We start from the raw sequence: 51,574 nt of genomic DNA on the forward strand, positions 1-51,574 counted from the left end.
AAAAAATTCGAACGAGACGGCAGCATCGCCGGCGAGATCGGCAAAGAGCGGCGCATCGATAGCGCGGCGGGCCTCTTCCATCTGATTCAGCGACAGGGTCATGCGGCTTCTACCTCTCGATCGATCGCGGCGGGCTTGCGGCCAAGCCACAGCTTCACCGTCAATTCGCCGCCTTCCAAAGTTTCCTCGGCCGCGTCCTCGAGCCCGGCCGCGGTGAGCCAGGTCCGAATCTGCTCGTCTGCAAAGCCGAGACGGGCGTGCGCATCCTGATCGCGCAATTCCTCGCGGTCGTGCGGCGCGAAATCGACGATCAACAGCCGCCCGTCGGGCGCGAGCAGCCGCGCCGCCTCGGCCACTGCCGCCGCGGGTTGCTGCGCGTAATGCAGCACCTGGTGGATGATCACCGTATCGGCCGATCCGGAAGCGAGCGGCAGCGCATACATATCGCCCTGGCGCAGCTCGAACCGGGCGATGCCGGCCTCCGTCAGATTAGCCCGCGCCATGCGAAGCATTTCGGGGCTGCGATCGATGCCGGTCGCGCAATCCGCCTCGCGCCCGAACAGAGCGAGCATGCGGCCGGTGCCGGTGCCGATATCGACCAGATTGCCGATCGGCCGATCCGCCAGCGCCCGGAGCATCGCCGCCTCGACTTCGCTCTCCGCGACGTGCAGCGACCGGATCGCGTCCCATTCGGCGGCATGACTCTCGAAATAACGCTCCGCCGCCGCTGCGCGATCGGCGCGGACGGCAGCCAGCCGCGCGGCATCTGCCACGGCCCAATGATCGCCCGGCTCCAGCGGCCGCCAGGCGTCGATCGCCGCGAGCAGCGGCGCGACGCGCGCAGCCTCGCCGAGCCCCAGAAACACCCAGCTTCCTTCCTTGCGCCGTTCCGCAAGGCCGGCATCGGCGAGAATCTTCACATGGCGCGAGACGCGGGGCTGGCTTTGGCCTAGCACCTGGGCCAATTCACCAACCGACAGCTCCATTGCGCGCAACAGTGCGAGGATCCGCAAACGCGTCGGATCCGCAAGCGCGCGGAAGATGTCGAGGAGCATGCGCATATCACATAACGATATAAAGATATCCTTATATCCGGTCAACCCGCTTGTACGCCCCCTGTCGGCTATGGCAGGCCAAGTCCTTCATCCATCAGATGTTAGCAGGTGTGATTCTCATGCGCGTACCCGCGTCCTTCCTGACCCTCGCCCTGCTCGCCGGATGCGCCACGACGCCCGGCACCGATCGTCTGGCGGAGAAGGATCCGCTTCAGGGTTTCAACCGTGCGATCTGGGATATCAACCAGGCATTCGACACGGTGCTCATCAAACCGGTGACTGTCGCCTATCGCGCCGTCGTGCCCAGACCGGCCCGTAGCGGCGTCAGCAACGCCTTGAACAATCTTCACGAACCCTTTTACTTCGTGAACAATCTTTTGCAGGGCAAACCTCATCGCGCGGTGCGCTCGCTCGGCCGGTTCGTGGTGAACTCGACGGTGGGCGTGGCCGGCCTCGGCGACCCGGCAAGCAAGATGGGTATGAAACCGGCACCGGAGGATTTCGGACAGACGCTTGCGGTGTGGGGCGTCAATGGCGGCCCCTATCTGGTGCTGCCGCTGCTCGGGCCGTCCACCCTGCGCGACGGCGTCGGCATGGCCGCTTCGCAGTTTATCGACCCCTATCGGCTCTGCCTCAACGAATGCGGCTTCTCGTCCTCGGCTCTCCGCTACGGCATGATGGCCGGCGAAGTGGTCGATACGCGGTCGCAACTCATCGACAGCGGCGCCGACGCCTTCCTGAAATCAAGCGCCGATCCCTATACTACCGCGCGGTCCGCCTATCTGCAGCGCCGCCGCGCGGCCATTCTCGATCAGGACGATCAGGCAGCGGCCGGCCCCGGCAAGGGCAGCGACGACGCGGCGATGGATGCCGCGCTCAAGGACATGAACGGCGACTCCGGCACTGCGCCTCCACCGGCGGCCGATCAGGCCGCACCGCCGGCGAATGCAGCGCCCGCACCGGCATCACCCGAATCGCCCCCGCCCCCTGCTGGCGAACAGCCCGGCCAGACGCCGCCTGCACAGACACCCCCGGCCCAGTGAAATCCCAGTGAGATCCGCAATGAAGACGCTGCTTCCCCTCTCCGCCGCGCTTGCAGCCGCATTCGCACTCGCCGCCTGCCACAAGGGCGGCGACATTGCAGGCAATGTCGCCGACGTAGCAGCCGACGCCAACGCCACCGCGGCCGAAGCGATCAGTGATACCAATGCCGCCGAGAGCGACGATGCCGCGACATTGGGCAATGGCGGCGACGCCGGGGCGGGACCATCCGGCAACGACACAGCCGCCGACAACGGCAACTGATCGGGCTTATCTCCGGCGTCCTCTTTTCGTTTACGAATATGCGGTTAAAGTGTCACCGCTCTGCAGTATCGGAAGGCGGCGGCATGGACCGGAGATCGATCGCGGCTTTGGTAACTTTGGGCGCCCTCCTGGTGCTAGGCGCGTGCAACCGGCATAACGAGCAGTCGGTCGGCGGCGTGACCGCAGACGAGGCCGCACAGCTCAACAACGCCGCCGAGATGCTGGACACCTCTCCCGACAGCCTGTCGGCCCCGGAGGATGCACCGCTCGGCAATGCCGATGCCGACGGCTCCGGCTCACATGGGGGACCGGCCGCCAAGCCGACCTCCTGATCTCGCTCGCCCGCGGGCGCGCGCTTCCCATCAACTCCCCACGACACGAGAGACGCGGGGCCGACCGCCCGGCAGGGCCGTTCGCTCGCCGCACATTTTCCCTCCATCCCAGATGGCTCGAGACATAAGAAAGGGGCCGGAGATCGCTCCCCGGCCCCTTCCTTGTTCGACGAAAACGGTAGGACTTAGAAGTCCATGCCGCCCATGCCGCCCATGCCGCCCGGCATCGCCGGGGCGGGCTTGTCGTCGGGCAGCTCGGCGACGGTGGCTTCCGTCGTGATGAGCAGGCCGGCAACCGAAGCGGCATCCTGAAGCGCGGTGCGGACGACCTTGGTCGGGTCGATCACGCCGGCGGCAACCAGATTCTCATAGACGTCGGTGGCGGCGTTGAAGCCGAGCGACGGATCATTGCCGTCGATCAGCTTGCCCGCGACGACCGCGCCGTCATGGCCGGCATTCTGGGCGATCTGACGGACCGGAGCCTGCAGCGCCTTGCGGACGATGTCCACGCCGCGGGTCTGATCGTCGTTCACGCCCTTCAGGCCCTCGAGCGCCTTGGTGGCATAGAGCAGAGCCGTGCCGCCGCCGGGGACGATGCCCTCTTCGACGGCCGCGCGCGTCGCATGCAGCGCGTCGTCGACGCGATCCTTGCGCTCCTTCACCTCGACCTCGGTGGCGCCGCCGACCTTGATCACCGCAACGCCGCCGGCGAGCTTGGCCAGACGCTCCTGGAGCTTCTCGCGGTCATAGTCGCTAGTGGTGTTCTCGATCTGGCGACGGATCGCCTCGACGCGACCCTTGATCGCCTCGGCATCACCGGCGCCATCGACGATGGTGGTGTTGTCCTTGTCGATCGTGACGCGCTTGGCCGTGCCGAGCATGCCGATGGTGACGCTCTCGAGCTTGATGCCGAGGTCCTCGGAGATCATCTCGCCCTTGGTCAGGATCGCGATGTCCTCGAGCATCGCCTTGCGGCGATCGCCGAAGCCCGGAGCCTTGACGGCCGCGACCTTCAGGCCGCCGCGCAGCTTGTTGACGACGAGCGTGGCAAGCGCCTCGCCCTCGATGTCCTCGGCGATGATGAGGAGCGGACGGCCGCTCTGCACCACGGCCTCGAGGATCGGCAGCATCGACTGCAGGTTCGAGAGCTTCTTCTCGTGGATCAGGATGAACGGATCCTGGAGCTCGACCGTCATCTTTTCCGGGTTGGTGATGAAGTAGGGGCTCAGATAGCCACGGTCGAACTGCATGCCTTCGACGACGTCGAGCTCGAACTCGAGGCCCTTGGCTTCCTCGACGGTGATCACGCCTTCCTTGCCGACCTTCTCCATCGCCTCGGCGATCTTCTCGCCGACGACGGTGTCGCCGTTCGCGGAGATGATGCCGACCTGGGCGACTTCGTTGGAGCCGGCGACCGGCTTGGAGCGGCCCTTGAGGTCCTCGACGACCTTGCCGACGGCGAGATCGATGCCGCGCTTCAGGTCCATCGGGTTCATGCCGGCCGCGACCGACTTCATGCCCTCGCGGACGATCGCCTGGGCGAGCACGGTGGCGGTGGTGGTGCCGTCACCCGCGATATCGTTGGTCTTCGAGGCGACCTCGCGGACCATCTGCGCGCCCATATTCTCGAACTTGTCCTTAAGCTCGATTTCCTTGGCGACGGTGACGCCGTCCTTGGTGATGCGGGGAGCGCCGAAGCTTTTGTCGATGACGACGTTGCGGCCCTTCGGGCCCAGCGTGACCTTCACCGCGTCGGCGAGGATGTCGACGCCGCGCAGGATGCGCTCACGGGCGTCGCGCGAAAATTTGACGTCCTTAGCTGCCATGTCTTCTATTCCTTCCTATTTCGAGCGAGCGCGGCTCAGCCGACGATGCCCAGGATGTCCGATTCCTTCATGATCAGCAGGTCTTCGCCGTTGATCTTGACCTCGGTGCCCGACCATTTGCCGAACAGGATGCGGTCGCCGGCCTTGACGTCCAGCGGCGTCACCTTGCCATCCTCGGACTTCAGGCCCGAGCCGGCGGCGACGACTTCGCCTTCCTGCGGCTTTTCCTTGGCCGTGTCGGGGATGATGATGCCGCCGGCCGTCTTCTCCTCGGCCTCAACACGGCGGACGAGCACACGATCGTGCAGTGGGCGGAAACTCATGCGCGTCACCTTTCCTTCTTAACCGCAGCGATCGCGTCCTCCCCCGTAGGTGCGGTCCCCGAATCGCAAGCGTGGTGGTTGCGGAAATTTCATTAGCACTCACCTGAGACGAGTGCCAACAGCGGCCATATGGGGCATGCGGATTGCCCGTCAAGCAGCCGCCGGAAAAAATCCTCGGCCGATTTACAGCGCCGCTGCGAAGCGATAGCCCGGCGGCACGAGCGGAAAAGGACGGACGATGCGGATCCTGCGCGGTTTCTGGAAGTTGCTGGTCGGCATCAAGGACGCCCTCGTCCTCCTTATGATGCTGCTCTTCTTCGGGCTGATCTACGCCGCTCTTTCCGCCAAGCCCAATCCGGCGGTGACGACGACGGGCGCCTTGCTGGTGGATCTCAACGGCGCCATCGTCGAGCAGCCGAGCAGCATCGATCCGGTCGCCTCGCTCACCGGCTCCTCGTCCGGTACGCGCGAATTCCGGCTGCGCGACGTCGTCCGTGCGCTGGATGCCGCGGCGAGCGACGACAAGGCGAAGGCGGTCGTGCTCGATCTCGACCGATTCTCGGGCGGCGGGCAGAGTGCGATCACCACGGTCGGCGAAGCGATCGACAAGGTCCGCAGGGCCGGCAAGCCGGTGCTCGCCTATGCCACCGGTTATAGCGACGACAGCTACCAGCTCGCCGCGCACGCCTCCGAAGTCTGGCTGGATCCGATGGGCGCGGTGCTGATCGCCGGCCCGGGCGGAACGCAACTCTATTATAAGGGCCTGCTCGACAAGCTGGGCGTCAACGCGCGCGTCTATCGCGTCGGCCAGTTCAAATCGGCGGTCGAGCCCTTCACCCGCACCGATCAGTCGCCCGAGGCGCGCGCCGCGAACCAGGCTCTGGTCGACGCGCTCTGGCAGAACTGGCAGGGCGACATCGCCAAGGCGCGCCCCAAGGCCAAGGTGGCGGACTATGTTGGCAATGCCGACAAGATGGCCGAGGCGACCGGCGGCGACATGGCGCAGATCGCACTGCAGGCGGGCCTGGTCGACAAGCTGGGCGACCGCCTCGCCTTCGGCCGCCGCGTCGCCGAGATCGCCGGTGCCGCATCGGACGGCCAGCCCGGCGGTTACCAGTCCATCTCGCTCGACAATTGGACCGCCGCCCATCCCGAAGCCACGTCCGGCGATGCGATCGGCGTGCTGACCATCGCCGGCGAGATCGTCGACGGCAAGGCGCCGGCCGGCACCGCAGGCGGCGATACGGTGAGCAAGCTGCTGCTCGACGAACTGGCCCGCAACCGCATCAAGGCGCTCGTGGTCCGCGTCGACTCGCCCGGCGGTTCTGTCTCCGCATCCGAAAGGATCCGGGGCGCTATCCTCGAAGCCAAGCGGATGAAGCTGCCGATCGTCGTGTCGATGGGCTCGGTCGCCGCTTCGGGCGGCTATTGGGTGTCGACACCGGCCGACCGCATCTTCGCGGAACCCTCGACCATCACCGGATCGATCGGCGTCTTCGGCATCATCCCGACCTTCGAGAAGTCGCTCGGCAAGATCGGCCTGTCCGCCGACGGCGTGAAGACGACACCGCTGACCGGCGAGCCCGACGTGCTGCGCGGCACCTCGGCCGAGTTCGACCGGCTGGTCCAGCTCGGCGTCGAGAACACCTATCGCCGCTTCACCGGCCTCGTCGCCCAATCGCGCCACCTGACGCCGGCGCGGGTAGACGAGATCGGCCAGGGCCGCGTCTGGGCCGGCGGCATCGCGCACCAGATCGGCCTCGTCGACCAGTTCGGCGGCCTCGACGAGGCGGTTGCCGCGGCCGCCAAGCTCGCCAAGCTGGATCCCGCCAAAGTGCACCCGCTGTTCATCGAGAAGCAGCCCGGCTGGCTATCCCAACTCCTCGCCGAATATACGCGCAAGGATGACAGCAGCGGCGACAGCGACGCCCAGGCGCGCGACCCTTATCTGCGGATCGGTACGCGGCCGGACTGGATCCTGGCCGGCGCGATCGCCGACGCGCAGCGCATCACCACCGGCGCTACCATCCAGGCGCGTTGCCTCTCCTGCCCAGGCGCCCGCCCGCCGCAGCCGGCCAAGCAGGCCGCGCGCGCCCTATTGGGCATGGTCGGGCTGCAATAGGCCGGTCAGCGGTTGCGATAGGACGGCAGCGACAGGCCGGTGGCGATCGCGACCGCGCGCAACGCGAATCCGGCGATGCCGCCGATCGCCGCTGCGATCATGGTGGGAAAGCCGAGCAAGACGAGGCCCACGAACAGGCCGGAGGCAAGCGCGGCTGCCGTTACATAGAGTTCGGGGCGCATCAGGATCGACGGCTCCTGCGCCAGCACGTCGCGGATGATGCCGCCCATGCAGGCGGTGACGATGCCCATCACCGCGGCCGGCAGAGGCGGAATGCCGAGGTGGAGCGCCTTGCTCGCGCCGAACACTGCATAGGCGGCAAGCCCAACCGCATCGAACCAGTCGAGCGAACGGGCATGCCACCAGGCGCGCGGCGTGATCCATACCAGCGCCGACACGACGAGGCAGGTGGCGAGCACCCGCCAGTCATGCATCCAGACGACGGGCACGCCGATCAGCAGATCGCGCACGGTGCCACCACCCGTGCCGGTGACGGCCGCAAAGAAGGCGAAGGTAACCGGCGTCTGCTCGCGCCGCGCCGCCGCCAGCGCGCCCGACGCGGCGAACACCGCGATACCGGCCAGATCGAGCAACGGCATTACCGTCGCTCCCCATTCCGCGAAGCCTACAGCGCTCATCCGGGCGGCATAATGCTATTACGAAGTCGAAGGAAAGTCTCCTGCGGGCATCCGTACGCGTACCATCGCGCGATCAGCCGTAATTGGCGGCGCAGGCCTTGAGTACCGGTACAGGGGGTCCAAGCTTCACCACCTCGCTCAACGCCTTGCGCTGCTCGCTCTGCTTCGCTTCCGGCGAATGGATGCCGCGCTTGGCCATGAGGGACGCGATCTTGGGATCGAGCTTGCCCTTTAGCTGGAAATAGGTGGAAAGCTCCTCGCTATAAGCCGGTTGCCGCGCCATCGCACCGTTGAGGAAATCGGCGAGCATGAAGCAGCCGAGTTCCGCCTGCAGCGCATCGGTCGGCAGCTTGGGATCCTGGATCCGCGTGGCGGGATAGGCCTCTGCACAGGGTTGGACGAGGCCCTGCCATTTGCCCGCCGTAACCGAATCCGCCACCTCGCCCATACGCTTAACCACAGCCGCAGCCTTGTCCTGCGCGAATTCCGGGGTCTCGGCACCGGCCAGCATCGCATAATGCAGCGCATTGCCCTGCTGCTCCAGGGTCAGCGGCGCGGAGACATTGGTGGTCCCGGCCCGCGCCGCCGTGGCGTTGACCGCCGCACAGGTCGCCGCACGATCGACGCTGTCATCCGGCAGGCTGAGCTTGGCCTTGCCGCAGGCGGCGACCATCGCCAGCGCGGGCAGGGCAAGCAGGATGAGGGCACGCATATGATATGCTCACGTAATGATCGATGGAGCATATACCGGCGAGCCGGGTTCGGAGTTCCACTGCCCCCTCGCCGTCCCTAAAAATGCAGCATGCAACCGGCGTTATTGCGGCCGAACTGTGGGCTCAGATGAAAGCCAGAAGACCAATCGGTGCGAATGCCTAGGACAGACAAAAGGCAGAACATCGCCCGCGCTGGCCGTCAATCTTCACCCCCCCCCTTAACACCCTCACCATACGCGATAACCCACCGCCGCTAGGCGAGCGAAATGCCGGATGGTCTCAGATTAGACCCAAATATCATATCTTGCTAATAGGTAATTACCACACCCGGGCCCAATATCCTACAAAACTGCTCCGGAGAGTTCCTATATTTTTCGAGATCGATCTGTCTCTTTTCCTGATACCCTCTAAGATCGGAAATAACGATCGGATCATGAACAGATCCGTCCGGATATTTATATTTATCATTTATAGCCTGATGTCCTCCGACAAAGGTATGAAAATAGCTATATTCCTTAAATTCCGTCTCAAACGAATCCCCAAAAAAGACACTAAACCCATTGCAATTGTAAACATCCTCGCTTGACCCGTCGCATCCCATTAACATTAAGCTCATGAAAAAAACGGTTGAACGAGCGTAATATGATAAAACTTCGCGCGCGATTATCATAGTCATTTTCTCCACATGAGATCATATGTGTAAGGAATTCCTCCTCTTGCCTCAAGATCCGCCGCTTAATCAAAGGGATTTGCTGCACTCTGCAAACCGCAACTCATGTAAATAGGAATAAACGCAATCCCCAAGTCCTGATATTGATAGGTATGCTGTTTTTCATGATCCTCGGTGGGAACGGGGGTTAGATTACCCGGATAACCTAGTCTGGTTTGCTCGGAGTTACGTCTCCGCCGTAAATTTGGACATTCCCGAGAGTGAACGCATCACCTCTGGGGCCGCTGTGGAATGTGCCGCCCTGTTTGGCTTGCGCTAAACCTCCTCCGACGAATTGGATCGAATTGCTACCAAACTTGATGCGAGCATTGGGATTGCCCTCAAGCCATCCAAGCGCAGTATTTCCCCCTCCGATGATAGTGCCAATCAAAGTATAGGGCATGGCGTTAATTTTCCCCAGGATATCTTCGAAATTTCCAAAATTCGGGTGTAATCCAGCCAATTTCTTCTCTCCGCGGGAAGAGAGGAGATAGGACCGCTGCTGACCTTGCGGCGGATCGGCATGTGCTGATCGGTCTGCTTTAACGACGATATCTGGCTGTATGGATGCTTCCAGGTCATCGGCCAACTCCGAGGAACCGTTGTTCCTTGCGATCTGGGCCAATTGCCGGATCGATTCAGGATCGCCGCTCACCTCATCATTCATTTGGTTCGCGATTTTCGCTGCCCCATAGGCATTGACCCATTGGGCCATGTCATGGGCGAGATTTGGATTTCCAGCATAGTGGAGCAGGTTACCCACAAAGCTCCCAGAGCCATCGTCAACAGGCTGCACGCCGCTGAGAAGATAGCCGCTGTCCTGCGGAGTACGGACAGGCGCACCGGTAAGCTGCTGCCGTTGAAGGGTTGCGGCATTATTCCGAATACCATCCCGCTCGCCGAGACTGACGCCAGGTGTGTCGACCAACGACACACCATCCACCCCCTGGGAGTTCGGCGTGACCACGATATTGCCGGGACTTGGCTGCCCGATGCCGGTAATCCCCTGCCCCGCGTGATTACCGATGCTTTGCCCGGTAGCTGGCAATGGCCGATAGCCCGATCGGATCCTATCGTATCTGGCGTGAACGGCATCGCGGTGACGGGAGACATCGCCCAGTCATTCTTCACGGCGATTCGCTGAGAAGCCGTCAAACATCCTACGTTGCGCGCCATTGCCCAGCGCCGCCCTTTGCCGCGCGATCTCAGCATCCAACACAGAGAGCATCTCGAGACTGGCAGCGTCAGCGGCTTCGTCCGGCCCGTCGAAGAAGGGACGCGATGCGTTCTGCCAGCCCTGAACAAGCTCATTATCGGCCTTGCGGCCATAAGCCTCGTCGAGCTGCCTCTGTGTATTGGCGAGCTGCCGCGCCAGCGTCCCCATTGGAGTAACGGGGTGGCTCGTCAGTCAGCGCGGGGTTGAGATCCGGGGTGGTGCGAAAGGGTATGCTTCCCAGTAACTGGCATCGCATCGCACCGGGGATTGCCGCCAGCGGCGGACTAGTTCCGAGCCGCGGCATGGGCCGCGGCTCCGGAAACTCAGATGTGGATCGGCTTGCCGAGGACGGCCATCGCCGCTTCCTTCACCGCTTCCGAATGGGTCGGATGCGCATGGCAGGTATAGGCGATGTCCTCGCTGGTCGCGCCAAACTCCATCGCCTGCGCGGCCTGGGCGATCATCGTGCCGGCCACCGAGGCGATGATGTGGACGCCGAGCACGCGGTCGGTCTTGGCGTCGGCGATCACCTTCACGAAGCCGTCCGTCTCCTTGTTGGTCTTGGCACGGCTGTTGGCGAGCATCGGGAATTTGCCGACCTTGATCTCGCCCTTCTCCTTCGCCTGCTCCTCGGTGAGGCCGACGGCGGCGATCTCGGGCATGGTGTAGACCACCGACGGGATCACATCGTGGTTCACGATGCCGGTGAGGCCGGCGATATTCTCCGCCACCGCAATGCCCTCGTCCTCAGCCTTGTGCGCGAGCATCGGACCGGGGACGACATCGCCGATCGCCCAAATGCCGGGCACCGACGTCGCGAAATCATGGTCGATCTCGATCTGGCCGCGCTTGTTGGTCGCAAGGCCAGCCTTGTCGAGCGCCAGCCCCTCGGTGTTCGGCCGCCGGCCGATGGCGACGAGCACCACATCCGCATCGATCGTCTCGGCAGCGCCGCCAGCCGCGGGCTCCACGGTCAGGGTCACGCCCGTGCCGGTCGCCTTGGCCGAGGTGACCTTGGTCGACAGGCGGAATTCGAGGCCCTGCTTCTTGAGGATCTTGTTCGCTTCCTTGCGGACCTCGCCATCCATGCCCGGCAGTATCTGGTCGAGATACTCGACCACGGTCACCTTGGCGCCGAGCCGCTTCCAGACCGAGCCAAGCTCCAGCCCGATCACGCCGCCACCGATGACGACGAGGTGGCCCGGCACCTTGGCGAGCTCCAGCGCGCCGGTGGAATCGAGGATCGCCTTGTTGTCGATCTCGACGCCGGGCAGCGGCGTGACCGACGAGCCAGTCGCGATCACTATATTCTTCGCGCGATAGCTCTTGCCGGCAACCTCGACGGTGTCGGCCGCCGTGAAGCTGGCGCGGCCCTTGAGCCAGTCGACCTTGTTCTTCTTGAACAGGAATTCGATGCCGCCGGTCAGGCCCTTCACCGCATCCTTGCGCTGCCCCTGCATCGCATCGAGATCGAGGCTCAGCCCCTCCACCTTCACGCCCCATTTGGCGAGAGTGCCGCCATGCGCCTCCTCGAACAGCTCCGAAGCATGGAGCAGCGCCTTGGAAGGAATGCAGCCGACATTGAGACAGGTGCCGCCGAGCGTCTCCCGGCTTTCGGCGCACGCGGTCTTGAGCCCGAGCTGCGCCGCGCGGATCGCCGCGACATAGCCGCCAGGGCCGGAACCGATCACCAGCACGTCATAATCAAAGTCAGCCATCTTACTTCCTTCTCGTCCTCCCGGCCCATGGGTCGGAATTTCCGGCGCCTGTACGACGCCGGCTACGGGAGACGTCGCCCGATCAGAGATCGATCAGCAGCCGCGTCGGGTCCTCGATCGCTTCCTTGATCCGCACGAGGAAGGTCACCGCCTCGCGGCCGTCGACCAGGCGATGATCGTAGCTGAGCGCCAGATACATCATCGGCCGCGCCACGATCTGACCGTTGCGCACCACCGGCCGCTCCTCGATACGATGCAGGCCGAGCACCGCCGATTGGCCGAGATTGATGATCGGGCTTGAAAGCAGGGAACCGAACACGCCGCCATTGGAGATGGTGAAAGTACCGCCACGCATCTCATCGACCTTCAGCGTGCCGTCCTTGGCGCGCTTGCCGAAATCGGCGATGGTCTTCTCGATGCCGGCGAAGCTCAGCTTGTCCGCATCGCGCACGACCGGCACGACCAGGCCCTGCGGCGCAGAGACTGCGACCGAGATGTCGGCATAGTCGCGATAGACGATCTCTTCGCCCTCGATCACCGCATTGACCGACGGCACGTCCTTGAGCGCGAGTACCGATGCCTTGGCGAAGAAGCTCATGAAGCCGAGACGGATGCCGTGCTTCTTCTCGAAGAGGTCCTTGTAGCGGTTGCGCGCGTCCATCACCGCCGTCATGTCGACGTCGTTATACGTCGTCAGCATCGCCGCGGTGTTCTGCGATTCCTTGAGGCGCGAGGCGATCGTCTGGCGCAGACGATTCATCCGCACGCGTTCTTCCTTACGGCCCGGCGCCGCGGCGGACGCAACGACGGCCGGAGCGGCAGGCGCCGGAGCGGGAGCGGGTGCGATGCGCGCCGCATTGCCCGTCTTAACGGCCGCCAGCACGTCATCCTTGGTCAGGCGGCCATCCTTGCCATGCCCGACGATCTTCGAGGGATCGAGGCCATGCTCCAGCACCAGACGGCGCACCGCAGGCGAAAGGGTGAGCGGCTGTCCGTCGTCCTCCTCGGCATCGGCGAGAGCAGGCTGCTCGGCAACCTTCTCCGGCGCCATGGGTGTCGGAGCCGGCAGCGGCTCTGCCTCGAGCTTGGCGCTCTCTGTGGCCGGCGCCGTGGCGGTACCGCCTTCGCTCACCGTCGCAATGACGGCACCGACATTGACGGTGTCGCCTTCCTTGACGAGCTGCTCGCCCATCACGCCGGCGACCGGCGACGGCACATCGACCGCCACCTTGTCGGTTTCCAGGCTGGCGATCGGCTCGTCCGCCGCCACGGATTCACCCGGCTTCTTGAGCCACTGGCCCAGCGTCGCCTCGGTGATCGATTCGCCCAGCGTCGGGACCTTGACCTCGGTCGTCATCAGCTTCCTTTCAGCTCGCCTTGCGGCGCAATTCTTCCCGCACGCCGTGGCCCAACGCCTCGGCGATCAGCGCCGCCTGCTCAAGCTGGTGACGCTTGGCGAGACCCGTTGCCGTCGCGGCGCTGGCCGCACGGCCCGCATAGCGCGCCCGCGCCGGGCCGGTCTTGGCCGCGGCAAGGCATTCTTCGAGATAGGGCTCGACGAAGAACCAGCTTCCGTTGTTCTTCGGTTCTTCCTGCGCCCAGACCACGTCTTCCAGGTTGGTCATCCTCTTGAGCCGTTCGATGAGCGGCTCCGACGGGAACGGATAGAGCTGCTCCACACGGACGATCGCCGTGTCCGTGTGCCTTGCCGCATCGCGCGCTTCGATCAGATCATAGGCGACCTTGCCCGAGCAGAGCACGAGCCTGCGGACATCCTTGTCCGCGGGCGCACTGGGATCGGACAGCAGGCGCGAGAAGTGGCTCTCGCCGGTGAAGTCCGCCAGGCTCGATACCGCCATCTTGTGGCGCAGCAGCGACTTGGGCGTCATGATCACCAGCGGCTTGCGGAACGGCCGCTTCATCTGCCGGCGGAGCAAGTGGAAATAATTGGCCGGCGTCGTGCAGTTGGCGACCTGGATATTGTCCTGAGCGCACAGCTGCAGATAGCGTTCGAGACGGGCCGAACTGTGCTCCGGCCCCTGCCCCTCATAGCCATGGGGCAGCAGCAGCACGAGGCCGTTGGCGCGCAGCCACTTCGCCTCGCCCGACGCGATGAACTGATCGATCATCACCTGGGCGCCGTTGGCGAAATCGCCGAACTGGCCTTCCCACAGAACCAGCGTCTTGGGATCCGCGAGGGCATAGCCATATTCGAAGCCCATCACGCCGAATTCGCTGAGCGGGCTGTCCAGGATCTCGATCGGGCCGCCGGCAATCTGCTTGAGCGGAGTGTAACGCTCCTCAGTCTGCTGATCGATCCAGCGGGCATGGCGCTGACTGAAGGTGCCACGGCCGGAATCCTGGCCGGACAGGCGGACGCCATAGCCTTCCTGCATCAGCGTGGCGAACGCCATCGCCTCGCCTGTCGCCCAGTCGAATCCCTCGCCGCTGGCGAACATCTCGCGCTTGGCATCGATCACGCGGGCGAGCGTCTTGTGGATATTGAAGCCCTTGGGAACGGTGGTGAGCTTCTTGCCGATCTGCTTCAGCAGGTCCGGCTTCACCGCCGTCTCGACGTTGCGGCGCGCGGTGACCGGATCGACCGGCTTGCCGAGACCCGCCCAGCGGCCTTCGAACCAGTCCGCCTTGTTCGGCAGATAGGATTTCCCGGCCTCGAACTCCTCGTCCATATGGCTCACGGCTTCGTTCACCGCATCGTCGATCCAATTCTGGTCGACGACATTCTCGGCGATCAGCCGGTTGCCATAGATGGTGGAGACCGGCGGATGCTTGCGGATTGCCGCATACATCAGCGGCTGGGTGAAGCTCGGTTCGTCGCCCTCATTGTGACCGAAGCGGCGATAGCACCACATGTCGATCACGATGTCGCGCTTGAAGGTGTGGCGATAATCGATCGCCAGCTTGCACGCGAAGGTCACCGCCTCGGGATCGTCGCCGTTGACGTGCAGCACCGGTGCCTGGATGCCCTTCGCCACATCCGAAGGATAGGGCGAGGAGCGCGCAAATTGCGGGCTGGTGGTGAAACCGACCTGATTGTTCACGATGAAGTGGAGGCAACCGCCGGTATTATAGCCCGGCACACCGGAGAAACCGAGGCATTCCCAGACGATGCCCTGACCGGCGAAGGCCGCGTCGCCGTGCATCAGCACCGGCAGCACCTGCTCGCGCGTCGCATCGGCGAAGATCGACTGGGTCGCGCGCACCTTGCCGAGCACGACCGGATCCACCGCCTCGAGATGGCTGGGGTTCGGCGCGAGGCTGAGATGCACCTTCACACCGTCGAACTCGCGATCCGTGGAAGTGCCGAGGTGATATTTGACGTCGCCCGATCCGCCGACATCCTCCGGATTGGCCGAGCCACCGGAAAATTCATGGAAAATGACGCGCATCGGCTTGCCCATCACGTTGGCAAGCACGTTGAGACGGCCACGATGCGGCATGCCGAGCACGATCTCCCGCACACCGAACTGGCCGCCATATTTGATCACCGCTTCCAGCGCGGGGATCATCGATTCGCCGCCGTCGAGGCCGAAGCGCTTGGTGCCGACATATTTGCGGCCCAGGAACTTCTCCCACTGCTCGGCGACGATCACCTTCGAGAGGATCGCCTTCTTGCCTTCAGGCGTGAACTGGATTTCCTTGTCCTTGCCTTCCATCCGCTCCTGGAGGAAGCGACGCTCCTCCACGTCGCCGATGTGCATATATTCGAGGCCAACCGGGCCGCAGTAGTTACGCCGCAGAATCCGGACGATTTCCTTGACGCTCGCCTGCTGCAAGCCGAGCGCCCCACCGAGATAGACGGGGCGATCGAGATCGGCTTCGGTGAAGCCGTGATATTCGGGGGTCAGATCGGCCGGAAGCTCGCGCTTGTAGAGGCCCAGCGGATCGAGATCGGCCGCCAGATGGCCACGCACCCGATAGGTGCGGATCAGCATCATGGCACGATTCGATTCGTCGATCGCCTTGATCACGTCTTCGCGGCGGATCAGCGGAACCTGGGGGGCGGCGGAAGCGGCCGCCGGCGCTGCCGGGGACGATTTGGGCGTCTTGGGGGGGAGCGCCATCTGGGTGGGGTCGAGACCCGCAGTCAGAGTGTCGGTATCGGTCGGCGGCCAGTTCGGCCGGCTCCAGCTCGGGCCCGCCACCGTCTCTTCCAGCCCTTCGAACCAGTGCCGCCAGCTCGGCTCGACCGCGTCGGGATCAGCCTCATATTGTCGGTACAGGGTCTCGACGAACGAAGGGCTGACCCCTTCGAGCTCACCGAAGTCGACCGCTTCGCTCTTCATCATGCCATCCTTAGGAGTACGGATGCCCTATATAGCGCCGGGAGGTGCTCAGTTTCACCCCCGGCGCCAGGTTTTCCGTCACAAGCTCTTAAGAAGCTCCGAAAGCGTCGTACCGAGCTCGGAGGGGCTGGGCGAAACCTTGATGCCCGCGCTCTCCATCGCCTCGATCTTGTCCTCGGCGCCGCCCTGGCCGCCGGAGACGATCGCACCGGCATGGCCCATGCGACGGCCCGGAGGCGCCGTGCGGCCGGCGATGAAGCCGACCATCGGCTTCTTGCGGCCTTTCTTGGCCTCGTCCTTGAGGAACTGCGCGGCCTCTTCCTCGGCGGAGCCGCCGATCTCGCCGATCATGATGATCGACTTGGTCGCTTCGTCGGCCAGGAACAGCTCGAGCACGTCGATGAAGTTGGTGCCGTTCACCGGATCGCCGCCGATGCCGACCGCGGTGGTCTGGCCGAGGCCGGCATTGGTGGTCTGGAACACCGCCTCATAGGTCAGCGTGCCGGAGCGCGAGACGACGCCGACCGAGCCCTTGGAGAAGATCGAGCCGGGCATGATGCCGATCTTGCACTCGTTCGGTGTCAGCACGCCCGGGCAGTTCGGGCCGATCAGGCGCGACTTGGAACCGGTGAGCGCGCGCTTCACGCGGATCATGTCCTGCACCGGAATGCCCTCGGTGATGGTCACGATCAGCGGCACTTCCGCGTCGATCGCCTCCAGGATCGAATCGGCCGCGAAGGGCGGCGGCACATAGATCACGCTGGCAGTGGCACCGGTGGCGGCGACGGCCTCGTGCACCGTGTCGTAGTTGGGCAGGCCGAGATGGGTCGTGCCGCCCTTGCCCGGCGTGACGCCCGCGACCATCTGGGTCCCGTAGGCCAGCGCCTGTTCGGTGTGGAAGCTGCCGGTATTGCCGGTCATCCCCTGGGTGATGACCTTGGTGTTCTTGTCAACGAGGATCGACATGGGTTCTTCGCCCTTTCCTGGGGAGGTGCGTGAAGCGTTGAAGTGTCAGGCGAGGGTGCCGTCGATGCCCTTGCAGGCGACCAGCAGCTCTTTCACCGCGTCGACCGAAACCTGGAGATTGGCCTTAGCCTCGTCACCCAGCTTGATCTCGACGATCTTCTCGACGCCGCCCGCACCGATCACCACCGGCACGCCGACGTAGAGGCCGTCGACGCCATATTGGCCGTCGACATAAGCCGCGCAGGGCAGGACGCGCTTCTTGTCCTTGAGATAGGCCTCGGCCATCTCGATGCCGCTGGTGGCCGGCGCATAATAGGCCGAGCCGGTCTTGAGCAGCGCGACGATCTCGCCGCCGCCGCCGCGGGTGCGCTTCACGATCTCGTCGATGCGCTCCTTGGTGGACCAGCCCATCTCGATGAGGTCGGGGATCGGGATGCCCGCGACGGTCGAATATTCGACGACCGGGACCATCGTGTCGCCGTGGCCGCCGAGCACGAAGGCGGTGACGTCCTGCACCGAAACCTTGAATTCCTCGGCGAGGAAGGTCCGGAAGCGGGCGGAGTCGAGCACGCCCGCCATGCCGACCACCATGTTGTGCGGCAGGCCGGAGAATTCGCGCAGCGCCCAGACCATCGCGTCGAGCGGGTTGGTGATGCAGATGACGAATGCGTTCGGGGCGTTCGCCTTGATGCCCTCGCCGACCGCCTTCATCACCTTGAGGTTGATGCCGAGCAGATCGTCGCGGCTCATGCCCGGCTTGCGGGCGACGCCGGCGGTGACGATGATGACGTCTGCGCCCGCGATGTCGGCATAATCGTTCGTGCCCTTCAACGCGACGTCGAAGCCCTCCACCGGCCCGCACTGCGCGAGATCCAGCGCCTTGCCCTGTGGCACGCCTTCGACCACGTCGAACAGAACGATGTCACCCAGTTCCTTGGACGCGGCGAGATGAGCCAAAGTGCCGCCGATGTTGCCGGCACCAATCAGAGCAATTTTCTTGCGGGCCATGATACTTCCCCAACAGAGATGTGGCAGAACCTGCGCCGCGAATGCGGCATCTGCGAAAGCGCGGCCCGCTTAGGACGATTCGCGCACGTCGGCAACCTTGGAATCCGGCCTTTGTGCATCAGTTGCACCGCCGCACCGAAGCCTATGCCAGGGTTAAGTTTCCCCATGTCCCTGGGCCAGATATTCCGCCGACTGCATCTCCATCAGGCGACTTACCGTGCGCTCGAACTCGAATGCGCCGTCGCCGTCGGGATAGAGCGCCATCGGCTCCGCATCGGCTGCGGCGAGGAGCTTGACCTTATGCTCGTACAGTTCGTCGATCAGCGTCTTGAAACGCGCGGCCTCGTTGCGCTTGTCCGGCCCCATGATCGGGATGCCGACGATGATGACGGTGTGATAATATCGCGCGATCGCCAGATAGTCGGGCGCGCCGCGCGCCTCCGCACAAAGCCGCTTGAAGGAGAAGACGGCAACGCCCTTCAGGCTCTTGGGCACGTGCAGTGTGCGTCCACCCGGTACCGCGATATCCGCGGAGGGCACGTTCGCCCGATCCTCGACCGGAAAATCGGTGAGACGGAAGAAGGCGCGGCTCAACGCGTCGGTCGAGGCCTGGCCGTTCGGCACATACCAGGTCGGGAAGCCGCCCAACCGCTCCAGCCGATAGTCGGTGGGGCCGTTCAGCGTGATCACGTCCAGCTTCTGCTCGATCAGCGCGATGAACGGCAGGAAATGCTCGCGGTTGAGCCCGTCCTTGTAGAGATCCCTGGGCGGCCGGTTGGATGTGGTCACCACCGTTACGCCGAGAGTCAGCAGCGCGGTGAAGAGGCGCGACAGGATCATCGCATCGGCGGTGTTGTTGACCACCATCTCGTCGAACGCCAGCAGCCGGGCTTCCTCGGCCAGCGCCGCAGCGACGGGAGCGATCGGATCGCCATGCTCGCGCGAGCGCTCGACACGGAGGCGATCATGCACCTCGAGCATGAATTCGTGAAAATGCACGCGGCGCTTGGACGGCAGATCGACGCAGTCGAAGAACAGGTCCATCAGCATCGATTTTCCGCGGCCGACCCCGCCCCACATGTAGATGCCGCGCGGCGGCTCGGCCTTCTTGCGCAGCACGCGCGACAACAGGCCGCCACGGGCAGGCGCCGCCTCCAGCGCGCCGGCGAGGGTGTCGAGCCGGCCGGCGGCGGCCTGCTGCTCGGGATCGGGCCGGAGCTCACCCGCGGCCACCTGCGCGTGATAGCGGTCGATCACCTTGCCCATGCTTTCAGTCCCGCGCCTTGCGGACGGTTCCGGAGAAAGCGACGACGGCCTCGCCATCCTGCTCCACTGCGCCGCGCACGAAGGCCATGCGGCCGGTTTCGCGCAGCAGCTCGACCACCACGTCCAGTGTTTTTTCGAAGAGCGCCGGACGCAGGAACTGGCAGGAACAGTCGATGGTGAGGCCGCCCCGCATGCCGGGCACCTCCAGCATCGCCGGCCCGATGAACAGCGCCTGATCGATCAGCGCCATCATGAACCCGCCATGGACGGTGCCGACGATGTTGCGATGACGCTCCAGCGGCTGCACACGCAGCCGCGAGACGGTCGGGCTTTCCACGCAGGCGCGGATGCGCCCGATGACGTCCATGAAACGGCCGGAGTCGGGCTCCGGCCCGACCATCCAGCCGGGGTTTTCCGGATCGTCGATGAAACGGTAGCGTGGATCCATGCGGCCTGCCGCGTCAGACGACGCGCTCGGCCTCCATCTTCTTGATCTCGGCAATGGCGCGCGCCGGGCTCAGCCCCTTGGGGCAGACATTGGCGCAGTTCATGATGGTGTGGCAGCGATAGAGGCGGAACGGATCCTCCAGCTCGTCGAGCCGCTCGCCGGTCATCTCGTCGCGGCTGTCGGCCAGCCAGCGATAGGCCTGGAGAAGGATTGCCGGTCCGAGGAACTTGTCGCTGTTCCACCAGTAGCTCGGGCACGAGGTGGAGCAGCAGGCGCACAGAATGCACTCGTAGAGACCGTCCAGCTTGGCCCGGTCTTCCGGGCTCTGCAGCCGCTCCTTGCCCGAGGGCGGGGGCGTGACGGTCTTCAGCCAGGGTTGGATCGAGGCGTATTGCGCGTAGAAATGGGTGAAGTCCGGAACCAGATCCTTGATCACGTCCATGTGCGGCAGCGGCGTGATGCGGATGTCGCCCTTATGGTCCTCGATCGCGGTGGTGCAGGCGAGGCCGTTCTTGCCGTCGATGTTCATCGAGCAGGAACCGCAGATGCCCTCGCGACAGGAGCGGCGGAAGGTGAGGCTCGAATCCTGCTCGCTCTTCATCTTGATGAGCGCGTCGAGCACCATCGGACCGCAGTCGTCGAGATCGATCTCGAACGTGTCGTAGCGGGGGTTCTCGCCGCTGTCCGGATCATAGCGGTAGACCTTGAACGTCTTGACGTTCTTCGCGTCGGCAGGCGCCTTGTGCGTATCGCCGCGCTTGATCTTGCTGTTCTTCGGAAGGGCGAACTCGGCCATCGACTAATCCCTCTGTCTTCAAACTGCCGATAGCCACAACTGCCGTGCCGCTCAACCTCTTGGCGCAGTTTTTGTGCAGCGCATCAGCCTCGACGCGCAATCGCTCCGCCCATCCCCCTCGCGCGGCGCCGGAAGCGCCGCTATAGCGGCCCCGATCTCCCCCCAGGACCCCGAGCGCTTGACCGCATCGCCCTCCCCCGCGCCTATCACCAGCCGCCATGTCGCGCGGGGCGTCGGCACGACTTTGCTCTCGCGCAGCGGCAGCGTGATCGAGGTGGTTTCGCAGCCGCTCTACGTCGCGATGTTCGGCCTGGCGAGCTTCGGCCTCTATTCGGTGCTGTGGGCGGCGATCAACCTCGCCGAGAATATCTTCGACCTCGGCATGACCTCCTCGATGCAGCGCACCGTGCCGCAGGCGAAGGACGATGCCGCCGCAGCCGCATCACTGCGTCAGGCACTGATCCTCGGCGTCACGCCCAACCTGCTGATCGCGATGCTCGCCTCGCTGTTCGCGCCGCAGATCGCACCCTGGCTCAATGTCGCACAGCATGACATTCCGCACGTCGTGCCGGCGATCCGGCTCTTTGCCTGGGCATTGCCGCTCTGGGCCTTTGTCGAGATCGCGACCTCGGCATTGCGCGCTCGGCACCTGTTCGGCGCGGAAATTCGGTTGCGACTGGCCTATGAGCAGCTCATGCGGCTGATCCTCGCCGCGATCCTCTATTGTGCCGGGCTGGGGCTCACCGGCCTGTTCATCGCGCACCTGGTCTCGCTGAGCGCCACCGTGCTGCTCAGCATCCGGCTGCTCGCGCGCCATTATCGGCTCGATCTCTTCTTGGCCCCTGCGCCGGAGCCGCTGCTGACCGGCAATACGATGAAGGCCGGCATTTCGGTGCTGCCAGCCAACATGGTCGCCCGCTTCTTCGGCGATCTGCCACCGATTCTGCTCAACATGCTCCTACCCGGCAGCAGCGGGGCATCGGCGGCGGCACTCTATACGATCGCGCGCAAACTCTCGAGCCTGGTCCAGGTGGTCCGCACCGCCTTCTCCTATGTGCTGGCGCCGCTCGCCTCCAGCGCCCTGCGCCGGGATTTCGGTGACGTGCGCGCGCTCTACAGCTACTCGACCCGGCTGATCACGGTGATCGTGCTGCCGCTGGTCGCCGCGCTCAGCGCCGGCATCAAACCGATCCTTCAGTTTTTCGGCCATGACGCCGGCATTGCCTATGGCGCCTGCCTGATCTTGATCCTGGCGCGCGGACTCGAAGCGATATTGGGTTCCGCCTCGCCCGTGTTCCAGGTCGTCTCGGCCTATCGGCGGCAGCTTCTGCCCAGCATCGTCGGCGTCACGGTCGCGCTGCTGATCGGGCTCCTGCTGGTGCCATTGTCGCCGCTCAGCGGCATGGCGGCCGCGGTCGCCTGTGGCCTGCTTCTCGCCTCCGCGACCCCGATGGCGCTGCTCCACCGCTACCAGCACATTCATCCGTTCCATGAGGGGTTCCAGCGCACCGCGGCTATCGCCTCCGCCATTGCGGCCAGCGCGGCCGTGCTGGCCTGGACCGCTACGCTGCTGCCGAGGGGCGCCGCGCTCTTCGCGATCCTGATCGTGGCGCTGGGCGCGATCTGGTCCGCCTGCCGGTTCGCGCTGGCGGAAGCGGATCGCCTCACCCTCGGCAAGACCGGACGTGCCTTGCGCCTCATCGCCTGACCCGACGGGCTCACATCGGCGTGCCTGCGGACCATATGAGCGCTGGAAGAAAGCGCGACCTTGCTGCGGTTCGGGGCGCCGCCTAGGCTGGCCGGCAAAAGCAGAACAGCAGGGACAGATGACAGAGACACCCATCCGGGTCGCCGTCGTCGGACACAATCCGACGACGATCTGGGGCATGAGCGCCTCGGAACGTACGCGTCGGATCGCCGGCGCCGCCAACATCGGCTTTTCCGACGCGGAAGCGCCGGCCCCAATCCTCTTGGTGAATAGTGGCTTTGCCTTCGATCCGCCGCTGCTCGCATTCCTCGCGCGACAACCAGGCACGGCACTGATCCGCGACGGCCGCGTCGTGATCGCCCACGCGGCTACCGAGGCGCAGGCTGCCGCGATCCGCGCCGCGATTCTGAACGATGCGTCGCTCTCCGCGGAAACCGGGCTGACGTCGATCGTGCATGACGACGGCTTTAGCCTGTACAATGAAACGCTGCGAAAGCGCGAACATCCCTTCGCCATGAGGCTGGCGCCGGATACCGTCGCCGCGATCGAGCGGGCCAGCTACTACAACGCCTATAAGGGCGTCACCGACATATTGACCAAATATCTCTGGCCAGAATGGGCGCTGTGGCTGACCCGCCTCGCCGCGCGGGCCGGCATCACGCCGAACATGGTCACCGCCGTCGGTGCGATCTGCTGCATTCTTGCGACCCTGCTGTTCTGGGAGGGGCGCTATTGGGAAGGCATGGCCCTAGGCCTCGTTTTCATGGTGTTCGACACGGTCGACGGCAAGCTCGCACGCTGCACCATCACCTCCTCGGCCTGGGGCAATGTATTCGACCATGGCATCGACCTGATCCACCCCCCTTTCTGGTGGTTCGCCTGGGGCGTCGGCCTGCGGGCCTGGGGGCTCGCTCTATCGCCCTCCGCATTCACACTGGTGATGGCGGCGATCCTGATCGGCTATGGCGTGCAGCGGCTGATCGAGGGCGCGTTCATCAAGCGCTTCGGCATGCATATTCACGTCTGGCGCAAGTTCGATTCAGATTTCCGGCTGATCACTGCGCGGCGCAATCCGAACATGATCATCCTCTTTGCCTCGATGCTCTTCGCGCGGCCCGACATCGGCCTGATCGCTGTGGCCTGCTGGACGGTGCTGAGTTGCCTGATCCATGCCGTGCGGCTTGCCCAGGCTGAGTGGGACCGTCGCCGCGGCGCGCCGATCACATCCTGGCTGATGGGGTAAATGATGAACCAAACGATCGCGAAATTCGGCCATCCGGCGACGCTGATAAGGGATTATGCGCATTGGGTGGTGCTGCTGCGTCCCGCCCAACCGACGCTCGGATCGCTGATCCTTGCCGCAAAGTCGGACGCGACGGCCTTTCCAGAACTGCCGGCAGAGGCATTCGCAGAGCTTGCTGCCATCACCCGCGATATCGAGACCGTGCTGGCAGGCGCGGTCCGTCATGCCAGAATGAATTATCTGATGTTGATGATGGTGGATCCCCACGTCCACTTTCACGTCATCCCCCGCTATGAAGGCGTGCGGGCCCGCAATGGCATCGAGATCGCAGACTCCGGCTGGCCCAAGCCCCCGGGGCTGGCCGAGGCACGCGCGCTGGAGCCGGACGAGATCGACGAACTACGGGACTGGCTGAAGACGCTGTGGCCGTCAGGCTGACCGTCGCAGAGGCTCTGCGGCTGCCCAGCGCCCGGCAAGAGCGCTCGCGATCGCCACGTCCTGCGGAAAATCCACCTCCGCCCAATCCAGCCCCTCGATCGACACGGTGCCGACGATCCCCGTGGGCGCCAGCGCATCGATCGCCTTGAGATACCAGTTATGCGTGCCCTCAGGCGTGCGCATCATCGTCTCGACTTGGTTGCGGAACAGGCTGGGGCCGAGCCCCCTGAAGGCGAGTATACCGATCGATTCCGCATTGCTCGCCTCCGGAGCCAGACGCTTGCCGATCGCCAGCAAGCGGCTGCCCTCGCGCTGCACCTTCATATCATCGGCGTCGTACGCAGGCTTCACATCAACGGTGACGCTGATCGGCGTGCTCGCACCGCCCAGCAAGGTCGCCACGATCTGCGGGGAGACCAGCGTATCGCCGTTGAGAATCAGGAAATCCCCCTCCATCGCGTCGCGCGCGATCCAGCAGGAGCCGAGATTGTCGGCAACCTTGTAGAAAGGGTTGAACAGCGTTCGGATCACAACGTTGGGAAGGCCGATGTCAGCCAGCGCGGCTTCTACCATCTCGCTTTGAAAGCCGGTCACAACTGTAACCCGGTCGATACCGTTGGCTGCGAGCGCGCGAATTTGCCATTCGATGAGCGATCGTCCGGAAAAATCGATCAGGCATTTCGGCTTGTCCTGCGTGAGCGGGAGCAGCCGGGATCCCTGGCCAGCACTGAGAATGATCGCATGCCTCAACATCATGACAGGATTGTCATGCGCAATTTAGGCAGAGTTTAGGCGGATTGTTTCTGCTTTGCTCGCCCCGACGCCATCATCTCTCGGTCCGGCGCAAAAGAAAGGGCCCCGGCCGCAGCCGGAGCCCGCTTTCGCGCTTCAGTATCCGGGGGATGCCCCGAAACGGTCAGTACACGCGCGCCTTCGGCTTGATATACTCAGCCTCGTCGGTGAGCGTGTAATCGTGCACCGGGCGGTAATCGAGTGTCACCTGGCCCTTGTTGAACCAGGAGATGGTGTGCTTCATCCAGTTGGCGTCGTCGCGCTCCGGATAATCCTCATGCATATGCGCACCGCGGCTTTCCTTGCGGTTGGCGGCCGAATGCATCGTCACCACCGCCTGCGGCAGCATGTTGTCGAGTTCCAGCGTCTCGATGAGATCGGTGTTCCAGATCATCGAGCGATCCTTGATGCCGATGTCCTGAATGCTGGAATAGACATTGTCGATCAGCTCGAGGCCCTCGCGCAGCAGCGCCGTATCGCGGAACACGGCGCAGTGCTTCTGCATCGTATGCTGCATGTCGAGGCGGATCTTCGCCGTCGGCGTGCCGCCGCTGGCGTTGCGATAATGGTCGAGGCGGGTTAGCGCCTTGTCGTCCGCATCCTTGTTGATGTTGCCCGACTTGCTGTTCGGCTTGACCAGCTCCGCGATGCGGAAGCCGGTGGCGCGACCGAACACGACGAGATCGATGAGCGAGTTGGAGCCGAGGCGGTTGGCGCCGTGCACCGACACGCAGGCCGCCTCGCCCACCGCGAACAGGCCGGGGACGACCGAGTCCGGGTTGCCGTCCTTCAGGGTGACGACCTCGCCATGATAGTTACAGGGAATGCCGCCCATATTGTAGTGGACGGTCGGCGTCACCGGCAGCGGCTGGCGCGTCAGATCGACGCCCGCGAAGATCTTGCCGGTCTCGGTGATGCCCGGCAGACGCTCCGCCAGCACCTTCGGATCGATATGATCGAGGTGCAGGTAGATATAGTCCTTGTTCCTGCCGACGCCGCGCCCCTCGCGCATCTCCATCGCCATCGAGCGCGAGACGACGTCGCGCGAGGCGAGGTCCTTCGCCGACGGGGCATAGCGCTCCATGAAGCGCTCGCCCTCGGAGTTGGTGAGATAGCCGCCCTCGCCGCGCGCGCCCTCGGTGATGAGCACGCCCGCGCCATAGATGCCGGTCGGGTGGAACTGGACGAACTCCATGTCCTGCAGCGGAAGACCGGCGCGCAGCACCATGCCGCCGCCATCACCCGTGCAGGTGTGCGCCGAGGTCGCCGAGAAATAGGTACGGCCCGAACCGCCCGTGGCCAGCACGACGGCATGGCTGCGGAAGCGGTGGATGCTGCCATCCTCCATGCAGAGCGCGATCACGCCCTTGCACACGCCGTCTTCCATGATGAGGTCGAGCGCGAAATATTCGACGAAGAAGTCCGCATCATACTTCAGGCTCTGCTGATAGAGCGCATGGAGCATGGCGTGCCCGGTGCGGTCGGCCGCTGCGCAGGTGCGCTGCACCGGCGGGCCGGCGCCCATATTCTGCATGTGGCCGCCGAACGGGCGCTGATAGATAGTGCCGTTGTCGTTGCGGCTGAACGGCACGCCGGCATGCTCCAGCTCGTAAACCGCGGCCGGCGCCTCGCGCACCATATATTCGATCGCGTCCTGATCGCCCAGCCAGTCCGACCCCTTGACGGTGTCGTACATATGCCAGGTCCAGTGATCGGGCGTGTTGTTGCCGAGGCTCGCCGCAATGCCGCCCTGCGCCGCCACGGTGTGCGAGCGGGTCGGGAACACCTTGGTGATGCAGGCCGTCTTCAGGCCCTTTTCCGCGCAACCCATGGTAGCGCGCAGGCCGGAACCGCCAGCGCCGACGACCACGGCATCGTAAACATGGTCGATGATCTTGTAAGCCTCGGCCATCAGGCGGGCACTCCCCCGAATGCGATCTTGAGGATGGAGAAGATGGCGAGCGCAGCTGCCGCCACGGCGTAGAAGTTCAGCAGCAGCAGCGCCGCGACCTTGGAGCCTTCCTCATGGACATAATCTTCGATGAAAACCTGCATGCCGAGCCGCAGGTGCCAGAAGACGTTGATGGTGAGCAGCACCATCGGCACCGCGACGAAGGGCGAGGACAGCCACAGCACGACTGCCTTGTGATCGAGCGACGGCAGGCGCAGCAGCGACACCACGAACCATGTCACGAGGACGACGTTGGCGGCGGCCGTCAGCCGCTGGTGCCACCAGTGGACCGCGCCGTGCTTGGCCGATCCGAGACCGCGGACGCGGCCGATTCCCGTTCCCGTACCCATCAGTGCCTCACGAAAAGGATGCAGGCCCACACGATGATGGTGAGCGTGATCGAAATGGCCATCGTTGCCAGAGCCCCGGCGCGGTTGACCTTCAGCTCATAGCCAGCTCCGGTATCCAGCACGAAGTGGCGGAGGCCGGAGCAGAGATGCTGGAAGAAGCTCCAAGTCAGGCCGATACCGACCAGCTTGGCCAGCACGTTGATCAGGAAACCGAGACCGTCGCCGGGATCGGCCTGCACCGCATAATAATAGAATTTGGCATAGGCAGCGGGGCCGGCGGCGGCAGCGGCGAGCCACCAGGTGAACAGGATGCCGGCTCCGATCGCGAGCGCCGTCCCCGTCGCGCGATGCAGGATCGAGACCAGCATATGTGGCCCCCATTTCCAGATCGTCAGATGTGGCGACAAAGGGCGCGAGGCGTTGCGCATACCGTCTTCCCATTATGGTTCCCCGGCGCGCCTTTTAGGCAAAGTGCAGCATGTTGCAACCTTCGGATTCCGCATCGGCGAAATAGATGAGCCGCGAAGCACCCCAGGGATAACGCCCCTTTAACTAACCTGCCGATAGGAAAGGGGCAGCCCGGCCTAGAGGACGCACCATGGCATTTGAGACCGCCCTTTCCCCGATCGTCACCATCACGCCCGAGCCCGCCATCGAGAGCCTGCTGTCCGAAGAGGACGTCGCCCAGCGGGTCGAGACCTACAATCGGGACGAGGCGCTGGTGCGGGACCGGTGCGAACTATGGCGCCGTGCGGGACCGGACATCCAGCGCATTGCGCGTGACTATTGGCTGGAAAGTGCGCGGGCGCGCCTGTCGGGCGCCCGATATGAGCAGATCCGGCTTATGGTGGAAGAGGGCGTCGCCGCCCTGGAAGACAAATATTGCGCGCCGATCGATCGCACATGGGTGCTCTCGCGCGCCGCCAGGAGCAGATCGATCGGCGCCCTGGGCAATGCGCCCGTACAGGTAGCAGACGGGCTTTCCGGCCTGCTGACGCTCCTGACCGCCCATGTTCGCGCCAGCTTCGCGAACGAGCCGGACTTCGTCGCACGCGCCATCGCCGCGCTGCACCGGCTGACGCTGTTCGAACTGGAATTGTCGGTCTACCAGATGGGCAAGCTCGATCGCGATGCCGACGCCCATGCGCGCAACGCCCATAGCGAGCGCTTCCGGGACGAGGTGGTGCACGCGCTGCAGGGCGCTCTCGGCGACTCGACGCAGGTGCGCGGCAAGGCCACCGAAGCCTCCGCCTTCGCCCGTGGCATGCTGGGCAAGGCCTCCGAGGTCGCGGCCGCGGCCGAGCAATCCGCGATCGCGATGCGCGAGGCCGCGCAGACGGCCGCCGGCCTCATCCGCGCGATCGAGCTGGCGCGCGGCGAGGTAGAAGTCGCGGCCGGAGTCGCCACCCGCGCGGCGGACCAATCCACTCAGGCCGTGGCCCTTTCGGGTGCCCTGTCCGACCATGCCAAGGCGATCGAGTCGATCCTCGGCCTGATTCGCGACATAGCCGGGCAGACCAATCTGCTGGCGCTGAACGCCACGATCGAAGCAGCGCGCGCCGGCGATGCCGGGCGCGGCTTCGCGGTCGTCGCGCAGGAAGTGAAGAGCCTCGCCAGCCAGACCGCCCGCGCCACAGACGATATCGCCGCCAAAATTTCCGCCATCCAGTCCGCCACCCGCCAGACGGTGGAGGCCAATGGCTCGATCCAGACGATCGTCGGCGAAGTGCAGCTGTCCGCGCAGCGCATTCGCGAGGCGATGGAGACCCAGGCGCAGACGGTCACGATGATCACCGCGGCGGTGGACGAGACCGCGCTGGCGGCCGATTCGATGTCGACCACCATCGCCGCCATCCGTGCCGATACCGAGAATGTCGCCGCCGGCATCGATCAGCTCGAAATCGGCTTCAAGGCGGTCGACTCGCAGCTCGCCCGGCTGGAGACGACCACCGGGGAATTTGTCGACCGGATCGCACGCTGAGAATCCGCCTCGATCACCACCGCCCCCGGCACCGAAGAAACCGCAACTGAACGCTCGGCTGCCGGATCCCCCTTCCCCTCGCGCGCTGCGCCGCCTAATCGCGCGGCTTGCGGAAGGGAGCGAGTCATGGCGAAGGAACCAACCGGCGAGATACTGTCCGGCTTCCCGATCAACAGCCCGCGCGACGGAAGCTGGAAACTCACCCTGCCCTGCACCAAGGCCGAGGCCGAGGCCATCGCAGAGGAGATCGAGCCGCTCGCCATGCTGGACCCTACGCCGGTGCTGATGACCAGCGAACCCGATCCGGCGGCACCCGACGCCTGGCGTCTCGACGCCTATTTCGAAGAACGGCCGGATGACGCGACGATTGCCGAGGTCCGGGCCCTCGTGCCGAGCGCCGCCGGGATCGAGCCGGTGCTGGAACATATTCCCGAGGAAGATTGGGTCACCCTGTCCCAAGTCGGCCTCGAACCGATCCACGCCGGACGCTTCTACGTACATATTCCTTCGCGCGCCGGGGAGATTCCCGATGGCGCGATCGCCTTCTCGATCGATGCGGGCCGCGCTTTTGGCACCGGCCATCATGAAACCACCACCGGCTGCCTGCTGATGATCGACCAGCTCAAGCGCCAGGGTCACCGCTTCGCCGACATCGCCGACGTAGGCACCGGCACTGGGCTGCTCGCCTTCGCTGCGCGCGCGCTCTGGCCGACGGCGCGGGTTATCGCATCGGACATCGATCCGGTGGCGATCGCGGTCACGACGGAGAATGCCGCGCTCAACGGCGTGCCGACCGGCCGGGCGCCCGGCCGGATCGAGCTGGTCACTGCGCCCGGCCTGTCCCATGGCCGGCTGCGCGCTCGCGCGCCCTATGACCTGATCATCGCCAATATCCTGGCCGGGCCGCTGATCGAGCTCGCCCCCGTCTTTTCCGCGGCGCTACTGCCTGGCGGATCGCTGATCCTCGCCGGCCTGCTGGATCACCAGGCCGAGCGCGTCGCCCAGGCCTATCGCCGCCACCATATGCGCCTCGCCGGCCGCATCCAGCGCGGCGACTGGCCGACGCTCCGGCTCGTCAAGCGGAACGTCTAGAGCATCGTGCGGAAAAGTGGGGACCGGTTTTCCACCGAAACGATGCGACGGCAAAGGCTTAGAGCAAGCTTGGCGATTCACATATCGCCCAGCTTGCTCCAACCGGCATTGTCCCGCGCCGATCAGGCGCGGCTCAGCGCATGCGCCTGGGTGCCGCGGCTGAGCACGCGGTCGCCTGCGACGATCTCGTCCGGCCGGATGTCGGGCAGATGCGCCATCTCGGCATAGAGCGGCGCGAAATCGGTCTCCTCCGTCGCGCGCAGCAGCGTCGCGAAGTCTGGAATCACGAAATAGCTCTGTTGATAATCGTCGATCCGGTAGCGCGTACGCATTACTCGCATCAGATCGAAGCCGATGCGGTTCGGGCTCGGATCGTCGAGCGCGAAACGGGTCTCGCCATGGCTGGAGACGATGCCCGAGCCGTAGATGCGCAGAGCCCCCTCCTCCTGCACCAGCCCGAACTCCACCGTGTACCAGTAGAGCCGCGCCAGCCGGCCGAGCGCGCCATATTCCAGCGAGCGCAGCCCGCCCTTGCCATAGGCCTGGAGATAGTCGGCGAACACCGGATCGGCGAGCATCGGGACATGACCGAATATGTCGTGGAACACGTCCGGTTCCTGCAGATAATCGAGCTGGGCGCGCGTGCGGATGAAATTGCCGGCGACGAAGCGGCGATGGGCGAGATGATCGAAGAAGACGGCATCCGGCACGAGGCCCGGCACGGCGACCACCTGCCAGCCGGTCGTCGCCATCAACCGGTCCGACAGCTCGGTGAAATCGGGAATGCCCGGCTTCGAAAGACGCAGCAGGTCGAGACCGCGCAAATAGCTTTGAGACGCACGCCCCGGCAGCAGCGCGAGCTGGCGGGCGAACAGCATATCCCAGATGGCATGATCGTCCGCCGTGTAGCGCGACCAATGCTGCGGCACGGTCCAATCCTCGGCCGCACCTTGGGGCGGCTTGTCGAGAATATGCGATGTCATGTCCGCCCTATAGCATCGCCGGCGCGATTTGGGCAGGTCAGGCCGGGCGGTTCGCTCCGCCGCCGTCGAGCACGTCACGGACCTTGTGCGCGAGCTGGGTGACGGTGAACGGCTTGGGCAGGAAGGCGACGCCGGCATCGAGCATGCCGTTATGGACCACGGCGTTGCGCGTATAGCCGGTGGTGTAGAGCACCTTCAGGTTCGGCCGCATCTCGCGCGCCCGATCGGCGAGCCGCCGCCCGTCCATCTCCGGCATCACGATATCGGTGAAGAGCAGCGCGATGCTGGGCTGCGTATCCAGCATGCGCAGCGCTTCGATCGGCGAAGGCGCGGAGATCGCCGTGTAGCCGAGTTCGCGCAGCGCATCGACGGAGAAATGCCGCACCCGCTGCTCGTCCTCGACGACCAGAATGATCTCGTCCGGCGATCCCATCGGCAGCTCGGCGCCCAGCGGCGGCTGCATGTCCTGCAGCGCCGGGCCCGTATAGCGCGGCATGTAGATCTTCACGGTCGTGCCGTGGCCGAGCTCCGAATAGATGGCCACATGACCACCCGACTGCTTGACGAAGCCGAAGATCTGGCTGAGCCCGAGGCCCGTGCCCTTGCCCACGCTCTTGGTGGTAAAGAACGGATCGAAGGCGCGCTCGATCACTTCGGCCGACATGCCGGTGCCGGTGTCTGTCACGGAGATCAGCACATATTGGCCGGGCTTCACCTCGGCACGCGAGCGCGCATATTCGTCGTCGAGATAGGCGTTCTGCGTCTCGATGGTCAGCCTGCCGCCCTCCGGCATTGCATCGCGCGCATTGACCGCAAGATTGACGATGGCGCTTTCGAGCTGGCTGCTGTCCGCATAGCTCTGCCACAAGCCACCCGCGAGCACCGTCTCGATCACGATCTGTTCGCCCAGCGTCCGCTGCAAAAGCTCGGACATGCTGGCAACGAGGCGATTGGCATCGATCGGCACCGGCGCCAGCGGCTGCTGGCGGGAAAAGGCGAGCAGCCGCGCGGTCAGCGCCGCGGCGCGCTCGGCACCTTCATGGGCATTGTCGAGCAGGCGACCGACTCGCTCCGGCCCTTCCGCAAGCCGCCGCCGGGCGAGATCCAGGCTGCCGATGACGATCGCCAGCATATTGTTGAAATCGTGCGCGATGCCGCCGGTCAGCTGCCCAACCGACTCCATCTTCTGAAGCTGACGGACCCGGCTTTCGGCCTCTTCGCGCGCGCTCATCTCGGAACGCAGCGCCTCCGCGGTGGCATCCGCAAGTGCTCGCGCCTCCTCCGCCGCATCGAAACGGCGCCGTGCATCGCCGATCGTGTACCAGGCGACCGTAGCGACCAGCAGAATCGCCGCGACGAAACCATAGGCGAGCAGCCGGGTGATCCTCTGCTGCACGGCTGAGCGATCTTCGAACAACCGCTCCTCCTCGGTCAGCATCCTTCCCATTTCAGCTTGCACGGCGCTCATGATCGAGCGCCCCTCGCCGCTTGCGATCATTGCCAGCGCGCCGGCTTTGTCGCCTTTCTGATAGAGCTGGGTCGAATTGCGGGCGAAGGCGATCTTGCGCGCGATGATCGGCGCCAGCCGTTCCACGTTCGTCCGCTGCAGCGGATTATCGACGGTGCTGCGGCGCAGATCGGCGACCTTGGCGTCCAGCGCGTCGATCGCCCGTTCCATCTCAACCAGATAGCGCGTGTCGCCTTCCAGCAGGAAACCGCGGTGCGCCGACTCGATCGTGCGTACGTCGAGTTCGACCTGGGTGATCTCGACTTCCACCTTGATTGAATGAACCGCCCACTGGTTGGTGCGCGTCTGGGTGAAGACCAGGTAGAAGGCCCCGATGACGGCGAGCACGATGAGGCTCAGCCCGGCAAGCGGGAAGAGCGGCAGCGTCTGAGGCGTGCGGATCGTCGCCATCGCGGCGACCTCTCGCCGGATTGATGATGCGACGCAAGAGAAATGGTTGCGTGCGCGTCAATTTATCCTGCCCGCAAAGATACTTCCTAACTATCCTGCAATGCAACGAACACGAGGCCCGCAGCGGGTGCCGACCGCTATCCTGCCGCCTTTACGATGTCCGCCCAGCCGGCTTCGTCGACCACACGGATGCCGAGGTCGCTCGCCTTCTTGAGCTTCGAGCCCGCGCCCGGCCCAGCCACGACAAGATCGGTCTTGGCGGAAACGGATCCCGCGACCTTCGCGCCGAGCGCTTCGGCCTGAGCCTTCGCCTCATCACGCGACAGCGTCTCCAGGCTGCCGGTGAAAACCACCGTCTTGCCCGATACCTCCGATGCGCGGGTTTCGTGCACCACGTCCGCCGGCGAGACCTGATCGAGCAGCGCCGCCACCGCTTCGGCATTGTGCGGCTCGGCGAAGAAATCGATCAGCGCGAGTGCCACTTCCGGCCCCACGCCCGGCGTCTCGGCGATGGCCGCGAGCTCCTTGGCCTGGCGCGCGAGAAACTTCTCGTCCGTCTCGCCGACTGCCTGGACGAGTGCGTCGCGCGCCGCGATGGCGCGGTCCACCATCGCGCGAAGCTCCGCCCAGCTCCGGTAGCGCCGGGCGAGATCGCGTGCGGTGACCTCGCCGACATGGCGGATGCCGAGCGCGAACAGGAAACGGTCGAGCGGCGGATTGCGCTTGGCGTCGATCGCCGCGATCAGATTCGCCGCAGAAACCTCCGCCCAGCGCTCGCGCGTGAGCAGCGTCTCCTTGGTCAGGCGGTAGATGTCGGCAGGCGCCTGGATCAGGCCGTCCTTGAAGAAGCTCTCGATATGAACGATCCCCAGCCCCTCGATATCGAGGGCGTGACGCGAGGCGAAATGGCGCAGCCGCTCGACGCGCTGGGCCGGACAGATCAGCCCGCCGGTGCAGCGATAATCGACTTCGCCGGGCTCGCGCTCGGCGGCCGAGCCGCATTCCGGGCAGACCTCCGGGAAGGGCCAGGTCCCCCGCGTCTCATCGCGCGACAGATTCTCGACGATCTGCGGGATCACATCGCCAGCGCGCTGCACGACGACGCGGTCGCCCGGCCACACGTTCAGACGTCCGATCTCGTCGGCATTGTGCAGCGTCGCATTGGTGACGACGACGCCGCCCACCGTCACCGGCTCGAGCCGCGCGACGGGGGTGAGCTTACCGGTGCGGCCGACCTGGATGTCTATCGCGTGCAGCGTGGTCTGCGCCTTCTCCGCCGGGAATTTATGCGCCATCGCCCAGCGCGGCGCGCGCGCGACGAAACCCAGCCGCTGCTGCCAGTCCAGCCGGTCGACCTTGTAGACGACGCCGTCGATGTCGAACGGCAGGCCGGAGCGCTTGGCCTCGATGCGGCGATAATGGGCCAGCATGGCTTCGATACCGTCGCAGCGGACGAAATCGTCCGAGACCGGCAGCCCCCAGGCGGCGATCGCACGCATCACGTCATATTGCGTCTCGCCGGGTACCGCCGACGCCTCTCCCCAGCCGTGGGCGAGGAACCGCAACGGCCGCGACGCAGTGACCGACGCATCCTTCTGGCGCAGCGATCCGGCCGCGGCATTGCGCGGATTGGCGAACTGCCGCGCCCTGCTTTCGTCGCCGGCAGCGCGCGCTTCCTCGAGCAGCCGCATGTTGAGCGCGGCGAAATCGGCCTTGGCCATATAGACCTCGCCGCGAACCTCGAACACATCGGGCGCCTCGCCAGGCAGCTGGTGCGGAATATCGCCGATGGTGCGGACATTGGGTGTCACGTCCTCACCGGTCGTACCGTCGCCGCGCGTCGCCGCGAGCACGAGCCGTCCCTTCTCGTAACGCAGCGAGCATGACAGGCCGTCGATCTTGGGTTCGGCGGTCATCACCACCGGCTCCTCATCGCCCAATCGCAGGAAACGCCGAACGCGATCGACGAAATCGGCGACGTCCTCGTCCGAAAAGGCATTGTCGAGACTGAGCATCGCACGCGCATGAGCAACTTTGGCGAGCGGCGACGTGCTGGTCGCGCCGACCGTCCGGCTCGGCGAATCCGGCCGCACCAGATCGGGATGTGCCGCCTCGAGCTCGGAATTGCGCCGCATGAGCGCATCATAGTCAGCGTCGGAAATCTCCGGCGCATCCTGGTCATGATAGAGGCGGTTGTGCCGGGCGATCTCGGCGGCGAGCCATTCCAGCTCTTCTGCGGGGCTTGCGAACGTGGCCATGGCGCATCGCTACGGGATCGATCGGGATGCGACAAGCCGTGCGCACTGCATTCCCCTGAGCGTCGGCATTGGAGAAAGGATTGCCGGTTCGAACCCATTCATTCCCCTTGAGGGAGGGATATGGAAGGCGCGTTGACGCGCCGCAGCATGATGCATATGCATCATATATGATCCCTTTTCCCACAGCCTCCTGTGTTTGCACCGCGTTGAAGAAGGCGTCACGCGCGGTCTCCCGCTGCTATGACGAGGCGCTGGCCGGCACTCAGCTCACCACCGCGCAATTCGCCCTGATCCGCAACCTCGCCCGCAACGGCGAGATGCCACTGAGTCGACTCGCCGAAGCGATGGTGATGGACCGCACCTCGCTCTATCGCGCGCTCGAGCCGCTGACCCGCGAGGGCTGGATCGCGATCGCGCCGCAGGCCGGGCGGGCCAAATCGGCGGCGGTCACGCCGGAGGGCATGGCGGTGATGGAGAACGCTACGAAGGCTTGGGAAAGCGTGCAGCAAATGGTGATCGAGCGGCTCGGCATGTCCCGCTGGGAGGCGCTGCAGGCGCTGCTGACGGAGGTTACCGATGCAGCCCGCTGAGCCGAGCGCCAAACGCCGCGCGCGGGTGATCCCGCTGCCTGCGCACGCCTATGCCTGGGCGGTCGTCGCGGTCACCTTCATGGCATTGCTCGTTTCCGCCGGACTGCGCTCGACAACGGGCGTGATCATGGTGCCGCTGGAGCTGCATTTCGGCTGGGACCGCGCGACCATCTCCTTCACCGCAGCGCTCGGCATCTTCCTCTACGGGCTTGTCGGCCCGTTCGCGGCGGCGCTGATGCAGTCGATCGGCATCCGCCGCACCATGCTCGCCGGTCTCGGGCTGATGGCTGCCTCCACCTTCGCCAGCCTGTGGATGACGCAGCCCTGGCACTATCTGCTGAGCTGGGGCGTGCTCTCCGGCATCGGCTCGGGTGCGGTGGCCTCCGTGCTCGGCGCCGCGGTGGTCAATCGCTGGTTCGCAACCCGGCAAGGCCTGGTGATGGGCATGCTGAGCGCAAGCACGGCGACCGGCGCGCTCATCTTCCTGCCATTCCTCGCCTGGCTGTCGCAGGGCGGCGCATGGAAGCCGGTGGTGCTGACCGTCAGCCTCGCCTGCCTGGCGCTCATCCCCTTCGTCGCCTTCTGCGTGCCCGAACATCCGGGCGATGTCGGCACCAGCCGGCACGGCGAGATCGGCGGCAATGCCCCGGGCTCGCCGATGAAGCAGGCGGCGACCGCCTCGCTGGCCATCGCCGCGCTGGTCCGAGCCGCGCGCAAGCCGATGTTCTGGCTGCTGTTCGGTACCTTCTTCGTCTGCGGCCTCACCACCAACGGCCTCGTCGGCACGCACCTCATCGCCTTTTGCGGCGATCACGGCATCGCGCCGGTGAAGGCGGCGGGGCTGCTCTCACTGATGGGACTCTTCGATCTGGTCGGCACCACCGCGTCCGGCTGGCTGACCGACCGCTACGATCCGCGGCGCTTGCTGTTCGTCTATTACGGTCTCCGCGGCCTCTCGCTGATCGCCCTGCCCTTCCTGGATTTCGGCACCGCCAGCCTTACCGTCTTCGCCATTTTCTACGGGCTCGACTGGATCGCCACGGTTCCGCCGACCGTGAAGCTCGCCAATCTCCATTTCGGCGAGCGCGATGCCCCGATCGTTTTCGGCTGGATCGCGGTAGGGCACCAGCTCGGTGCCGCTGCAGCGGCCTTTGGTGCCGGCCTGATCCGCGAAGCGACCGGCAGCTACCTGCCTGCGTTCGTGATCGCGGGGGGGTTCGGGGTGCTGGCGGCGCTCTTCATCCTGGCAATGCAGAGTCGGCAAGCTGGGCCGGCGATCGCACATCCTTGAGGCAAGCCAGGTGATATGTGAATCGCCCGGCTTGCTCTAAGCCTTTGCCGTTGCATCGTTTCTGCGGAAAACCGCTTCCCGCTTTCCGCACGATGATCTAGACGGCGAACCTGTCCTTCGGAACATGGGTGATCCGGCAGGCGAGGTCAGCCTCGCCCGAGGCCACCACATAATGATCGCCACCATCCGCAATGCCGGTGGTGAACACCACGTCGCGTATGTAGAGTTGATGCTCTATCGGCCGCGTCAGCTCCGGATTCGCTTCCAGCAGCGGCTGATGGCGGCTGTGCAGGACACAGCTGGGATCGTCCCGATCAAGGATCGACCAGTAGGTGCGATAGACGCCGACGATCTCCTTGGGTTCCACCCCGTGCCACAGGCTGAGCCAGCCGCGCTCGGTCAGGATCGGCGGCGCTCCGCCACCCATGCGTGCGGTGGCCAGCGTGTTAGCATGGGGCCGGATACCTGGCTTCGCATACGGCCTCCAGTGCAGTGCATCGGGTGAGGTCGCAAGATTGATCGACGGCCCGGCCCGCCATTCGCTGCCGGGCGGATACGCGAAATAGAGATCGCCGAGCGGCCGGGTCTGGGCCCAATATTGGCCGTCGATCAACCCTTCGAAGATCAGCATATCCTTATTCTGGTGATCCAGCACGATCGCCTCGAACCGCCAATCGAGCCCGTCCGTTGAGCTGTAGAGCGTGGTCGAATGCCGTTCCGGGCTCACCGAGCAGGTCGTCATCCAATAACGCTCGCCGACCCTGCTGATCCGCGCATCCTCGACGCCATAGCATTGGAAACCGTAGCGCGGAGCGATCGCGCGATCATAGTGCATCGTCACCACCGCAAGCCCGTCGGGCGAGAGCTCGACCGGCAGCAGCCAGGAGAGCGACGTCAGCGCCATGACCTTCCAGCCACCGCCGCGAAGCATGAACTTGCGCGGATCGGCGGTGTCCACTTGCTCCAGCGGCCAGGCGTCAAGCACATAGCGGCCGGCGCTCTCGTCCGCCGCATCGTCATCCGTCCAGCGGATGGAATGAACGTGGCCGCCCCGGATCGGTTCGCGCAGCGCCTCGGCAACGCGCACCATGATCAGCAGATTGCCATTGGCAAGCCGTGTCAGACCGGGGTTGAACGCGCCCAGGACGTAGGTTTCGGCATCGAGATGGCCGGCCAGCGGCGATCGCCTAAGATCGATGTCGTCGGGAACCAGCACGAGCCGATCGGTCGCGTAGCGCACCGCTGCGCCGCCCTGTGGATGAGGAAGATCGGCCATGCGAAGGCGTCCTGTGCTGTCGTTTCGGCAAGGACGCGAGGCCGGGCCGGATGTTCCGCGGGCGATCGCACGCGCGACAGGATAACCGCTCCGGCCGGCAGCATGGCCTGATATGCGGTCCACTCAGTTCGTGATGCATCGGGGCCGATTCGCTCGAGCGTCGAACGGGCTGACACCGGGTTCGACGGGGATCGACTCATCGAACCCTGGCAAGAGGGTTTGCCATGCCGCTACGCCTGATCCTGCCCCTCGCCCATCGTGCCGCCCGCCTCTGGTGGTTCTTGCGGCGGCCGCGAACTTTCGGCGTGCGCGCGATCGCGCTGACGCCTGCTGGAGAGATCGTGCTCGTCCGCCACAGCTATCTGCCCGGCTGGTATTGTCCCGGCGGCGGCCGCAGGCGATCCGAAGATGCGCAAGCCGCGGCGCTGCGGGAGTTACGCGAGGAAATAGGCATGATCGCGCATGGCGAGGTCCGTTTCCTGCAGGACTATTTCGTGCTGCAGCACCACAAGCGCGACACCGTCTCCTGGTTCATCGTACGCGACGTACGATTCGCACCACGCCGCTCTTTGGAAATTGCCGAGGTCCGCAGCTACGCTTTGGACGCGCTCCCCGCAGGAATGCCAACCATTGTGCGCGAACGCGTGCTTGCCGCCTTGAAACTTGTTCCATGATTCAGATCGATTCAACTTATCCACAGGCCGGCTGACCGCAAAATGAGCATAAGATGCGCTCGATCGCTGGGGAGGTTAATGCCGATTGCGCGGAATTCAGCCTATATGGATCCAATCACAGCATATTCCATGCCATAGGAAACGGGTTCGCATTGATCACGACACGTCGCTCCTTCCTGCGCTCCGCGGCTGTTGCAGGTGCCGCGGTGGCCTTCGCTCCATCAGCCTTCGCCGAAGGTCTCGGCAGCACCGAATTGTTCAGCAGCGCCGCGCTGTTCCGGCGGGCCGCAATGGAACTGAGCCGGGTCGGCGCCTCCATTCCACAGCGCGACATAGTGGGGATCGCTGACTTTTCGCGCACTTCGGATCAGCCGCGCTTCCATCTGCTCGACATGGAAGGCGGCACGGTCAGCAGCTTCCTCGTCGCGCACGGCCGCGGTTCGGATCCGGAGCATAGCGGCTGGGTGCATAATTTCTCGAACGGCATCGGATCGCTGGCGAGCTGTCAGGGCGCCTTCCGCACGTCGGGCTATTATGTCGGCGCCCATGGCCGCTCGATGCGGCTGATCGGGATGGATCCCAGCAACAACAATGCCGAGGCGCGGGCGATCGTCGTCCACGGCGCCTGGTATGTCAGCCGCGACATGGCACGGGATCGCGGCAAGATCGGCCGCAGCGAAGGCTGCTTCGCGGTTTCGGAAGCCGATCTGGTGCAGGTGCTGCAGCGGCTCGGCCCGAACCGCCTGCTGATCTCGGCCAAGCTCTGAGCTTTGGGGCGGCCGGGAGCGCCATGCTCCCGGAGACCTGCTTCGCAGGGCCGCCACCCTATCTGGCAGGCTTGTTGATCGCGTAGATCATCGTCACCGTGCGCCTGCGCGGCACCTGGCCGACGAGATGATAGTTCCGCGCCAGATAGCCGCGCATCAGCGCATTGGCGACGGGGTTCTCATATTTTTCCTTCTCGGACCGGGTGTCGACAACGACGGACGGCCGTCCCCGCATGATGCGTCGGATCTCCGCCAGAGGATCGACGCCGATCGCGCCCGCTTCCCGCGTCAGGTTGAGATGCGGCGCGAAGGCATAGCGGCTCGGATAGCAGGACGGGACGACATAATAGAGGATCGTTTCGCCGTCATACACATAGAGGCAGTTGGTCAGATGCGGCCGGATCGCGGCCACCATCGCATCCAGCGACGCCTGGGTTCCGCGCCTTTTCTTCACCGCCTGCGCGAAGCCGAAATAGGCGATTGCGCCCGCCAGCAGCAGGACTGTCGCCGCGATACGGCCGATATACCCTCGCCGGACGAAGAAGAGCGGCCCGCAGGCTGCCGCGATCGGCGCCATCAGTGGCAGCGCATAGTGATCGAAGAAGGTGCCGAAAGCGAAATAGCCGAAGAAGGCGGCGCCCAGCCACATCATGACGAAGCAGAAGGCACGCACGCCTTGAGGAAAACTCCGCCAAGATTCGAGCACGACCGAAAGCAGCACCCCTACGAGCGGCAGAGCGAGCACGGCAAAAGTGTCGCCGAGCCGGCTTCCGAGATCCTTCCAGCTCGTCCCGCCGCGCGCGCTGATCGAGAAGAAATTGGCGTAGAGGAAGGCATCGGCCTGCCCGCGCAACGCGTAATAGCCGAACGCCAGTGCCGTCGGCAGCAGCGCCATCGCAATCCACAGCGCCCCATCCACCAGCAGTGCCGCGATGCCGATGCGCGCGCGCCACGCCATGACAAGATAGAGGATGCCGAAAAAGACGCCTTCGAAGACCGCAGAATATTTGATCTGCATCGCCAGGCCGACGAGCACCATGGTGATCAGCCCGTCGCGGCGGATGCGCGCGCGGCTCGGCGCTTCGGTCAAGAAGGTGCCGAGCGCGACGAGGGCGGCCGCGGCGACCAGGGGATTGTAGAAGACCGGCGCCTGGCCTCCCATGCCGCCGGCGAGGCCAATCAGCAGAAGATAGAGAATGCCGGTGACGACCGCCGCGGGCAGCGTCGTCATATGGGCCGCGATCCGCGCAATGATGATAGCCGTCGCCGCGGCGAAGAGCGTCGCGACGACCTGATACTGGACGAAGCCGGCACCGCCGAGTTCACGAATGGCGGCGTAGATCAGGAACAGCCCGATCGGCTTGCGGTCCCAGATGTCGACATAAGGCAATGCCCCGTGGAGCATGCGATCGCCGACGAGCAGATAGAAATCCTCATCCACGTGCAGCAGCGGATTGCCGAACTGCCACATGCGGATGAGAAAGGCCGCGGCAACGAGAATGGCCGCTGCGATCCACCATTCGCGCCGTCCGGCCGCAATGCCGGCACGATTGCCATAGACTGTTCCGCGGGCCTCGCCGGGCCCGCCAAACCCCGTTTGCGTAATCGTCATCTTATGGGTGTCAGCTCACTGCCGAAGCCAGCGGCCGGCGCCAGGTGAAGATCGAGGAAACGAGGAAATTCCATCCCGTCCCGACCAGCGCCCCGGCCGCACCGGCCAGCCACCAGCGATGATCCGACCAGAAGACCACCGAACCGACGCCGACATTGGCGAATGCGCCCATCCCGCAAATGCCGTAGAAACTCAGCGCGCCGGTGAACAGGCGCCAGCCGCGCAACCGGCAGTCACGATAGGTGATGGCGTTGTTGAGCAGGAAGTTTGACCCGATCGCCACCGCCACCGCCACCGCCTGGGCGGCCGCGAAGCCGAGTGAAGGAAGCAGCAGCCGGAGCAAAGCGAGATTGACGATGAGCCCGATGCTGCCGACGATGCTGAACGAGATGAGGCGGACCGAGAGCAACCGCCGGAGCCCGGCAGCCACCAGCAGGCGAAGATACGAGACGGCGACGCCCGGGCTCAATTTGCTGCGGCCGGCGACGCGAGTGCGGAACACATAAGGGAATTCGGCGACACGCAGGCGGCGCGGCGCGGAGCTCAATATGTCCATGAGGATCTTGAAGCCCTGTCCCTTGAGACGCGGGGCGACGTCTACGATCAGATCCTGGCGCATCACGAAGAAGCCGCTGAGCGGATCCTCGACGTCGCTGCCGATCGCAGCCTGCGCGAGCACGGTGGCAAAGCGACTCGTCTTCAGCCGCTTTTGCGACCAGGTGCCACACGAACCGCTGCTGTGGTAGCGCGAACCGATGGCGACATCGAGCTTGCCGCTGGATACGGCTGCAACCATCTCCGGCAGGATGCCTTCGTCGTGCTGCATGTCCGCATCGATCAGCGCGACGACGGGGGCAGTGGTAGAGAGCATGCCTTCGATCGCAGCCGAAGCGAGGCCACGGCGGCCGCAACGACGCAGCAGCCGGATGTCGCTGCGCTGGCGGGCCAGCTCGGCGATCACCTCGGGAGTTCCGTCGGTCGACCAGTCGTCGACGAAGATCAACTCGGCATTGATGTTCGCCAATGCAGCATCGAGCGCGGCCACCAGCGGCACGATATTGTCGCGCTCGTTGAGGGTCGGAATGACGACCGCCAATTCTATGTCGCTGGCTGGGAAGGAATCGAGCCGAACCTTGCGGTCATACGGGGTTACCAACAGACTCGCTGCGCTGCTCATCAAATACCCTCGGATTGCGGCTCGAATAGGCTGCCGCTGAAGCGACCTTTCAATGGGAATGTTGCAAGCATATGTCGATAGATATCCCCTTTGACACCGGGCATATCGGCGCTGCAAGGCGAATGCAACGCGCCGAAATGCCGTGGGATCAATGCCATATCGGCTTTAGAAGCATTTCGCCGCAGCCCGACAGCGGCTGGTCGCTCGCACCAGATTATTGCGTCGATGGACCGTGCAACGAAAACGTCACGTCGAATGCGCGCGCTGCGCCTCTGCGGCGCAACGTCCAAAATTGGCGACACGTGGCTCACTTCCTTCCGAAGAGCTTCTCGATATCAGCGCTCGCCAGCTTCACCCAGGTCGGGCGGCCATGATTGCATTGACCGGAATGGGGCGTCACTTCCATCTCCCGAAGCAGAGCGTTCATCTCTGAGACGGAGAGGATGCGCCCGGCCCTTACCGACCCGTGGCACGCCATCGTCGCGGCGACATGATCAAGCCGCTCGCGCAGCGACAACGCAGCATCGTGCGCCGCCAGATCGTCGGCCAGATCGACCACCAACGCCTTGACGTCGTCGGCACCGAGCAACGCGGGCGTGGCGCGCACCAGCACGGCGTGCGGCCCGAAACGCTCCAGCTCAAGCCCCATCTCCGCCAATTCGGGAATGCGCGCCTCCAGCCGATCGCATGCCGGCTCGTCCAGTTCGACCACCTCGGGCAGCAGTAGTGCCTGGCGAGCGACGCCGCCATCCGCCAAGGCGCGCCGCATCCGTTCCAGCACCAGCCGCTCATGGGCGGCATGCTGATCGACCAGAATCAACCCGTCCTCGGTTTCGGCGACGATATAGGTCGCCGCCACCTGCCCGCGCGCGACGCCGAGCGGATGGCGAACCGCCTCGGGGATCGGAGCGGTTGCCGGTTCGGCGCGCGCGGCCGGCGCGCTGTCGAAGGAAAGGTGCTGATCGCGAAACAGATCGCCTTTCGGCCGCGCCGGCGCCCAGTTCGAACCGGACGGCGCAGAGGCGCGAAAGGCGGGACCGCCGACGGCCGCAGGCGCTGCCGGCCGTTCGGCTTGCCAGTTGCCCAGCGCGGCGACGGACGGACGCTGAGCGCTGCGATGCCCGGCTTCATCGAGCGCGGCGCGCAATCCGCCAACGATCAGCCCGCGTACCAGCCCCGAATCCCGGAAACGTACCTCGCTTTTGGCCGGGTGCACGTTGACGTCCACCTCCGTGCCGGGAAGATCGATGAACAGCGCAACCACAGGGTGGCGATCGCGCGCCAGCAGATCCTGATAGGCACCCCGCACCGCTCCCACCAGCAAGCGATCGCGCACCGGGCGACCGTTGACGAACAGGAACTGATGGTCGGCTATGCCGCGGTTGAAGGTGGGCAGGCCGGCGACGCCACCGAGCCGGACGCCGCCGCGCTGATAGTCGATCCCGACGCTATTCTCCGCCAGCGCACGGTCGGTGAGCGCAGCGACCCGTTCCGCCCTGCTTTCGCCCGGCGCGACGGCGAGCGCCCGGCGCCCGTCATGCTCGACGGTGAAGCCGATGTCCGGCCTCGCCATGGCGAGCCGCTTCACCATGTCCAGACAGGCGGCATATTCCGACCGCTCCGAGCGCAGGAACTTGCGACGGGCAGGAACCTTGTCGAACAGACCTTCCACCCGGATCCGCGTGCCAGGCGGAAGCGCGGCCGGTCCTTCGCCCTCCAGTCGACCATTGTCGATCGTACGCGACCAGCCGTCGGCGCCTCGTATCCGGCTTTCCATGGTGAGTCGCGCCACGCTGGCTATGGACGGCAGCGCCTCGCCGCGAAATCCGAGCGTCTCGACCAGTTCGATGGCATCGTCCGGCAGCTTCGAGGTCGCATGCCGTTCCAGCGACAGGGCCATGTCGGCCGGGGTCATGCCGCACCCGTCGTCGATCACCTCGATGCGCGAGATGCCCCCGTCCCCCAGCGCGATCGCGATGCGCGTGGCCCCTGCATCGATGGCGTTCTCGACCAGCTCCTTCAGCGCGCTGGCCGGCCTTTCCACCACTTCGCCGGCCGCGATACGATTGACCAGATGTTCGGGCAGACGGCGTATTGACATGGGGCAAGCTCTAGCCCAAGCGGCGGCATCCTGCGACCCAGCAAAATCCGTTAAGGATTCTATCACTGAAGGGGGAGGCCGCGGGCTCTTCGGGACCATATGGGTTTACAGATGTTGTTCACGCGCTTGTTCAAATTCATGTCGCACGACATGGCGATCGACCTCGGCACCGCCAACACGCTCGTCTATCTGCGGGGTCGCGGAATCGTGCTCAACGAGCCGTCGGTGGTTGCGATCGAGACGATCAACGGCGTCCGCCGGGTGAAGGCCGTCGGCGACGACGCCAAGCTGATGATGGGCAAGACACCGCACTCGATCGAAGCGATCCGTCCGCTGCGTGACGGCGTGATCGCGGACATCGACGTGGCCGAGCAGATGATCAAATATTTCATCCAGAAGGTCCATGGACAGCGCCGCTTCCCCCGCTGGCCGGAGATCGTGATCTGCGTCCCCTCGGGCTCCACCTCCGTCGAGCGGCGCGCCATTCGGGACGCGGCGTCCAATGCCGGGGCCAGTCAGGTGTTCCTGATCGAGGAGCCTATGGCCGCCGCGATCGGCGCCGACATGCCGGTGACCGAGCCGATCGGATCGATGGTCGTCGACATCGGCGGCGGCACGACCGAGGTAGCCGTGCTCTCGCTGCGCGGCCTTGCGTACACTACGTCCGTTCGCGTGGGCGGCGACAAGATGGACGAGGCGATCAGCTCCTATGTCCGCCGCAACCACAATCTGCTCATCGGCGAAGCGACGGCCGAGCGGATCAAGCATGAGGTGGGCGTGGCGAAGATGCCGGCCGACGGCAAGGGCCTCGAGTTGCACATCAAGGGCCGCGACCTCGTCAACGGCGTGCCCAAGGAAATCACGATCAACCAGGCGCAGATCGCCGAGGCGCTGGCCGAGCCGGTCGGCACCATCGTCGAGGGCGTGCGCATCGCGCTGGAAAATACCGCGCCCGAGCTCGCCGCCGACATCGTCGACCAGGGCATCGTGCTCACCGGTGGCGGCGCGCTGCTCAAGGATATCGACGAAGTGCTGCGGGAAGAGACCGGCCTGCCCGTCACCGTCGCCGACGATCCCCTGACCTGCGTCGCACTGGGCACCGGCCGCGCGCTGGAAGACCCGATCTTCCGCGGCGTGCTGCAGACCGCCTGAGAGGCGCGGCCAGCCGGCGATGGCGCCGCCTTCCCATCGGCGTCTCGGATTTTCCCGGCGCGCCCAATATGGCCTTTTCCTCGGCTATGTGATCGCCGTGGCCGGTGTGCTCTGCGGGATCGCGCTGATCATCATGGCGCGGTTCGATCCCAAGGGCTTCACCATCCTGCGCGGCGCGGTGCTGGAGATTACCGCGCCCGTGGCCGACGCCGGCCGTGCGGGGGTCCGTTCGGTGCGGTCGGCCAATGACGCGGTCTACGCCTATTTCCGCGCCGGCTCGCAGAATGCGGCGCTGACCGCGGAACTCAAGACGGCGCGCGCCAAGCTGATCCAGGCGCGCGCGATCGCGCGCGAGAACGCCCGGCTCAAGCAATTGCTGCGCATCGCCGACGCGCCGCCCGCGCCGATCGCCGTCACGCGCATCATCGGATCGACCGGCAGCAACAGCCAGCGGCTCGCGACGCTTGCCGCCGGCTCCGCCTCGGGGGTCCATTCAGGCCAGCCGGTGCGCGGGGCCGAAGGACTGATCGGCCGCGTCACCGGCGTCGGCCTCAACTTCTCCTACGTCCTGTTGATCACCGACAGCAGCAGCACGACTCCGATCGTCCTTGCGCGGTCCGGTATCGCCGCGCTGGCGACCGGCACCGGCGACGGGGCACTGGAGCTCAAGACGCTGATCGCCGGCGCCACGCCTTTCCGCCGCGGCGATCTGATCGTCACGTCCGGCGCGGGCGGCATCTATCCGCCGAACATCCCCGTCGGTGTCGTCATATCAACCGGACGCGACACTGCGATCGCCCGGCCGCTGGCCGATCCATCGCGCCTCGATTTTGCGATGGTGCAGCCGATCTGGCACGTGCCTGCCGTCAAGCTCTCCAAGCCCGTTCCCCAGCCGCGAACCCCATGAACGCGATCCGCACGCCCGACGAGGCGATCGTCGCCCTTCCTGCCCGTGCCTGGATCGTGCCGGTCGCCTCGACCGTCGCGGGCTCGGCGGTCACGGCACTGCTGCCCTATGTGGCGCTGTCGCCCTCGCTGCCGCCCTTCGGCCTGCTCATGCTGCTCGGCTGGCGGCTACTGCGGCCGGAGCTGTGGCGCGTCTGGGTGGCGTTGCCGCTCGGCCTCGCCGACGATCTGCTCACCGGACGGCCGCCCGGCAGCGCGATGACATTGTGGACCTTGCTGTTTCTGATGCTGGACATGGTGGACAGCCGCTTCCTGTGGCGCGATCATTGGCAGGATTGGCTCCTCGCCGCCGTCTCGATCGCATTCGCCATTGCCGGCGGGTGGGCGATCGCCGCATTTCAGGGCGGCGGGGGCACAATATGGGTCGTGATGCCGCAGATCGTGATGACCATCTTCTGTTTCCCGCTGGCCGAGCGGCTGTGCGCGGCGCTCGATCGCTGGCGGCTGCGCTAGGACGATGAAACGCAGCGGCCGCATCATCACCGACAGCGCCCAGGCCTACAGCTTCTCGCGCCGGGCGATGCTGCTCGGCGGCATCCAGGCCGGCGTCGCGACGCTACTGGGCGCGCGCATGGCCTGGCTCTCCGTCGCGGAAAACGCCAAATACCGCACGCTCGCCGAGAGCAACCGGGTGCAGCTCGTCCTCATCCCGCCGCGCCGCGGCTGGATCATCGATCGCTACGGCAAGCCGATCGCGATCAATCGCACCGATTTCCGCGTCGACCTGATCCCGGATCAGCTCCACGACGCGGATCGAGTGATCGCTGCGCTCAAGTCCATCCTCGCTTTGCCCGATGACGAGATCGACCGGATCCGCGAGGATCTCGCCAAGGCGGCCGGCTACCAGCCCGTGCAGGTCGCCGACGACCTCGATTATGAGCATTACGCCGCCATCTCGGTGCGGCTGCCCGAACTGCCGGGCGTGGCGCCGGCACAGGGCTATTCGCGCTATTATCCCACGGGCGCCTCGGTTGGCCATCTCGTCGGTTATGTCGGCGCGCCGTCCGCCAAGGATTATGAGCGCACGCGCGATCCGGTGCTGATCACGCCCGGCTACAAGGTCGGCAAGGAAGGCCTCGAAAAGACGATGGAGGACCGGCTGAAGGGCCAGCCGGGCGCAAAGCGGACGGAAGTGACCGCACGCGGCAAGCTGGTACGCGAGCTCACCACCCGGCCCGAGGTGGTCGGCAAGACGCTGCGCCTCACCGTCGACGCCGGCTTGCAGGATTATGCCGCGCGCCGGCTCGGCACCGATTCCGGCTCGGCAATCGTGCTCGACTGCCTGACCGGCGACATCCTCGCTATGGCATCGATGCCCGCCTATGATCCCAACAGCTTCTCCGATGGCATCAGCCACATGGAGTGGGAGATGCTGTCGACCAACGATCATCACCCGCTGATCAACAAGACGCTGCAGGGCCTCTATCCGCCCGGCTCGACGGTGAAACCGATGAACGCGCTGGCGCTGCTCAGCGCCGGCGTCACGCCCGAGGATACCGTCCAGTGCTCCGGATCCTATCGCGTCGGCAACGGCATATTCCACTGCTGGAGCCGGCGCGGCCATGGCTCCGTCAACATGCGCAAGGCGATCTACCAGAGCTGCGACATCTATTTCTATCATATGAGCCGCCAGGTCGGCATCGCGCCGATCGCCAACATGATGCGCGAACTCGGCCTCGGTGCCGAATATCCATTGCCGGTCGCGTCGCAGCGTTACGGCACCGTGCCGGATGCCGAGTGGAAGAAGCGCAAATATAAGACGGACTGGTCGATCTACGACACGATCAACGCCAGCATCGGCCAGGGCTATGTGCTGGCGAACCCGCTGCAGCTGGCCGTCATGGCCGCGCGGATCGCATCAGGACGCAAGGTCGTGCCGCGCCTGCTGCTCGATCATCCCCATGAAGAGGCGCCGCTGCTCGGCATACCGCAGGACCATCTGCTGACCGTCCACGGCGCGATGAGCGACGTGGTGAACAGCGGCCTCGGCACCGGCGGCCGTGCCAAGATGAACGTGCCGGGAGTGCTCTTGGCCGGCAAGACCGGTACTGCCCAGGTCCGCCGGATCACCATGGCGGAGCGTAAGCGCGGCGTGCTCGGCGATGCCGCCCTCCCCTTCCGCCTGCGCGATCATTCGCTGTTCGTCTGCTTCGCGCCCGTCGACAATCCGCGCTATGCCTGCTCCGTCGTGCTGGAGCATAGTGGCCACATCAGCATCGGCGCGCCGATCGCCAAGGACATCCTCACCTATCTCTACGACAAGGATCAGGCGCTGAAATCGCTCGCCAAGCTGGAAGAAGGCTGGGGCGGCGATGTCAATGCGCGCATGACAAGGCAATATGCGGAGTGGAAAGCCGCCAAGGCCGCGCCTGCCGCGCCAACCGCAACCGCAACCGCGGCGGCCGCCCCCGCTGCCCCTCCACCGGCAGCGGCGGCGCCCGCCGCGGCCAAGCCCGCCGCTCCTGCGCCCGCACAGCCAGCCCCCGCGCCGGAAGTGGACGACTGATGCAGCGTTCGATTGTCCCTGCGCCGCTCGCACGCCTGCCGTGGCGGATGCTCTTCACGGTGATAGCGATCGGCAGCTTCGGCCTGGTCGTGCTCTATTCGGCGGCCGGAGGCAGCATTCGGCCCTGGGCATTCTCGCAGGGCAGCCGGTTCATATTGTTCATCGGCATGGCGATCGCGATGTCGCGGGTGCGCGAGGCGCAGTGGAAGGCGATCGCCTTTCCGGCCTATACTATATTGCTGCTGATGCTGCTCGGCGTCGAGCTGCTCGGCAAGATCAGCGGGGGCAGCCAGCGATGGCTGGATCTCGGCATCATCCGCCTGCAGCCTTCCGAGATGATGAAGCTGGCGATCATCCTCGCCCTTGCCCGCTTCTACGACATATTGCCGGCTGGCGAGATACGGCGCTGGAATGCGATCTGGCCGGCTGCGCTGCTGATCGGCCTGCCCGCGATGCTGATCCTGGTCCAGCCGGATCTCGGCACCGCGCTGATGGTGGTGGCAGGCGGCCTGACCATCACCTTTCTGGCCGGCCTGCCGCTGCGCCTCTATGTCGGCGGGCTGGTCGCCCTGGTGCCCCTCGCCTGGGCCGCCTTCCACACGATGCACGACTATCAGCGCAAGCGCGTGCTGATCTTCCTCGATCCGGAAAGCGACCCGCTCGGCGCCGGCTACCATATCAGCCAGTCCAAGATCGCGATCGGATCGGGCGGCGTGTTCGGCAAGGGCTTCCTGCAGGGTACGCAGAGCCATCTGGACTATCTGCCGGAAGGCCATACCGACTTCGTCTTCGCAACGATGGCCGAGGAATGGGGGCTGATCGGCGGCGTCGGACTGATCTTCGCCTTCCTGATGGTGATCCGCTGGGGAATGAACGTCGCCCACGAATCGCGCAGCCGCTTCGCCCGCCTGACCGCCGCCGGACTCTCGACGACGATCTTCTTCTATGTGGCGATCAACCTGATGATGGTGATGGGCCTGGCGCCGGTCGTCGGCATACCCCTGCCCCTGGTTTCTTTCGGCGGATCGGCGATGATGACCGTGCTGATGTGCCTGGGAATCCTCATGTCGATCGACCGCGACAATCAGGAAAAAAATAATCGTTGAAGAAGCTGTTTACAGCCCCGGAACCCCATGCTAACCGGCGCGCCTCGCAAGGGAAGCCCGGCTTCCTCTGCAGTGTGGACGCATAGCTCAGTTGGTAGAGCAGCTGACTCTTAATCAGCGGGTCCTAGGTTCGAGCCCTAGTGCGTCCACCAATCTTTTCAGTGGGTTACGATTCATTTTTCACAAGATGGAGCCGCGGACGGCTCTGACTGTGACCATTTTTGTGACCTGAGCTTTCCAGCTTTTCCGGGCCTTTGCGGGAATCCGCGTTTGTGACCGGAAAAATCAGCTGGTCGGCATAGGGCTGGAGATGTTTCGCCGACATGTGCGCGTAACGGCGCACCATCGTCTCCGATTTCCACCCCCCCCCCCCAGCTCCTGAAGCACCCAGGTGGGCACGTCACTCTGCCGGAGCCAGCTCGCCCAGGTGTGCCGCAGATCGTGCCAGCGAAATCGGTGATCCCGCAGGCCTTCAAAGCGGCGCGCCAGGCCCGTATGTTCGCCGTGCGGAGCGGCGTGCCCCGATAGGTGAACACATGGGTGTCATGCTTGCCCCGTTGCCGTTCCAGCACGCCGAGAGCGAGATCGTTGAGCGGAACGCGGAGGGCGTCGCCATTCTTCGTATCGCCATGCTCGATCGTCGCCATGCGGCCAAGCGCATCGATCGCAGCCATATCACCACCGCCAAGGCCTACCGGCTAAGCTTCGACACAATCACCGGCGGTCCTAAATGGGCGCAAACGCCGCTTCCCGGCGGCGCGCTGTCGATCCATCGCTAGAGCATTTTGTGATCATACGGGATCATATCCGGCATGGCGGATATAATTCTGACATTCGTGGGCGGGGAAGAGGTCGAGGAGTTGTCCGGTTCGATCCCATAAGGCGTCGCGAGAA

General features: G+C 65.0%; 46 protein-coding genes and 1 tRNA gene (1 of these 47 cut by a window edge). 20 read left to right on the plus strand and 27 right to left on the minus strand.

The window, feature by feature from the left end; genetic code table 11:
- Positions 1–102, minus strand: partial view of a methylenetetrahydrofolate reductase [NAD(P)H] gene (metF, locus tag GQY20_RS27000; RefSeq protein WP_157220274.1) — the 5' end (the start) only. The gene continues 840 nt to the left of window position 1, outside the view; 102 of the gene's 942 nt are visible here — the first part of the coding sequence; its start codon is at positions 100–102; the stop codon falls past the left edge of the window.
- Positions 99–1,061, minus strand: a complete 963-nt coding sequence (locus tag GQY20_RS27005; RefSeq protein WP_157220275.1) for an ArsR/SmtB family transcription factor — start codon at positions 1,059–1,061, stop codon at positions 99–101. The genes metF and GQY20_RS27005 overlap by 4 nt, the downstream gene beginning before the upstream one ends.
- A gap of 113 nt (positions 1,062–1,174) precedes the next feature.
- Between GQY20_RS27005 and GQY20_RS27010 the strand changes: the two genes are divergently transcribed.
- The 3 genes from GQY20_RS27010 (at position 1,175) to GQY20_RS27020 (ending at position 2,692) form a co-directional block, all read left to right on the plus strand.
- Positions 1,175–2,098: an MlaA family lipoprotein gene (locus GQY20_RS27010; protein WP_157220276.1), complete on the plus strand. Its 924-nt coding sequence runs from the start codon at positions 1,175–1,177 to the stop codon at positions 2,096–2,098.
- A 19-nt stretch (positions 2,099–2,117) separates the two neighbouring features.
- On the plus strand, positions 2,118–2,360 hold the full coding sequence (locus GQY20_RS27015) for a hypothetical protein (RefSeq protein ID WP_157220277.1): 243 nt from the start codon (positions 2,118–2,120) through the stop codon (positions 2,358–2,360).
- Between the two features lie 83 nt (positions 2,361–2,443).
- A complete protein-coding gene (locus GQY20_RS27020; protein ID WP_157220278.1) occupies positions 2,444–2,692 on the plus strand; it encodes a hypothetical protein in 249 nt (82 codons plus the stop codon).
- 185 nt (positions 2,693–2,877) lie between these two features.
- On the opposite strand, the gene groL is transcribed toward GQY20_RS27020, so the two are convergent.
- Entirely contained in the window at positions 2,878–4,518 is a 1,641-nt protein-coding gene (gene groL, locus GQY20_RS27025; protein WP_157220279.1) for a chaperonin GroEL, read from the minus strand.
- 35 nt (positions 4,519–4,553) lie between these two features.
- Complete coding sequence (gene groES, locus GQY20_RS27030; RefSeq protein ID WP_157220280.1) at positions 4,554–4,841, minus strand: co-chaperone GroES; 288 nt, start codon at positions 4,839–4,841, stop codon at positions 4,554–4,556.
- 238 nt (positions 4,842–5,079) lie between these two features.
- Between groES and sppA the strand changes: the two genes are divergently transcribed.
- A complete protein-coding gene (sppA, locus tag GQY20_RS27035) occupies positions 5,080–6,963 on the plus strand; it encodes a signal peptide peptidase SppA (RefSeq protein WP_157220281.1) in 1,884 nt (627 codons plus the stop codon).
- 5 nt (positions 6,964–6,968) lie between these two features.
- Here sppA and GQY20_RS27040 read toward each other — a convergent pair whose 3' ends face one another.
- The 12 genes from GQY20_RS27040 to GQY20_RS27095 form a co-directional block, all read right to left on the minus strand.
- The gene (locus GQY20_RS27040) at positions 6,969–7,601 is read right to left on the minus strand and encodes a trimeric intracellular cation channel family protein (protein WP_157220282.1); all 633 of its coding nucleotides are present in this window, start codon (positions 7,599–7,601) and stop codon (positions 6,969–6,971) included.
- 73 nt (positions 7,602–7,674) lie between these two features.
- On the minus strand, positions 7,675–8,313 hold the full coding sequence (locus GQY20_RS27045) for a hypothetical protein (protein ID WP_157220283.1): 639 nt from the start codon (positions 8,311–8,313) through the stop codon (positions 7,675–7,677).
- Between the two features lie 876 nt (positions 8,314–9,189).
- Positions 9,190–10,071, minus strand: a complete 882-nt coding sequence (locus GQY20_RS27050) for a hypothetical protein (protein ID WP_198351230.1) — start codon at positions 10,069–10,071, stop codon at positions 9,190–9,192.
- Between the two features lie 72 nt (positions 10,072–10,143).
- Positions 10,144–10,407 (minus strand): hypothetical protein, encoded by a 264-nt coding sequence (locus GQY20_RS27055; RefSeq protein ID WP_157220285.1) that lies wholly within the window; start codon positions 10,405–10,407, stop codon positions 10,144–10,146.
- 155 nt (positions 10,408–10,562) lie between these two features.
- The gene (gene lpdA / locus GQY20_RS27060) at positions 10,563–11,957 is read right to left on the minus strand and encodes a dihydrolipoyl dehydrogenase (RefSeq protein ID WP_157220286.1); all 1,395 of its coding nucleotides are present in this window, start codon (positions 11,955–11,957) and stop codon (positions 10,563–10,565) included.
- A gap of 82 nt (positions 11,958–12,039) precedes the next feature.
- Positions 12,040–13,314: a 2-oxoglutarate dehydrogenase complex dihydrolipoyllysine-residue succinyltransferase gene (gene odhB / locus GQY20_RS27065; protein WP_157220287.1), complete on the minus strand. Its 1,275-nt coding sequence runs from the start codon at positions 13,312–13,314 to the stop codon at positions 12,040–12,042.
- A gap of 10 nt (positions 13,315–13,324) precedes the next feature.
- Positions 13,325–16,264: a 2-oxoglutarate dehydrogenase E1 component gene (locus GQY20_RS27070; RefSeq protein ID WP_157220327.1), complete on the minus strand. Its 2,940-nt coding sequence runs from the start codon at positions 16,262–16,264 to the stop codon at positions 13,325–13,327.
- Between the two features lie 78 nt (positions 16,265–16,342).
- On the minus strand, positions 16,343–17,230 hold the full coding sequence (gene sucD / locus GQY20_RS27075; RefSeq protein ID WP_157220288.1) for a succinate--CoA ligase subunit alpha: 888 nt from the start codon (positions 17,228–17,230) through the stop codon (positions 16,343–16,345).
- 45 nt (positions 17,231–17,275) lie between these two features.
- Positions 17,276–18,238 carry a malate dehydrogenase gene (gene mdh / locus GQY20_RS27080; RefSeq protein WP_157220289.1) on the minus strand — a complete coding sequence of 321 codons (963 nt, stop codon included), beginning with the start codon at positions 18,236–18,238 and terminating at the stop codon, positions 17,276–17,278.
- A 153-nt stretch (positions 18,239–18,391) separates the two neighbouring features.
- Positions 18,392–19,504 (minus strand): cell division protein ZapE, encoded by a 1,113-nt coding sequence (gene zapE, locus GQY20_RS27085; RefSeq protein ID WP_157220290.1) that lies wholly within the window; start codon positions 19,502–19,504, stop codon positions 18,392–18,394.
- Between the two features lie 4 nt (positions 19,505–19,508).
- Positions 19,509–19,952: a PaaI family thioesterase gene (locus GQY20_RS27090; protein ID WP_157220291.1), complete on the minus strand. Its 444-nt coding sequence runs from the start codon at positions 19,950–19,952 to the stop codon at positions 19,509–19,511.
- A 13-nt stretch (positions 19,953–19,965) separates the two neighbouring features.
- Complete coding sequence (locus tag GQY20_RS27095; RefSeq protein ID WP_157220292.1) at positions 19,966–20,748, minus strand: succinate dehydrogenase iron-sulfur subunit; 783 nt, start codon at positions 20,746–20,748, stop codon at positions 19,966–19,968.
- Between the two features lie 178 nt (positions 20,749–20,926).
- Between GQY20_RS27095 and GQY20_RS27100 the strand changes: the two genes are divergently transcribed.
- From GQY20_RS27100 to GQY20_RS27110, 3 genes are all read left to right on the plus strand, one after another.
- The gene (locus GQY20_RS27100) at positions 20,927–22,456 is read left to right on the plus strand and encodes a lipopolysaccharide biosynthesis protein (protein WP_157220293.1); all 1,530 of its coding nucleotides are present in this window, start codon (positions 20,927–20,929) and stop codon (positions 22,454–22,456) included.
- Between the two features lie 118 nt (positions 22,457–22,574).
- Positions 22,575–23,699 carry a CDP-alcohol phosphatidyltransferase family protein gene (locus GQY20_RS27105; protein WP_157220294.1) on the plus strand — a complete coding sequence of 375 codons (1,125 nt, stop codon included), beginning with the start codon at positions 22,575–22,577 and terminating at the stop codon, positions 23,697–23,699.
- A 3-nt stretch (positions 23,700–23,702) separates the two neighbouring features.
- Positions 23,703–24,137: an HIT family protein gene (locus GQY20_RS27110; protein ID WP_157220328.1), complete on the plus strand. Its 435-nt coding sequence runs from the start codon at positions 23,703–23,705 to the stop codon at positions 24,135–24,137.
- Here GQY20_RS27110 and GQY20_RS27115 read toward each other — a convergent pair.
- The 4 genes from GQY20_RS27115 to sdhC all read right to left on the minus strand — a co-directional run bounded on the left by GQY20_RS27115 (position 24,129) and on the right by sdhC (position 27,658).
- Entirely contained in the window at positions 24,129–24,893 is a 765-nt protein-coding gene (locus GQY20_RS27115) for a phosphocholine cytidylyltransferase family protein (protein ID WP_157220295.1), read from the minus strand. The genes GQY20_RS27110 and GQY20_RS27115 overlap by 9 nt on opposite strands.
- Positions 24,894–25,053: 160 nt before the next feature.
- Positions 25,054–26,841 carry a succinate dehydrogenase flavoprotein subunit gene (gene sdhA, locus GQY20_RS27120; protein ID WP_157220296.1) on the minus strand — a complete coding sequence of 596 codons (1,788 nt, stop codon included), beginning with the start codon at positions 26,839–26,841 and terminating at the stop codon, positions 25,054–25,056.
- Positions 26,841–27,230, minus strand: a complete 390-nt coding sequence (sdhD, locus tag GQY20_RS27125) for a succinate dehydrogenase, hydrophobic membrane anchor protein (RefSeq protein WP_157220297.1) — start codon at positions 27,228–27,230, stop codon at positions 26,841–26,843. The genes sdhA and sdhD overlap by 1 nt, the downstream gene beginning before the upstream one ends.
- On the minus strand, positions 27,230–27,658 hold the full coding sequence (sdhC, locus tag GQY20_RS27130; protein ID WP_157220298.1) for a succinate dehydrogenase, cytochrome b556 subunit: 429 nt from the start codon (positions 27,656–27,658) through the stop codon (positions 27,230–27,232). The genes sdhD and sdhC overlap by 1 nt, the downstream gene beginning before the upstream one ends.
- A 170-nt stretch (positions 27,659–27,828) precedes the next feature.
- Between sdhC and GQY20_RS27135 the strand changes: the two genes are divergently transcribed.
- The gene (locus tag GQY20_RS27135; protein WP_157220299.1) at positions 27,829–29,211 is read left to right on the plus strand and encodes a methyl-accepting chemotaxis protein; all 1,383 of its coding nucleotides are present in this window, start codon (positions 27,829–27,831) and stop codon (positions 29,209–29,211) included.
- Between the two features lie 126 nt (positions 29,212–29,337).
- Positions 29,338–30,303, plus strand: coding sequence for a 50S ribosomal protein L11 methyltransferase (locus tag GQY20_RS27140; protein ID WP_157220300.1), 966 nt, complete (start codon positions 29,338–29,340; stop codon positions 30,301–30,303).
- A 122-nt stretch (positions 30,304–30,425) separates the two neighbouring features.
- On the opposite strand, the gene phhA is transcribed toward GQY20_RS27140, so the two are convergent.
- The 3 genes from phhA to ligA form a co-directional block, all read right to left on the minus strand.
- A complete protein-coding gene (gene phhA / locus GQY20_RS27145) occupies positions 30,426–31,286 on the minus strand; it encodes a phenylalanine 4-monooxygenase (protein WP_157220301.1) in 861 nt (286 codons plus the stop codon).
- A gap of 37 nt (positions 31,287–31,323) precedes the next feature.
- Positions 31,324–33,204, minus strand: coding sequence for a CHASE3 domain-containing protein (locus tag GQY20_RS27150; protein ID WP_157220302.1), 1,881 nt, complete (start codon positions 33,202–33,204; stop codon positions 31,324–31,326).
- A 137-nt stretch (positions 33,205–33,341) separates the two neighbouring features.
- Entirely contained in the window at positions 33,342–35,462 is a 2,121-nt protein-coding gene (gene ligA / locus GQY20_RS27155) for an NAD-dependent DNA ligase LigA (RefSeq protein WP_157220303.1), read from the minus strand.
- Between the two features lie 167 nt (positions 35,463–35,629).
- Between ligA and GQY20_RS27160 the strand changes: the two genes are divergently transcribed.
- Both GQY20_RS27160 and GQY20_RS27165 read left to right on the plus strand, forming a co-directional pair.
- The gene (locus tag GQY20_RS27160; protein WP_157220304.1) at positions 35,630–36,052 is read left to right on the plus strand and encodes a MarR family winged helix-turn-helix transcriptional regulator; all 423 of its coding nucleotides are present in this window, start codon (positions 35,630–35,632) and stop codon (positions 36,050–36,052) included.
- Positions 36,053–36,131: 79 nt separating this feature from the next.
- Positions 36,132–37,343, plus strand: a complete 1,212-nt coding sequence (locus tag GQY20_RS27165) for an MFS transporter (protein ID WP_232476280.1) — start codon at positions 36,132–36,134, stop codon at positions 37,341–37,343.
- A gap of 97 nt (positions 37,344–37,440) precedes the next feature.
- On the opposite strand, the gene GQY20_RS27170 is transcribed toward GQY20_RS27165, so the two are convergent.
- Positions 37,441–38,619 (minus strand): glycoside hydrolase family 130 protein, encoded by a 1,179-nt coding sequence (locus GQY20_RS27170; protein WP_157220306.1) that lies wholly within the window; start codon positions 38,617–38,619, stop codon positions 37,441–37,443.
- 224 nt (positions 38,620–38,843) lie between these two features.
- Here GQY20_RS27170 and GQY20_RS27175 point away from each other — a divergent pair, with 224 nt between their 5' ends.
- The gene (locus GQY20_RS27175; RefSeq protein ID WP_157220307.1) at positions 38,844–39,293 is read left to right on the plus strand and encodes an NUDIX domain-containing protein; all 450 of its coding nucleotides are present in this window, start codon (positions 38,844–38,846) and stop codon (positions 39,291–39,293) included.
- Between the two features lie 152 nt (positions 39,294–39,445).
- A complete protein-coding gene (locus GQY20_RS27180) occupies positions 39,446–40,060 on the plus strand; it encodes a murein L,D-transpeptidase catalytic domain-containing protein (protein ID WP_232476277.1) in 615 nt (204 codons plus the stop codon).
- Positions 40,061–40,118: 58 nt separating this feature from the next.
- Here GQY20_RS27180 and GQY20_RS27185 read toward each other — a convergent pair whose 3' ends face one another.
- The 3 genes from GQY20_RS27185 to mutL form a co-directional block, all read right to left on the minus strand.
- The gene (locus GQY20_RS27185) at positions 40,119–41,672 is read right to left on the minus strand and encodes a hypothetical protein (RefSeq protein ID WP_157220309.1); all 1,554 of its coding nucleotides are present in this window, start codon (positions 41,670–41,672) and stop codon (positions 40,119–40,121) included.
- A 10-nt stretch (positions 41,673–41,682) separates the two neighbouring features.
- Complete coding sequence (locus GQY20_RS27190) at positions 41,683–42,849, minus strand: glycosyltransferase (protein ID WP_157220310.1); 1,167 nt, start codon at positions 42,847–42,849, stop codon at positions 41,683–41,685.
- A 307-nt stretch (positions 42,850–43,156) separates the two neighbouring features.
- A complete protein-coding gene (gene mutL / locus GQY20_RS27195) occupies positions 43,157–44,950 on the minus strand; it encodes a DNA mismatch repair endonuclease MutL (protein WP_157220311.1) in 1,794 nt (597 codons plus the stop codon).
- A gap of 111 nt (positions 44,951–45,061) precedes the next feature.
- Between mutL and GQY20_RS27200 the strand changes: the two genes are divergently transcribed.
- The 7 genes from GQY20_RS27200 (at position 45,062) to GQY20_RS32310 (ending at position 51,459) form a co-directional block, all read left to right on the plus strand.
- The gene (locus tag GQY20_RS27200) at positions 45,062–46,102 is read left to right on the plus strand and encodes a rod shape-determining protein (protein ID WP_157220312.1); all 1,041 of its coding nucleotides are present in this window, start codon (positions 45,062–45,064) and stop codon (positions 46,100–46,102) included.
- A 19-nt stretch (positions 46,103–46,121) separates the two neighbouring features.
- Positions 46,122–47,009, plus strand: a complete 888-nt coding sequence (mreC, locus tag GQY20_RS27205) for a rod shape-determining protein MreC (RefSeq protein ID WP_157220313.1) — start codon at positions 46,122–46,124, stop codon at positions 47,007–47,009.
- Positions 47,006–47,521 carry a rod shape-determining protein MreD gene (locus GQY20_RS27210; RefSeq protein WP_157220314.1) on the plus strand — a complete coding sequence of 172 codons (516 nt, stop codon included), beginning with the start codon at positions 47,006–47,008 and terminating at the stop codon, positions 47,519–47,521. The genes mreC and GQY20_RS27210 overlap by 4 nt, the downstream gene beginning before the upstream one ends.
- A 4-nt stretch (positions 47,522–47,525) precedes the next feature.
- Entirely contained in the window at positions 47,526–49,574 is a 2,049-nt protein-coding gene (gene mrdA / locus GQY20_RS27215; RefSeq protein WP_157220315.1) for a penicillin-binding protein 2, read from the plus strand.
- Positions 49,574–50,680, plus strand: a complete 1,107-nt coding sequence (gene rodA / locus GQY20_RS27220; RefSeq protein ID WP_198351231.1) for a rod shape-determining protein RodA — start codon at positions 49,574–49,576, stop codon at positions 50,678–50,680. The genes mrdA and rodA overlap by 1 nt, the downstream gene beginning before the upstream one ends.
- A 76-nt stretch (positions 50,681–50,756) precedes the next feature.
- Positions 50,757–50,832, plus strand: a tRNA-Lys gene (locus GQY20_RS27225).
- Positions 50,833–51,216: 384 nt separating this feature from the next.
- A complete protein-coding gene (locus GQY20_RS32310) occupies positions 51,217–51,459 on the plus strand; it encodes a hypothetical protein (protein WP_198351232.1) in 243 nt (80 codons plus the stop codon).
- Positions 51,460–51,574 lie beyond the last annotated feature (115 nt).

The sequence above is a fragment of the Flavisphingomonas formosensis genome (assembly GCF_009755815.1).
In the GTDB taxonomy this organism is placed as follows: Bacteria; Pseudomonadota; Alphaproteobacteria; order Sphingomonadales; family Sphingomonadaceae; genus Flavisphingomonas; species Flavisphingomonas formosensis.

Excerpts from the sequence above, each read along its gene's own strand:
- GQY20_RS27190 (WP_157220310.1), bottom strand. The coding sequence starts at position 42,849 with ATGAGCAGCGCAGCGAGTCTGTTGGTAACCCCGTATGACCGCAAGGTT.
- GQY20_RS27110 (WP_157220328.1), top strand. The coding sequence starts at position 23,703 with ATGAACCAAACGATCGCGAAATTCGGCCATCCGGCGACGCTGATAAGG.
- sdhC (WP_157220298.1), bottom strand. The coding sequence starts at position 27,658 with ATGCGCAACGCCTCGCGCCCTTTGTCGCCACATCTGACGATCTGGAAA.
- sdhD (WP_157220297.1), bottom strand. The coding sequence starts at position 27,230 with ATGGGTACGGGAACGGGAATCGGCCGCGTCCGCGGTCTCGGATCGGCC.
- phhA (WP_157220301.1), bottom strand. The coding sequence starts at position 31,286 with ATGACATCGCATATTCTCGACAAGCCGCCCCAAGGTGCGGCCGAGGAT.
- GQY20_RS27165 (WP_232476280.1), top strand. The coding sequence starts at position 36,132 with ATGGCATTGCTCGTTTCCGCCGGACTGCGCTCGACAACGGGCGTGATC.
- GQY20_RS27160 (WP_157220304.1), top strand. The coding sequence starts at position 35,630 with ATGATCCCTTTTCCCACAGCCTCCTGTGTTTGCACCGCGTTGAAGAAG.
- GQY20_RS27135 (WP_157220299.1), top strand. The coding sequence starts at position 27,829 with ATGGCATTTGAGACCGCCCTTTCCCCGATCGTCACCATCACGCCCGAG.
- GQY20_RS27070 (WP_157220327.1), bottom strand. The coding sequence starts at position 16,264 with ATGAAGAGCGAAGCGGTCGACTTCGGTGAGCTCGAAGGGGTCAGCCCT.
- GQY20_RS27200 (WP_157220312.1), top strand. The coding sequence starts at position 45,062 with ATGTTGTTCACGCGCTTGTTCAAATTCATGTCGCACGACATGGCGATC.
- groL (WP_157220279.1), bottom strand. The coding sequence starts at position 4,518 with ATGGCAGCTAAGGACGTCAAATTTTCGCGCGACGCCCGTGAGCGCATC.
- GQY20_RS27140 (WP_157220300.1), top strand. The coding sequence starts at position 29,338 with ATGGCGAAGGAACCAACCGGCGAGATACTGTCCGGCTTCCCGATCAAC.
- GQY20_RS27210 (WP_157220314.1), top strand. The coding sequence starts at position 47,006 with ATGAACGCGATCCGCACGCCCGACGAGGCGATCGTCGCCCTTCCTGCC.
- rodA (WP_198351231.1), top strand. The coding sequence starts at position 49,574 with ATGCAGCGTTCGATTGTCCCTGCGCCGCTCGCACGCCTGCCGTGGCGG.
- ligA (WP_157220303.1), bottom strand. The coding sequence starts at position 35,462 with ATGGCCACGTTCGCAAGCCCCGCAGAAGAGCTGGAATGGCTCGCCGCC.
- GQY20_RS27015 (WP_157220277.1), top strand. The coding sequence starts at position 2,118 with ATGAAGACGCTGCTTCCCCTCTCCGCCGCGCTTGCAGCCGCATTCGCA.
- GQY20_RS27040 (WP_157220282.1), bottom strand. The coding sequence starts at position 7,601 with ATGAGCGCTGTAGGCTTCGCGGAATGGGGAGCGACGGTAATGCCGTTG.
- GQY20_RS27185 (WP_157220309.1), bottom strand. The coding sequence starts at position 41,672 with ATGACGATTACGCAAACGGGGTTTGGCGGGCCCGGCGAGGCCCGCGGA.
- GQY20_RS27105 (WP_157220294.1), top strand. The coding sequence starts at position 22,575 with ATGACAGAGACACCCATCCGGGTCGCCGTCGTCGGACACAATCCGACG.
- mutL (WP_157220311.1), bottom strand. The coding sequence starts at position 44,950 with ATGTCAATACGCCGTCTGCCCGAACATCTGGTCAATCGTATCGCGGCC.
- GQY20_RS27005 (WP_157220275.1), bottom strand. The coding sequence starts at position 1,061 with ATGCGCATGCTCCTCGACATCTTCCGCGCGCTTGCGGATCCGACGCGT.
- GQY20_RS27170 (WP_157220306.1), bottom strand. The coding sequence starts at position 38,619 with ATGGCCGATCTTCCTCATCCACAGGGCGGCGCAGCGGTGCGCTACGCG.
- sucD (WP_157220288.1), bottom strand. The coding sequence starts at position 17,230 with ATGTCGATCCTCGTTGACAAGAACACCAAGGTCATCACCCAGGGGATG.
- lpdA (WP_157220286.1), bottom strand. The coding sequence starts at position 11,957 with ATGGCTGACTTTGATTATGACGTGCTGGTGATCGGTTCCGGCCCTGGC.
- GQY20_RS27045 (WP_157220283.1), bottom strand. The coding sequence starts at position 8,313 with ATGCGTGCCCTCATCCTGCTTGCCCTGCCCGCGCTGGCGATGGTCGCC.
- GQY20_RS27175 (WP_157220307.1), top strand. The coding sequence starts at position 38,844 with ATGCCGCTACGCCTGATCCTGCCCCTCGCCCATCGTGCCGCCCGCCTC.
- GQY20_RS27115 (WP_157220295.1), bottom strand. The coding sequence starts at position 24,893 with ATGATGTTGAGGCATGCGATCATTCTCAGTGCTGGCCAGGGATCCCGG.
- mdh (WP_157220289.1), bottom strand. The coding sequence starts at position 18,238 with ATGGCCCGCAAGAAAATTGCTCTGATTGGTGCCGGCAACATCGGCGGC.
- GQY20_RS27090 (WP_157220291.1), bottom strand. The coding sequence starts at position 19,952 with ATGGATCCACGCTACCGTTTCATCGACGATCCGGAAAACCCCGGCTGG.
- GQY20_RS27020 (WP_157220278.1), top strand. The coding sequence starts at position 2,444 with ATGGACCGGAGATCGATCGCGGCTTTGGTAACTTTGGGCGCCCTCCTG.
- GQY20_RS27095 (WP_157220292.1), bottom strand. The coding sequence starts at position 20,748 with ATGGCCGAGTTCGCCCTTCCGAAGAACAGCAAGATCAAGCGCGGCGAT.
- odhB (WP_157220287.1), bottom strand. The coding sequence starts at position 13,314 with ATGACGACCGAGGTCAAGGTCCCGACGCTGGGCGAATCGATCACCGAG.
- mreC (WP_157220313.1), top strand. The coding sequence starts at position 46,122 with ATGGCGCCGCCTTCCCATCGGCGTCTCGGATTTTCCCGGCGCGCCCAA.
- GQY20_RS27010 (WP_157220276.1), top strand. The coding sequence starts at position 1,175 with ATGCGCGTACCCGCGTCCTTCCTGACCCTCGCCCTGCTCGCCGGATGC.
- sdhA (WP_157220296.1), bottom strand. The coding sequence starts at position 26,841 with ATGGCCGAGGCTTACAAGATCATCGACCATGTTTACGATGCCGTGGTC.
- GQY20_RS27150 (WP_157220302.1), bottom strand. The coding sequence starts at position 33,204 with ATGGCGACGATCCGCACGCCTCAGACGCTGCCGCTCTTCCCGCTTGCC.
- sppA (WP_157220281.1), top strand. The coding sequence starts at position 5,080 with ATGCGGATCCTGCGCGGTTTCTGGAAGTTGCTGGTCGGCATCAAGGAC.
- mrdA (WP_157220315.1), top strand. The coding sequence starts at position 47,526 with ATGAAACGCAGCGGCCGCATCATCACCGACAGCGCCCAGGCCTACAGC.
- GQY20_RS32310 (WP_198351232.1), top strand. The coding sequence starts at position 51,217 with ATGGGTGTCATGCTTGCCCCGTTGCCGTTCCAGCACGCCGAGAGCGAG.
- zapE (WP_157220290.1), bottom strand. The coding sequence starts at position 19,504 with ATGGGCAAGGTGATCGACCGCTATCACGCGCAGGTGGCCGCGGGTGAG.
- groES (WP_157220280.1), bottom strand. The coding sequence starts at position 4,841 with ATGAGTTTCCGCCCACTGCACGATCGTGTGCTCGTCCGCCGTGTTGAG.
- GQY20_RS27055 (WP_157220285.1), bottom strand. The coding sequence starts at position 10,407 with ATGGGGACGCTGGCGCGGCAGCTCGCCAATACACAGAGGCAGCTCGAC.